We start from the raw sequence: 47,367 nt of genomic DNA on the forward strand, positions 1-47,367 counted from the left end.
CGATCCGCCTGCCATGGGAGGGACAGGCCGGTCTTCCATCCGACTCCACAACCCGATCCGCCTGCCATGGGAGGGACAGGCCGGTCTTCCATCCGACTCCACAACCGGTGATGGAAGCCTTTGTTCCCTCCGGCCATTTCCACGAGTTCCCGCCCGTCATGCTCGACAGCCTGATCGCCGTCTTCCTCGTCATTGCGACGGGCTGGTTCCTCAAGGTTCGCGAGATCGTCTCGCCGGCACATTGGATCGGCGTCGAGCGGCTGACCTATCAGGTGCTCTTCCCGGCCGTCGTCATCTACACGCTGGCGATGGCCAATCTCGGCGACCTGCCCGTGCTGGCCATGGGCTTTAGCCTCGTCCTCGCCATTCTCAGCGTCGCGGCCCTGTTGCTGCTGGCGCGCCCGCTGCTCGCGCGGGCCGGCATCGACGGGCCGGCCTTCACCTCGATCTTCCAGGGCTCGGTGCGCTGGAACACCTTCGTCGCGCTCGCCCTCGCCTCCGGGTTGCAGGGCCGCACCGGCGCGACGCTGATGGCGATCGCGGTGGCGTCGATGATTCCGCTGCTCAACGTGATCTGCGTGCTGGTGCTGGCGCGCTTCGCCAATGGCAAGCCGATGAGCGCCAGCGCGACCATCCGCTCGATCCTGTACAACCCCTTCATCTGGTCGTCCGCGGTGGGGCTCACCCTCAACCAGGTGCAATGGGCCATGCCCACGGCCTTCATCGGCTATCTCGACGTGCTCGGCCGCGCCTCGCTCGGGATCGGGCTGCTCGTGGTCGGGGCCGGGCTCGACCTGAAGCGGCTGGCCCGACCGAACCTGGCGCATGGCGTCGCGGTTCTGCTCAAGCTCGTCGCGATGCCGCTGGCGGCATGGCTCTTTGCCGGGCTTTTCGGCGTGACGGGCCCCGCCCTGACGATGACGATCATCGCGGGCGCCGTGCCCACGGCGACGGCTGCTTATTTCCTGGCCCGGGACCTCGGCGGAGACGCGCCGCTCATGGCCGAGATCACCACCTTGCAGACTCTGCTCGCGCTCGCCACGATACCGGTGGCAGTCCTTCTTCTGGGATAGAATCCGCCGATTTTGGAGGAAAAGCGCCCAATCACACCGGCTCTCTTCCTCTTGCCTCGAAGGCTGGCGCCTTATGCGAGCACAGGGCGGAACCATATCCTAAAACTTGTATTTAATTACATATACACCCTATAAGTGCATTACTGGCGTTGAGCCGGCGACAGTGAACGACTGGCCTCCAACCATGAGGGAGTCTGCCCGCGATGAATCCGGTCGATAAGGTCCGGTCCGCGTATAGCGATGCCGAACAGGAAGCCGAGTTGCCGGAACGGCCGCTTTCGCCGTTCGAGGCYGCGAGTTTCATCGAGGGGATGACGGCGGAGCTGCGCCGGATGGCCCGGAACGCCAAGCTCGACACCCTGTCCTATTTCCTCGAAATGGCGCGGATCGAGGCCTCGGCGCAGATCGAGCAGATCGCAGAGCGGAAGCTCGACGCCTGATCCGGACCAGTCCTGTAGCGAAGCGGGAAGCCCTCAGGCGCCCGCGCGCGACAGGCCGCCTCCAGGATGCCGCAGCACGGCTCCGGTCAATTCCAGTTCGATCAGCGCGCGCCCGACATCCCGCGCCGGATAGCCGCTCGCGCGCACCAGATCGTCCAGAGCGACCGGCGTCGGGCTCAGCAGCCCGAGCAGGTTCGAGCCGATATCGTCCGCCTCGCCCGTCCCGGCCGGCGGCGCGGGCGCAAAGCCATCGCGATCGCTTCCGGCCGCCTCGGTGACCGGCGGCTTCGTCACATCCGGCAGGTCGAGCTCGTCCCAGAGCGGTTCGCCCGCGCTCGCCACAGCCTCCTCCCGCATGGCCTGATGCTGGTGGAAAAGGTCGTCCCGCCGCCCTACCATGGGGCGCAGCGCCTCGACGACATGCGCGGCCTCCGCGCAGAGCGTGGCGCCCTCGCGGATGAGATGGTTACCGCCCTCGGCCCGCGGGTCGAGCGGCGAGCCCGGCACGGCGAAGACCTGCCTGCCCTGCTCATTGGCGAAGCGTGCGGTGATGAGCGAGCCGGAGCGGCGCGCCGCCTCGACGACGACCGTGCCGAGCGCGAGCCCCGAGACGATGCGGTTGCGGCGCGGAAAATCACGGCCGCGCGGCTCGTAGCCGAGTGGCATCTCGCTGATGAGGGCTCCCTCGGCCGCGATGCGCTCGGCAAGCCCCCCATTCTGAGGCGGGTAGATCCGGTCGAGGCCGCCGGCCAGGACGGCGATGGTTCCCGTCGCGAGGCTCGCCTGATGGGCGGCGGTGTCGATGCCGCGCGCGAGGCCGGAGACGATGGCGAAGCCCGCCTCCCCGATCTCGCGCGCCAGCCGGCGGGTGAAGGTCAATCCCGCAGCCGAGGCGTTGCGCGAGCCGACCAGCGCCACCGCCGGCAGTTTCGGGAATTCTCCGCGTATCGCGACGAGCGGCGGCGCGGAATCGATCGCTCGCAGGGGCAGCGGATAGTCGGCCTCGCCCAGCGCGACGAAGCGGCCGCCGAGACGGTGCAACCCATCCATCTCGCGCTCGGCTTCGGCCTCCGGAAAGATGCGGATGTTGCGGCCGGCCTGCCGCGCGAGGTCGGGCAATGCCTCCAGCGCAGGGCCGGCACCGCCGAAGCGGTTCGTGAGAGAACGAAAGCTGCGCGGCCCGATGCCGTCGCTGCGGATCAGCCTCAGCCAATCGAGGCGCTGGCGATCGGAGAGGACGATGCCAGCAGCCATGCCATCAGCCCTTCTGGCCGATCTTGCCTTCGCTGCCGGCCAACAGCCGGGCGATATTGGCCCGGTGCATGATCCAGAGCAGGAGGGTGAGGACGGCCATCACCGCCGCCGCCTGATGCATCCCTGCGGCAAACCAGAGCAGCAGCGGCGTCAGCACGCTCGCCGTCAGCGCCGCGAGCGAGGAATAGCGCGAGAGCCAGGCCACGCAGAGCCAGATCGCGGCAAAGGCGAGCGCGATCCAGCCATTGAGGCCGATCAGCACGCCGAGATAGGTCGCGACACCCTTGCCGCCCTTGAAGCCGATCCAGACCGGGAAGAGATGGCCGAGAAAGGCGCAGACCGCGGCGGCCAGCGCCGCCTGCGGCCCGCCGAGCCAGTGCCAGGCGACGAGGACGGCCACCGTGCCCTTGAGCATGTCACCGACAAGCGTCGCCGCCGCGAGCTTCTTGTTGCCGGTGCGCAGCACATTGGTGACTCCGTCCAAACCCTGAGCCCTCATCCTGAGGAGCAGCCGTAGGCTGCGTCTCGAAGGATGCTCCAGATTGCGCCGGAGCCTTCTGGAACATCCTTCGAGACGCCATTCCTTTGGGAATGGCTCCTCAGGATGAGGGCTCAGGCTCCCAAACAGGTATTCAGCCCGGCCCGAGCTCGTAAACAGCCCGCCCGCCGACGAAGGTCGTCTGCACGATGCCCTGAAGCCGCGCCTCGTCGAAGGGCGAGTTCTTGGCGCGGGATTTCAGCTTGCGTTTGTCGACGACGAAGGGCGCATCGGGGTCGAGCAGGATGAGATCGGCCGGGGCGCCCGCAGCGAGCCTGCCGCCGCCAAGCCCGAGCAGCCCGGCAGGGCGCGTCGAGAGGGCGGCCAGTAGCGCGGACAGGCCGATCTGCTCCGACTGCACCATGCGCAGCGCGGCCGCCAGCATGGTCTCGATGCCGAGCGCGCCGTCGGCCGCCTCGGCGAAGGGCTGGCGCTTGGTCTCGACATCCTGCGGATCGTGGTCGGAGACGATGACGTCGATCACGCCCTCGGCCAGCGCCGCGACCATGGCGAGGCGCTCATCCTCGGACCGCAGCGGCGGCGAGACCTTGCAGAAGGTGCGGTAGTCGCCGACGTCGTTCTCGTTTAGCGTSAGRTTGTTGATCGAGACGCCGCASGTGAYSCGCACGCCRTCSKSCTTSGCCCGGCGCACTAGCTCGRCSGATTCSGCGCAGGAGATCATCGCSGCGTGGTARCGSGCGCCGGTSGCSCGSGCSAGGCGSAKATCSCGCTCCAGCATSACSGTCTCGGCYTCGRYCGGAATGCCCGGCAGGCCCTTGCGGCTGGCGAACTCRCCCTCGTTCATCACGCCGGAACCGCGCAGCTCGGGATCCTCGACATGGTTCATGATCAGCGCGTCGAAATTGCCGGCGTAGATCATGGCGCGGCGCATGACCTGCGGATTGCGCAGCGCCCGGGCGCCGTCGCAGAAAGCGACCGCGCCGGCTTCGAGCAGCAGGCCGAATTCGGTGATCTCCCGGCCTTCCAGCCCCTTGGTCAGGGCGGCGCAGGGCAGCACGTTGACGATCGCCTTGTCGCGGGCGCGGCGCTTCAGGAAGTCGATGATCGCGGGGTCGTCGATCGGCGGATCGGTGTCCGGCCGGCAGACGACGGTGGTGACGCCGCCGGCAGCCGCCGCATGCGAGCCAGAGCCGAGCGTCTCGCGGAACTCCGCGCCGGGCTCACCGAGGAAGGCGCGCAGATCGACGAGGCCGGGCGTCAGCACCAGTCCCTTCGCATCGATGCGGCGGACGCTCTCKCCCGTCGCCGGCGCCGCGCCCCATTCCACGGCCGCGATGGCGCCATCGCGCAGCAGGACCGAACCCGCCCCTTCGCGACCCGTGGCCGGATCGACCAGCCGGGCGTTGACGATCGCGATGTCCTGCGCTGCGATGTCCTGCGTTTCAGCCATGATCCGTTCCATTGCGGCCGTCAGCATCCAGCCGGCGCGTAAAGACGAAGCTCCAGAAGGCGACGAGCCCCCAGAACAGCAGACAGAGCCCTGCACCGGCCAGGACGATGAACCAGGTCCAGCCGGCGTGCGGATCGGCCCAGAGATAGCCGGCCGCGACCACGAGATAGAGCCCGACGAAGACGAACCGCACCCGGCGCATCGTTCGAAGCAGCCAGGCGAGAGCTCCGTCCATCGGCCTCAGACATTCGGCAGGTGCTGTGCGAGCGCGTCGAGCACCGCCATGCGGACGGCGACGCCCATCTCGACCTGCTCCCGGATCAGCGACTGGGCACCGTCGGCCACCTCCGAGGAGATCTCGACGCCGCGGTTCATCGGGCCGGGATGCATCACCAGCGCATCGGGCGCGGCACGTTCCAGTTTCTCGCGGTCGAGCCCGTAATAGCGGAAATACTCCTTCGGGGACGGCACGAAGGCGCCATGCATGCGTTCGAGCTGGAGGCGCAACATCATCACGATGTCAGCGCCTTCGAGCCCCTTGTTCATGTCGGTGAAGAGTTCGACGCCCATGCGCTCGATGCCCGGCGGCAGCAGCGTCGTCGGCGCGATCAGCCGGACTTTTGCACCTAATGCATTCAGCAGGATGATGTTGGAGCGGGCGACGCGCGAATGCAGGATGTCGCCGCAGATCGCCACCGTCAGCCCCTGGATGCGGCCCTTGTTGCGGCGGATGGTCAGGGCGTCGAGCAGGGCCTGGGTCGGATGCTCATGGGCGCCGTCGCCGGCGTTGACCACCGAGCAGCCTACCTTGCGGGCGAGCAGGTTGACCGCGCCGGCGGCATGGTGGCGCACGACAATGATGTCGGGCCGCATGGCGTTGAGCGTCGCGGCGGTGTCGATCAGCGTCTCGCCCTTCTTCACCGAGGAGGAGGCGACCGACATGTTCATGACGTCGGCGCCGAGCCGCTTGCCGGCGAGCTCGAAGGAGGCCTGCGTGCGGGTCGAAGGCTCGAAGAACAGGTTGATCTGGGTGCGGCCGCGCAAGGTCGCCGCCTTCTTCTCGACCTGCCGGGACAGCGCGACATAGTCCTCGGCCCGGTCCAACAGGCCCTCGATGTCGAGATGGGACAACCCCTCGATGCCGAGCAGGTGGCGGTGCGGATAGAGCGGCGCTGGCGATGTCATTTGAAGCAGGCTGTTTAGGCGCGACTCGCCCGAGGTGCAAGCCGCTCCGAACAGGAAAGACCGCTATGCCGCGCGCAGCGGTGGAGCTTGCCTGCGATTGGCGCTAGGTCAGAAGCCGATCCGTCCGCTGCCTGCGTTTGCCGAAGGAATTCGCCTTGTCCGCTTCCACGACCGCTCATGTTCCGGCGCCTCACGGAGCCGATTGGCAGACCATCGCCCCGGCCGAGGCCGGCTTCGATGCCGGGCGGCTCGGCGAGGCCGTCACTTTCGCGCAAGGCCATGAGAGCCCCTGGCCGCGCAGCCTCTATTATCCGGACGGCTCCTATGTCGGGAATGTCGAGTGGAACGAGACCGGCCCCTGGACCGAGATCGTCGGCCCGGTGCGCGAGCGCGGCGGCCCGGCCGGGCTGATTCTGAAAGGCGGACGCATCGCCGCCGAATGGGGCGACACCGGCCGCACCGACATGACCTTCTCGATTGCGAAAAGCTATCTTTCGGTGCTCGCCGGCGTCGCCTTCGACGACGGGCTGATCCGCGATGTCGAGGAACCCATCGGCAAAAGCGTGGATGATCCCGCTTTCGCCGGGCCGCATAACGGCCAGATCACCTGGCGGCACCTGCTGCAGCAATCGAGCGAATGGCAAGGCGAGATCTTCGGGAAATCCGATCAGGTCGATCACAACCGCCAGATCGGCCCCGGCGCCGACAACAGCCGCAAGGGCCAGCGCCGCGAGCTCAGGCAGCCCGGCTCCTTCTACGAATATAACGACGTGCGGGTGAACGTCCTCGCCTATGCCCTGCTCCAGCTTTTCCGCCGGCCGCTGCCGGAGGTGCTGCGCGAGCGGATCATGGACCCGGTCGGCGCCTCGCCCGACTGGCGATGGGAGGGCTACAGCTCGTCCTTCGTCGAGATCGATGGCCGGCGCATCCAGTCCGTGCCCGGCGGCGGGCATTGGGGCGGCGGGCTCTTCATCGGCGCCCGCGACCATGCCCGCTTCGGCCTGCTGATCGGCCGCAAGGGCGAGTGGAACGGCCGGCAGCTCGTTTCCCGCAGCTGGATCGAACGCTCGCTGACGCCCTCCCCCACGCTCGGCAACTACGGCTATCTCTGGTGGCTGGCGCGCGGCCCGGCGGCGCGGCCGGGCGTTCCTCAGACCGCGTTCACGGCGCTGGGCGCCGGCAGCAACGTGATCTGGATCGAGCCGGAGCGCGACATCGTCGCGGTGCTGCGCTGGATCGAGGGCGCCTCGACCGAGGGCTTCATCGACCGGCTTCTGGCAGCGCAGGCCTGAGCGCGCCTCAGCCTTCCTTCACGGCATAAACCTGCTCGGGTCCGGGAAAGCGTCGGGCTCGAACCTCGGCGGCGTAATCCGCCACGGCCTTGTCGACCCCCTCGGCGAGATTGCCAAAGAGCTTGACGAATTTCGGCACGCGCCCGGTCAGGCCGAGCATGTCGTCGAGCACGAGCACCTGCCCGTCGCAGGCGGCGGAGGCGCCGATGCCGATGGTCGGGATCGCGATCCTGGCGGTGATCTCCGCCGCGAGCGGCTCGGCCACCGCCTCCAGCACCACGGCGAAGGCGCCTGCCGCCGTCACCGCCTCGGCATCGGCGATGATCGCCGGCCATTCGGCCCGGTTACGCCCCTGCGCCTTGAAGCCGCCGAGCACATTGACCGCCTGCGGCGTCAAGCCGACATGGGCCATCACCGGAATGCCGCGCTCGACGAGGAAGGCGATGGTCCTGGCCATGCGCTGCCCGCCTTCGAGCTTCACCGCCCCGCAGCCGGTCTCCTGCATGATGCGGGCGGCGTTGCGGAAGGCTTGCTCCGGGCTCTCCTCATAGCTGCCGAAGGGCATGTCGACGACGATCAGCGCGCGACGGGAGCCGCGCATGACCGCCTGCCCGTGCAGGATCATCATCTCCAGCGTCACCGGCACGGTGCTGTCGAGGCCGTGCACGACCATGCCCAGCGAGTCCCCGACGAGCAGGAAATCGCAATGGCGGTCGGCCAGCGCCGCCATCGGCGCGGTATAGGCCGTCAGCGAGACGATCGGCTCAGCCGCCTTGCGGCTGCGGATGTCCAGCGCCGTCATGCGCTTGATCTGTGCTTGCGACGACACGCTCTTCTCCCCATGTGACGGGTGCTACCCCGTGGAAGGCCCTAAACGCTCTCCCCCATCCCGGAAAGCGCAATCGGCGTTTGACACGGCTCGCCCGCTGAACCACTTTCGCGCGCAATTCCGAACCGCACAGGTCTTGCGGGTCGCGGACCCGTCCGTTACGGCCGGTTCCGCGCTCTGATCAGGGCTGTCATCGAGACACGAAAACCATGAAGCTCCTCGTCGTCGAGTCGCCGGCCAAGGCCAAGACGATCAACAAATATCTCGGCTCCGACTACGAGGTCATCGCCTCGTTCGGGCATATTCGCGACCTGCCGGCCAAGGACGGCTCGGTCGAGCCCGACAATGATTTCGCGATGAAGTGGGAGATCGAGGGGCGCGGCGCCAAGCAGGTCGCCGAGATCGCGCGCGCCGTGAAGGGCGCCGAGAAGCTGATCCTCGCCACCGACCCGGATCGCGAGGGCGAGGCGATCTCCTGGCATGTGCTGGAGGCCCTGAACCAGAAGCGCGTGCTCAAGGGCATCCCCGTCGAGCGCGTCACCTTCAACGCCGTCACCAAGGACGCCGTGCAGAAGGCGCTGGCCAATCCCCGCGCGATCGACCAGGCGCTGGTCGATGCCTATCTGGCCCGCCGCGCGCTCGACTACCTCGTCGGCTTCACCCTTTCGCCGGTGCTGTGGCGCAAGCTGCCGGGCGCCCGCTCGGCCGGGCGCGTCCAGTCCGTGGCGCTGCGCCTGGTCTGCGACCGCGAGCGCGAGATCGAAGCGTTCCGGGCCCGCGAATACTGGTCGCTCGTCGCGACGCTCGCGACCGAATCCGGTCAGACCTTCGAGGCCCGTCTCGTCGGCGCCGACGGCAAGAAGATCGCAAGGCTCGACATCGGCAATGCCGAGGAGGCCAAGGCCTTCAAGGAGGCCCTGGAAACCGCGCTCTTCACCGTGACCGAGGTCGAGGCCAAGCCGGTCAAGCGCCACCCCTACCCGCCCTTCCAGACCTCGACGCTGCAGCAGGAAGCCTCGCGCAAGCTGGGTCTCGCCCCGGCCCGGACCATGCAGCTCGCCCAGCGCCTCTATGAGGGCGTCGATATCGGTGGCGAGACGGTCGGCCTCATCACCTATATGCGAACCGACGGCGTCGACATGGACGGCTCGGCCATCACCGCCGCGCGCAGCGTCATCGGTAAGGAATTCGGCGACCGCTACGTGCCGAGCGTGCCGCGCAAATACACGGTCAAGGCCAAGAACGCGCAGGAAGCYCACGAGGCCATCCGCCCGACYGATCTCGGCCGSCTGCCRGCGMWGGTCRTGCGYCATCTCGAGCCSGAACAGGCSAARCTCTACGAGYTGATCTGGAAGCGCACCATCGCGAGCCAGATGGAATCGGCCGAGATGGAACGCACCACGGTCGACATCGCCGCCAAGGTCGGCGCCCGCAATCTGGAGCTGCGCGCCTCCGGCCAGGTCGTGCTCTTCGACGGCTTCCTGACGCTCTATCAGGAAAGCCGCGACGACGAGGAGGACGAGGACTCCAAGAAGCTGCCGGCGATGAAGGCGGCGGACAGGCTGGAGAAGCGCGCCATCGCCGCCGACCAGCATTTCACCGAGCCGCCGCCGCGCTTCTCGGAAGCGAGCCTGGTCAAGCGCATGGAAGAGCTCGGCATCGGCCGGCCCTCGACCTATGCCGCGACGCTCTCGACCCTGCGCGACCGCGAATATGTCCGCATCGAGAAGAAGCGCCTCGTGCCCGAGGACAAGGGCATGCTGGTGACCTCGTTCCTGGAGAGCTTCTTCAAGCGCTATGTCGAGTTCGACTTCACGGCGAACCTGGAAGAGAAGCTCGACCGCGTCTCCAACGCCGAGATCGACTGGAAGGCGCTGCTGCGCGAGTTCTGGGAGGAATTCACCGCCTCCATCGGCGAGACCAAGGATCTGCGCGTCGGCGACGTGCTGGAGGCGCTGAACGGCGTCCTCGGCGACTATATCTTCCCGCAGAAGGCCGACGGTTCCGACCCGCGGATCTGCCCGACCTGCGGCAACGGCCAGCTTTCGCTCAAGCTCGGCAAGTTCGGCGCCTTCGTCGGCTGCTCGAACTATCCGGAATGCCGCTATACGCGGCCCCTCTCCGTGCCCGCCGCCGATGGCGAGGCCTCGGCCGAGGGCGGCCAGGGCGCACCCGGCGTGCGCATCCTCGGCACCGATCCGGTGACGAGCCTCGAGGTCACAATGCGCGACGGCCGCTTCGGCCCCTATATCCAGCTCGGCGAGGGCGAGAAGCCGAAGCGCTCCAGCCTGCCCAAGGGCATGAGCCCGGCCAGCGTGACGCTGGATAAGGCACTCGCCCTGCTCTCCCTGCCGCGTGAGGTGGCGCGGCACCCCGAAAGCGGCGAGCCGATCCTCGTCGGCATCGGCCGCTACGGGCCTTACGTGCAGCACGGCAAGACCTACGCCAATATCGACAAGGGCGACGATGTGCTCGAACTCGGCGCCAACCGCGCCATCGACCTGATCGTCGCCAAGGAGAGCGGCGGTGGGCGCGGCGGCCGGGCATCGACACCGGGACGGGCGCTCGGCGATCATCCCGCCGGCGGCGCGCTGGAAGTGAAGGCCGGCAAATACGGCCCCTATGTCGCCTGGGGCAAGATCTTCGCGACACTGCCCAAGACGATGACTGCGGAGGGCATCACGCTGGAGCAGGCCATCGAGCTGGCGAACGCCAAGGCCGAGGCGAAAGGCGGCGCCAAGGGCAAGGCGAAGGCCGCGGGTGCTGCGGCAAAGGCCAAGGCACCGGCGAAAAAGCCCGCCGCGAAGAAGGCGCCGGCCAAGAAGGCTGCAGCCACGAAGGCTCCCGCCAAGGCCAAGACGGCAAGCGGCTGAGGCCGCTCGCTTTCGCGAGAGACAGCGCGGTCATGCGTCTGGCGAGCTGGTTATTTGCAGGTCTCGGGGCACTCGTCTGCTCCGTGACCTTCGCGGGCTGGGTCTGGCTCAACGCCTACGCCTGCGGAGGCTGCAAGAACTTCCGCCTGCGCTGGGAGGATACCGAGGCGCTCAGCCTGTTCATCCCGCCCTTCTTCCTGGGCTGCGTTCTGATGGTCACAGGCGCCGTGCTGTGGATCGGGAACCGTTCGCAACGGCGCTAGAGCTTGCTGGCTTTACCCGGACCACGGGTCGTTCCGGGCTCATGCTTGTGACATGCCCCTAATGACGGCGTGCTTCCGTCACAGGCTCGCGACCACCACGATCCGTCTCACCTCGCCGCGCAGGAAGGCCTGCAGGAAGCGCTCATAGTCCTTGAACGAGATGCAGCCGTTCGAGTCGCCGCGTGGCCCGAGCAGATAGGTGTGGGCGAGGAGACCGGCGCGGCCGTGGATCGCGCCCGAGCCGCCGACCGGATTGAGCCGGATGGCGCGCACGCCATGGAACAGCGCCTCGCGCTCGGTCAGCGTGTAGGTGTGCGGCGGGGTGACGCCCTTCATGCGGACATGGGCGTAACTGGGATCGTCCATCATCTCGCCCAGGCCGGAATGGGCCTCGAGCCGCTCGCCATTGGGCATGTAGACCATCTTGGCGCTGATATCGTAGATCGCGGTGCCGGCCTCGGCTGTGCGCGGCGGCGTGCCGGCCGAGGGGCTGAGGCGCGCGACGCGACCGCGGTCGACGACGTCATCCTGCGGCGCGGCATAGGCCAGCGCCGTGCCCGCCGGCTGTTGCTTCTGCACGCCGAAGAGCTTCTCGAAGAAATTGCGGTTGTCCTCAGGCGTCGGCGCAGGTGTGGCGACAGCGACACGGCTGCGGCGGGCCGATGTCACCGGCTGCTGCGCCAGGCGCGGCGGCTGGGCCTCGGCAGGCGGCGGCACCAGCTCGGCCGGACGCGGCACGGGGAACGGAGCGGCAGCGAGGCCGGCGATCTCCTGCGAGGCCGTCTCGGGCGGAACGGACGCGATCAGCTCCGAGGGACGCGACGCCGGCAGCGGCGCCTTTTCGGCCAGGCTCACGGGCGCCTGCGACGGCAGCGGCAGAACCGAACCCGAATCCGGCAGATCGAGCGCTTCCGGCACCGCGGCCAGGCGCATCGCGGAGCCGACTGGCCGGCTCTGCGCGAGCGGGGTCGGGGTCGTGCCGGCGAAATGCGGATCGAGCAGGCCGCCATAGGCCCGCTCGGTGGTCGTTCCGGCGAGGCGCTCCGGCGCAGGTGGCCTGATCACCTGGGAGATGGCGGTTTTCTTGTCGTTGGCGGCAACATCGACGCTGGGATCATGCGGCGCGACATGATCGAGCAAGCGGAAGCCCGTCATCGCTCCGAGGCAGAGCGCGGCCGCCCAGAACAGGGTCCGGCCGATGGGGCGACGACGCCGCCGAAGACGCAGATGGGGCGCCCCGCTCCGCCGCGCATGTCTGCCATAGCTCATTGCCCGCACTCTCGATACGCCAACGCCACGCCCGGCCTCGACAGGCGCGCATGCTCGTTCCGCCACACCCCGAGGCAACGGGATGCGCGGCGCGTGACGATGCGTCCGGCCATGCTGGGAGAACCCAAACTACGTTCTTCTCCGATAAAGCGCCGTGTTGGTTAATCGTCGGTGAAGCCGACCGCGCTTTTTTTAGCGGTGGGTGGTGAAGCGGCGCGACGTGTCGCGGGCCCCGAAGGCCACGCAAAGGCGGCACCATCAAGGCGCGGGTTGCAAGGCGCAGGGCGGTCATTCGCAAAGAGAGGGTTTTTCTGGCTCACCCGCCGCGATTAGTTCATCTTTCCGGGCGAAGGGACCCGGTCCTCTCCCCAGCCTGGCCGAATCGCACATGTCGCAAGGACCGCAGCCCGCAGAGACGGCCACGCAGGAGGCAGCGCCTCCCGTGACGCCGCCAGCCGAGGCGAGAACGAGTTCGGTCGCGGCGCTCGGCGCCATCGTGAGCGGCGCGCTCATCCTGCAGATCGCCGCGACGATCGTGAACACGGTCATCCCGCTCAAGATGGCGCTCGCCCAGAAGGCGCCGCTGCTGATCGGCCTGGTCGGCTCGGCCTATTCGGTCGGCTTCCTCGCCGGCTGCTTCATCATTCCCGCCTTCATCCGGCGCGTGGGGCATATCCGCGCCTTCGCCGTCTTCGCGGCGTTGCAGGCAGTGCTGACGCTGAGCTTCGGGCAGACGCCGATCGACATCTGGGGCCTGTCGCGGCTGGGCATGGGCTTCGCCGGCGCGGGCCACGCCATCTGCATCGAGAGCTGGATCAGCGGCCAGGCGAAGGCCGGCCAGCGCGGGCGCATCTTCGGCCTGTATCAGATCATCAACCGGCTTGCCCTGATCGGCTCGCAGATCGGCGTCGGCTATGTCGCGATGCAGTCGAGCGAGATCTTCCTGTTCGCTAGCGCTGCGTTCTCGCTGGCGCTGATCCCGGTCGGCATGACGAAAGCCAGGGGCCCGGAATCGGGCGCCGTGATCTCGGTCAGGCTGAACACGATCTGGCAATACGCACCGGCTGCCGTCATCGGCTGCCTCTATGTCGGCCTGATGGGCGGGGCGCTCTCCAACGTCGCGCCGGCCTATGGCATCCTGATCGGCCTCGACCAGAAATGGGCGATCCTGCTGACCGCCGGCATCCAGATCGGCGCACTGGTGCTGCAATGGCCGCTCGGCCTGCTGGCGGACCGGGTCGAGAGCCGCAAGATCATGCTGAGCGCCACCGCCTCGGTGGTGCTCTGCACGCTGGCGCTGGGCGTCGTGCTCTGGTTCGCCCTGCCCCATAGCCGGTTCTGGCTGTTCGGGCTGTTCGCGCTGATCGGCGCCGGCAGCATGCCGATCTATACCGTCGCCGTCGCCCATGCCTATTTCCGGCTCGGCCGCGAGCGGGCGCTCGGCCTCTCGGCGCAGCTCCTCTTCCTCTGGGCGACGGGCTCGGCCATCGGCCCGCTGGTCTCGACCGCCTTCATGCAGGTCATCGGGCCGCAGGGGATGCTGATCTATCTCGGCCTGCTCTCGGCCGCGACCGGCGTCTATCTCGCCTTCCGCCTGCGGCGCAATCCGCCCTCGGCCAATCCCTTCGGGGAACGCCCGGCCACGGCACCGACCATTCCCGACGTCTCGCCTTCGGGGCGTTCGCAGGGCGGCAAGTAGGACAGCGTTCCAGCCTGCGCCGACAGGCGAGTCATCCCGGTCACAGCGAAGCGAAGAGCCGGGATCCGTGCCTGAACGTCAAACGGAAGCGCTCCGGCATGGATCCCGGGTCAAGCCCGGGATGCCGGCGCGTTTTCCGCTCGAGATCAGCAAGTTCTAAGCCAGGCCTACGCTTGGGCGGCGTGGCGCGTCGGCTTGGCCTTGAGCTTCAGCGCTTCCAGCTCCCCGCGCTCGCGCGGSGTGTTGCGCATGAGCTGGTCTTTGCCGGGCTGATACGGCACCGGCTGGGCGACATCGACCCCGTACCAGGCGGCAGCGCGCAGCACGAAGGACGGATCGGCCAGATGCGGGCGCCCGAGCGCGACGAGATCGGCGCGGCCGGCGGCGACGATGGTGTTGACCTGATCGGCGGAGGTAATGTTGCCGACGCACATGGTCGCGACCTCCGCCTCGTTGCGGATGCGGTCCGAGAACGGCGTCTGGAACATGCGGCCGTAGATGGGGCGTGATTCCCGCGTGGTCTGGCCGGTCGAGACGTCGACGAGATCGCAGCCCTCGGCGGCGAAAGCCTCGGCGATCGCCACGGAATCCGCCGCCGAGAGCCCGCCTTCGGCCCAGTCCGTCGCGGAGACGCGCACCGACATCGGCTTCTCGCGCGGCCAGGCCTCGCGCAGCGCCCGGAASACCTCSAGCGGATAGCGCAGGCGGTTCTCGACCGAGCCGCCATAGTCGTCGGTGCGCCTGTTGGTCAGCGGCGAGAGGAAGCTCGCCAGCAGATAGCCATGGGCGCAGTGCAGCTCCAGCATGTCGAAACCGGCGCGCATCCCCCGTTCGGCGGCCGCGACGAATTCCGCCTTGACCCGGTCCATGTCGGCGCGGGTCATCTCGCGCGGCACCTGGCTTTCCGGATAATAGGGCAGCGGCGACGCCGAGATGATCGGCCAGSCSCCTKCSGGCAGCGGCCGGTCCATSCCYTCCCACATCAGCYTGGTCGCGCCCTTGCGGCCGGCATGSCCGAGCTGRAGGCARAWCTTCGCGGCCGAGTKSSCGTGMACGAARTCGACGATGCGYKTCCAGGCGGCTTCCTGCTCGTCGTTCCACAGGCCGGTGCAGCCGGGGGTGATCCGGGCATCGGGCGCGATGCAGGTCATCTCGGTGAAGATCAGGCCGGGACCGCCGATGGCGCGCGAGCCGTAATGCATCAGGTGCCAATCGCCCGGCAGGCCGTCCTCGGCGGAGTACTGGCACATCGGCGAGAGCGTCATGCGGTTCTCGACCTGCATCTCGCGCAGCTTGAAGGGCTGGAAGGCCGGCGGGACCGGCGAGCCGTCCTTGCGCCGCTTGGCGAGGTCTCCGAGCCCGTCGGCGACGAGCTTGTCGACGGCCGTTACCATTTCCGGCGCACGCAGGGCCAGATTGTCGTAGGTGATCGCCTTGGAGCGGGTCATCAGGCCGAAGGCGAAGCGCAGCGGCTCGAAATCCCAGAAGCGCTTCAGTTCCTCGAACCAGACCAGCGAGACATCGGCCGCGTGCTGGGTCTTCTCGACCTCCTCGCGGCGCTGTGTCTCGAACAGCTTGAGGCCTGCGGTGACATCGAGCTTCGCCTGCCCCATCGCCTTGTGCAGGGCGATGGCGTCCTCCATCGCAAGCTTGGTGCCGGAGCCGATCGAAAAATGCGCCGTCGCCTTGGCGTCGCCGATCAGCACGACGTTCTCGCTCACCCAATGGCGGCAGCGGATCATCGGGAAATTGCGCCAGAGCGAGCGGTTGGTGATGAGCTTGTGGCCTTCGAGCTCCTCGGCGAAGACGCCTTCGAGGAAGGCGGCCGACTGCGCCTCGTCGAGTTTGCCGAGCCCGGCCTTCTCGAAGGTCTCGGGGTCGGTTTCCAGCACCCAGGTCGAGCGCCCGGCCTCGTACTGGTAGCAATGGGCGATGAAGAGCCCGTGCTTGGTCTGCTTGAAGAAGAAGGTGAAGGCATCGAAGGGGCGGGTCGAGCCCATCCAGGTGAACTTGTTCGGCCGCAGGTCGGTTTGCGGCTGGAAGCGGTCGCGCCAGTTCTCGCGTATGCGGCTGTTGATGCCGTCGGCAGCGACGACAAGGTCGTAATCGCGCTTCAGCGCCTCGATATCGGCAATCTCCTCGCCGAAATGGAGCCCGACGCCGAGAGCGCGCGCCCTCGCCTGCACCAGCATCAGCAGCGAGCGACGCGAGCAGCCGCAGAAGCCGTTGCCGGGAACGCGGTGGACCGTGTCCTTGAAGTGGATCTCGATGTCGTCCCAATAGGCGAAGTTGTCGCGGATCGCGGCATAGCTCTCGGCATCCGCCGCCTTGAACGTGTCGAGCGTCTGATCGGAGAACACGACGCCGAAGCCGAAGGTGTCGTCGGCCTGGTTGCGCTCGAAGACATCGACCGCAATCTCCGGCCAGTCACGTTTCATCAGCAGCGCGAAATAGAGCCCTGCCGGCCCGCCGCCCACGACCGCAATGCGCATCGACGCCTCCTCCAGAGCACCAGCCGATCCGGCTGATGATATTATTTTAAGCCTAAAATATTTTTGAGCTCAAGAGACTTTTGCAACCTTCAAATCGGACACTCAACAACGGAGCCGAAACCCCATCGAACCCCCGCAGCCCCCATCCTGAGGAGTCGCGCAGCGGCATCTCGAAAGACGGTCAAGAGACCTGCAGGTGCCTCAGGAAGCACCCTTCGAGACGCCATTACCGACGGGGCAGCTCCTCAGGATGAGGGCTTCAGGCCCTGCAGACCAGCCCCGACGCCCCCAGAACGGCGCCGGCGTGTCCGCCGGCGCCCCACGAGCCGCTGAGACTTAAAATATGTTCTGCGGAGGAGGTCGAGCGATCATGACTCTGCGGGAACGGCACGCGCTGGTGACGGGAGGCGGACGCGGCATCGGCCGAGCCATCGCCGCGGCACTGACGCAGGCCGGAGCGCGGGTCAGCATCCTCGGGCGCGATGAAACCTCTCTGCGCGACGCCGTGGCTGCGGGAGTCGCCGCCGATTTCGCTCCTTGCGACGTGCGCGACGAGAGTGCCGTCTCATCCGCGCTCGATCATCTCTCCGGTGGACATGGCTTCGACATCGCCATCGCCAATGCCGGCGCGGTCGAGACCGGCCCGTTCATGCGCAGCGACAGCAAACGTTTCCGCCGGATGGTCGAGATCAACCTGATCGGCACCGTCAATCTGTTCCACGCCGTGCTGCCGGCGATGCTGGAACAGCGCCGCGGCCGGCTGATCGCCATCGCCTCGACCGCCGGGCATCGCGGCTATCCTTATGTCAGCGCCTATGTGGCGGCGAAGCATGCCGTGGTCGGGCTGGTGAAGTCGCTGGCGCTGGAGACGGCCCGCTCCGGCGTCACCGTCAACGCCGTCTGCCCCGGTTACGCCGATACCGACATGGTCGCGAGCGGGCTCGACACCATCGCGGCGAAGACCGGCAAGAGCCGCGAGCAGGCATTGGCCGAGATGGTCAGGGACAATCCGCAAGGCCGGCTGATCGCGCCCGAAGAGGTCGCGGCCGCCGTGCTCTATCTCTGCGGGCCCGGCAGCGATGCCGTCACCGGCCAGTCGCTCATGATCAATGGTGGGGAGTTCTGAGATGGAGACACCCTCCTCCGCCCCGATGCTCGACCGCGAGACCAAGGCTAGCGAGCGCCCCGGCGACCACAAGGACGAGCTCAGGCTCTGGCTGCGCCTGCTCACCTGCTCGACCCTGATCGAGACCGAGATCCGCAACCGTTTGCGTGAGGAATTCAAGACCACGCTGCCGCGTTTCGACCTGATGGCCCAGCTCGACAAGACCGCCGTCGGCATGACGGTGGGCGAGGTCTCGCAGCGCCTGATGGTGTCGAATGGCAATGTCACCGCCGTCGTGGCCGGGCTGGTGACGGATGGGCTCGTCGACAAGCGCTCCGCCCCGCAGGACCGGCGCGTGCAGATCCTCACGCTGACGGCTTCGGGTCGCAAGGCCTTCCGGGCCATGGCCGAACGCCATGAAGGCTGGATCGCCGAGCTCTTCGCCGGACTCGACCAGCCCGAGCTCGCGCAGCTCTTCCGGTTGCTCGGAGAAACCAAGACCTCGCTGCATCGTGCCATCGCCGACCGCGCGAAGGATGCCGCCGACGAGGCCGCGAAGGGAAACGCCTGATGATCGCCGCCAACGCCACGATCCTGCCGCTGGCCGGCTTCACGCCGCAGCATTTCGCTCTCTCGGTCTCCGGCAAGGTCGCGACGGTGACACTGAACCGGCCTGAGAAAAAGAATCCGCTGACCTTCGCAAGCTACCGCGAACTCACGGATTTCTTCCTTGCCGCGCAGAAGGAGGAAGAGGTCAAGGCGATCGTCGTGACCGGCGCCGGCGGCAATTTCTCCTCGGGCGGCGACGTCTTCGAGATCATCGGGCCGCTGGTCGCGATGGAGACCAAGGACCTGCTCAAGTTCACCCGGATGACCGGCGAGCTGGTCAAGGCGATGCGCGCCTGCCCGCAGCCGATCATCGCCGCGATCGACGGCATCTGCGCGGGAGCCGGCGCGATCGTCGCCATGGCCTCCGACCTGCGGCTCGGCACGGCCGGCAGCAAGATCGCCTTCCTGTTCAACCGCGTCGGCCTGGCCGGCTGCGACATGGGCGCCTGCGCGATGCTGCCGCGCATCATCGGCCAGGGCCGCGCCGCCGAGCTGCTCTATACCGGCCGCGTGCTCAAGGGCGAGGAAGCGGAACGCTGGGGCTTCCTCAACCGGCTCTGCGCATCCGAGGCCGTGCTGCCGGAAGCGCAAGCCCTCGCGGCCGAGCTGGCGGACGGCCCCACCTTCGCCAACGCCATGACCAAGCGCATGCTGGAAATGGAATGGGCGATGTCGGTCGAGAGCGCGATCGAGGCCGAGGCCGTGGCGCAGGCTTTGTGCATGCAGACCGAGGACTTTTCCCGCGCCTATCACGCCTTCGCCGCGAAACAGAAGCCGGTCTTCGAGGGCAACTGAGATGAGCGGCTCCCCTCGCCTCGGCCTCGATATCCTCGGCGACACGCTGGACTGGCCGTTCTTCGAGGATCGCCACCGCGCCTTCGCCACGGAGCTCTCCGGCTGGGCCGATTCCTATCTCGCCGATTTGCCGCATGACGATGTCGACGAGGCCTGCCRGGCGCGCGTCGCGGCCTTGGGTGCGGCTGGCTTCCTGAAGGCTGCCGTGCCGGCGGCCTATGGCGGGCTTTCCGACAAGCTCGATGTCCGCACGCTCTGCCTCGCCCGCGAGATCCTGGCGGCGCATGACGGGCTCGCTGATTTCGCCTTCGCCATGCAGGGGCTCGGGACCGGCTCGATCAGCATCGCAGGCTCGGAGGCGATGAAGCAGCGCATCCTGCCGGATGTCGCGGCCGGCAAGCGCATCGCGGCCTTCGCCCTTTCCGAGAAGGAGGCCGGCTCCGATGTCGCCGCCATGGCGACGACCGCGACAGCTGACGGTAACAGCCATGTCCGCATCGACGGCGAGAAGAGCTGGATCTCCAATGGCGGCATCGCCGACCATTACATCGTCTTCGCCCGCACCGGCGAGGCACCGGGCGCGCGCGGGCTCTCCGCCTTCCTGGTCGAAGCCGATACGCCTGGCCTCACCATTGCGGAGCGCATCGAGGTGATCGCGCCGCATCCGCTGGCGACCTTGCGCTTCGAGGGTTGCCGCGTGCCGCTCGAAAACCGCATCGGCGGGCCGGGCGAGGGCTTCAAGGTCGCGATGGCGACGCTCGACATCTTCCGCTCGACGGTCGGCGCCGCCGCGCTCGGCTTCGCCCGACGGGCGCTGCACGAGACGATTTCGCACGCCAATGGCCGCAAGCTCTTCGGTGGCACGCTCGGCGACCTTCAGCTCTCGCAGGCGGCCATCGCCGACAGCGCGGCTGAGGTCGATGCCGCCGCCCTTCTCGTCTACCGCGCCGCCTGGACCAAGGATCGCGGCGCGCCCCGCGTCACCCGGGAGGCGGCGCTGGCCAAACTCGTCGCGACGGAGAACGCCCAGAGCGTGATCGACCGGGCCGTCCAGATCCATGGCGGCCTCGGCGTCACCAAGGGCGTCAAGGTGGAGGAATTGTACCGGGAGATCAGAGCGCTGCGCATCTACGAGGGCGCCAGCGAGGTCCAGAAGGTCGTGATCGCGCGCGACCTGCTGAAATTACATGCCGAAAAGGCAGGGGAACGCAATGACAGCAACCGGATTCGCGAGATCAGGACATAAGGACAGCTTTGCGCGGGACAACCTGCCGCCGCGCGAAAGCTGGCCCGATCTCACATTTGCAGAGGCAGGGTTGGCCTATCCCGAAAGGCTGAACTGCGTCGCCGAACTGCTCGACCGGCACATCACCGAGGGACGCGGCCGACGCACCGCCGTTGTCGCGGCCGGTCTCGAGTGGAGCTATGCCGATCTCGCCGACAAGGTGAACCGCATCGCCAATGTGCTCACGCGCGATCTCGGCATGGTCAGCGGCAACCGCGTGCTGCTGCGCGCCGGCAACACGCCGATGATGGTCGCGGCCTATCTCGCCGTCATCAAGGCCGGCGGCGTCGCGGTCGCGACCATGCCGATGCTGCGGGTGGGCGAGCTCGTCTATCCCCTGCGCAAGGCGAAGATCGCGCTGGCGCTCTGCGACCATCGGCTTACCGCCGATCTCGAAGCCGCCGGAGCGCAAGTACCGGAGCTTGCCCGCATCGTCGCCTTCGGCGGCGCGGAGAGCGAGCTGGAGGCGCTGATGGCGCAGCCGGCCTACGAGCATTTCGAAGCCGTCGATACCGCGCGCGACGATGTCTGCCTGATCGCCTTCACCTCCGGCACGACCGGCGAGCCGAAAGGCACGATGCATTTCCACCAGGACATGCTGGCGATCTGCGACTGCTACGGCGCCTGCGTGCTGAAGGCCTCGGCCGATGACCGCTTCACCGGCTCGCCGCCGCTGGCCTTCACCTTCGGGCTCGGCGGGCTCGTGCTGTTCCCGATGCGGATCGGCGCGGCGATGGTGCTGCCCGAGAAGGCGGGCCCCGCCGATCTGATCGACGCGATCGAGCTCTACAAGGTCAGCATCGTCTTCACCGCGCCGACCGCCTACCGCGCCATTCTCGACAAGCTCGAGGGGCGCGACATCTCTTCGCTCAGGATTTGCGTCTCGGCCGGCGAGGCCTTGCCCAAGGCAACCTTCGACGCCTGGCAGGCGCGCACCGGCATCCCGCTGATGGACGGCATCGGCGCGACCGAGATGCTGCACATCTTCATCGGCGCGCCACGCGACAGGATCAGGCCGGGCTCGACCGGAATTCCGGTGCCGGGCTACGAGGCCAAGATCGTCGACGAGGAAGGGCGCGACGTGCCGGACGGCACGCCGGGACGGCTCGCGGTGCGCGGCCCGACCGGCTGCCGCTATCTCGCCGACCCGCGGCAGGCGAAATACGTGCTGAACGGCTGGAACATCACTGGCGACACCTATCTGCGCGATGCGGACGGCTATTTCTGGTATCAGGCGCGCTCCGACGACATGATCATCTCGGCCGGCTACAATATCGCCGGTCCCGAGGTCGAGGCCTGCCTGCTGATGCACGAGGCCGTGGCCGAATGCGGCGTGGTCGGCGCGCCCTGCCCGGAGCGCGGGCAGATCGTGAAGGCCTATATCGTGCTGCGCGAGGGCGTCATCGGCGATGCCGCCCTGGTCAAGGCCTTGCAGGAGCATGTGAAGGCCGGTATCGCGCCCTATAAATATCCCCGCGCCATCGCCTTCGTCGAAGCCCTGCCCAAGACGGCGACCGGCAAGCTGCAACGCTTCGCGCTCCGCCAGATCGCGCAAGGCGAGAGCTGACCTTTCTTCCAACAGAGCCTGAACGGCCGAAATCGAGGCGATACGCCATGTCCGACCATTCGCAATCCCGCGCCATCCTGCCCGAGGGCTGGCCGCAGCCGCGCGGCTATGCCAACGGCATGGTGGCGGAAGGCCGCGTGCTGGTCACCGGCGGCCTTGTCGGCTGGGACGCGCAGGGCGTCTTCGCCAAGGGCTTCGTCGGCCAGTTGCGCCAGACCTTCCTCAATATCAGGGCGGTGGTCGAGGCCGGCGGCGGGCGCGTCGAGGATATCGTGCGGCTGACCTGGTACGTCACGGACATCGCGACCTATCGCGCCAGCCTCAAGGAAATGGGACCGGTCTATCGCGAGGTCTTCGGCCGGCACTTCCCGGCCATGGCGGTGGTCGCGGTTACCGCGCTGGTCGAGCCGGAGGCATTGCTGGAGATCGAGGCGACGGCGGTGGTGGACGGCTGAGGACAGCCTGCGTCAAACCGCCGCGATTCCACGGGCGAGAAGAAAACTCACGCAACGTCATTCATTAGGCATTCACCAAGATTCCGAGCGCAGAATCCGGGACGCGTCGCAAGATCGCGACGTGTCCCGGAGTATCTCCATGTCCAGTATCAGCGGGGTGGGCGGCGGCTTCCGCCCCCACCACAAACCTCCCAGCTTCGACCAGATCGACAGTAACAGCGACGGCGGCATCAGCCTCGACGAGTTCGAGAGCGCCGCCCCCAAGGGTGCCGACAGCGCCAAGAGCGAAGAGCTCTTCAAGAAGATCGACACGGACGGCGACGGCTCGATCACCAAGGCCGAGTCGGATGCGTTCAAGGACAAGGCCAAGAAGGCCGACAGCCTGCTGCAGTCCTTCCTGTTCTCACTCCAGGCGGGCGGAATGCAGAACGCCCAGACTGCCTCCGACAGCGACAGCGATAAAGACAGCAAGTCGGCTTTCGACGCGATCGACAGCGACGCCAATGGCGGGATCAGCAAGGACGAGTTCAGCGCGGCCTTCARGGACAGCCGGCTGAACAGCGACCAGTTGAACCAGCTCTTCGGCTCGCTGGACAAGAATGGCGACGGCTCGGTCTCGCAGGACGAGGTGAAGGCCTTCCAGTCCTCGCTGCAACAATCCGGCGAGCGGCATCATCACCGGCGGCCGCCGGAAGCCTTCCAGAACGCCTCGCAAGCCTATGGCAGCGCGTCGCAGCTCTCAGCGCAGGGCACCACCGAAACGACCTACGCCAAGGCGGCCTGAGTTCGGCCAACCGGATGCCGCCTCGCACCGTGGCAACCGCAACACTTTCGACGCCGACGGCAGAAGCCGCTGGCGCCGCTCCTCAGATCCCTGCCCCGTCCTGCAAGGTCCCGGTCGGCACCTTCCGCCAGAGCCGCATATGCAGCGCCCGCAGGCCCGGTCGCAGCAGGATGTCGCCGAAGGCGAGCGCCATAGAGACAGGCACATTCGCCGTCAGCGCAAAGGCCGCGACGAACAACCCCGCCGTGCTGAGAACGCGCCAGCTCACCGCCGCGAGCCAGGCCCTGCGGTCGGGCGTGCCCTTCCGGCCGACGATGCGAAGGACGCCGCGCTGCGCCCGTGCCAGCGCCCCGCCCTCGCCCACCGCCTGCCGGGCCTCGCCCTCGCCCGGCTCGACGAAGCCGAAGGCGACCGTCTCGTTGCTGATGCGGTCGATCAGGATGAAGCCGCCGAGCTCATGGCTGCGCGCATAGGGCAGCGAGACCAGCGGCCGGTCGAGCCGGAGCGTGACGAGGCCGATACCGTTCATGCGCAGGCTCTGCGCCGGCAGGGGCTGGAAGCCCTCGATGTCGATGCTGTGATGCAGCGCCTCGACCGTGGCATTGGCGCTCTGCGTCGCGAGCTTCACGAGGAACTGCCCGCCTTCGAGCATGGCGCGCTCGCCGGTCCAGAGCAAACGCGCCTTCAGCCCGCGGCTCACCGGCAGCGTCGAACCCGCCGCAGCGATCACGTCGCCGCGCGAAATGTCGATGTCGTCTTCCAGTGTCACCGTCGCGGCCTGGCCGGCGGCGATCTGGCTGGCCTCGCCGGCCGCGCCGATCAATCGCGCGATGCGGCTCGTGCGGCCGGACGGCAGCGCCACGATGGGATCGCCGACGCGGGCCCGGCCGGTGACAGGCGTGCCGGCATAGCCGCGGAAGTCGAGATCCGGGCGGTTGACCCATTGCACCGGCAGCACGAAACCCTCATCGCGCGGCGCGGAGGGCGCGATCGCGACGCTTTCGAGATAGGGCAGCAGCGCCGGGCCGTCATACCAGGGCATCAGGGCGGAGGGTCGCATGACGTTCTCGCCGTCACGCGCCGAGACCGGAATGAACCGGATCGAGGCGAAGCTGAGGTTTTGCACCGCCGCGCGGTAATCGGCGGCGATCTGCTCGAAGACCGCCTCGTCATAGCCGACGAGGTCCATCTTGTTGATCGCGACCACGACATGGCGCACGCCGACCAACGAAACGATGAAGGAATGGCGGCGGGTCTGCGGCAGCAGGCCCTTGCGCGCGTCGATCAGGATGATGGCGAGGTCGGCCGTCGAGGCGCCGGTCGCCATGTTGCGGGTRTAWTGCTCGTGGCCSGGCGTRTCGGCGACGATGAAGCTGCGCYTSTCSGTCGCGAAATAGCGATAKGCGACATCGATGGTGATGCCCTGCTCGCGCTCGGCCGAAAGCCCATCGACGAGAAGCGCGAAATCGGGCGCCGCGCCTTGCGTGCCGAATTTGCGGGAATCGCTGTCGAGCGCGCTGAGCTGGTCGTCGAAGACCGCGCCGGCCTCGTAGAGCACACGGCCGATCAGCGTCGACTTGCCGTCATCGACCGAGCCGCAGGTGATGAAGCGCAGCAGCGAATGCTGGCCGGTTTCGGAGGCGCTGGGCGTATCATTGGCGGGGAGAAGGTTCTGAGCCGGCCTCAGTGCCTTGTTCTTCTTGGCCAGATTCCTGGCGATGGCGAAGCTCATCAGAAATAGCCTTCCTGCTTCTTCTGCTCCATCGAGCCCGAGCCGTCATGGTCGATGACGCGGCCCTGCCGCTCGGAGGATCGCGACGAGCGCATCTCGGCGATGATGTCGGTGAGGCTGGCCGCCTCGCTCTCGACAGCGCCGGTCAGCGGGTAGCAACCGAGCGTGCGGAAGCGGACCATGCGGGTCTCGACGACCTCGCCGGGGAGAAGCTCCATGCGCTCGTCGTCGCGCATGATCCAGGCGCCGTCGCGCCGGACGACCGGGCGCGGCGCGGCAAAATAGAGCGGCACGACCGGGATGTTCTCGAGCGCGATGTAGTCCCAGACATCGCGCTCGGTCCAGTTCGAGAGCGGAAACACGCGAAAGCTCTCGCCGCGATGCTTGCGGGTATTGAAGAGCTGCCAGGGCTCGGGGCGCTGGTTCTTCGGGTCCCAGCGATGCTCCGGGCTGCGCAGCGAGAAGACGCGTTCCTTGGCCCGGCTCTTCTCCTCGTCGCGGCGCGCGCCGCCGAAGGCAGCATCGAACTTGTAGAGGTCGAGCGCCTGCTTCAACCCTTGCGTCTTCATCACGTCGGTATGGACGCGCGAGCCCGAGGCGAAGGGATTGATCCCGGCCCTCACGCCCTCCTGGTTGATATGGACGATGAGATCGAGCCCCAGCCGCGCCGCCGTCTCGTCGCGGAAGGCGATCATGTCGCGGAACTTCCAGGTGGTATCGACATGGAGCAGCGGGAAAGGCGGCTTGGCCGGGTAGAACGCCTTCATCGCCAGATGCAGCAGGACGGCGGAATCCTTGCCGATCGAATAGAGCAGCACCGGCTTGTCCGATGTCGCCACCACCTCGCGGATGATGAAGATGGCTTCCGCCTCGAGCTTCTGGAGATGGCTGAGCTGGATCATGCGTGAGCCTCCGCCGGCGCGATTTTGGCGCGCGCCAGCTTTCCGTCCGACCCGACATGCAGGCCGCATTCCTTGGCGGCATCGTCCTCCCACCACCAGCGCCCGGCCCGCTCGGGCTCGTCGGGGCGGATGGCGCGGGTGCAGGGCTGGCAGCCGATCGAGACGAAGCCCTGGGCGTGAAGCGGGTTGATCGGCACGTCGTTCGCCTCGGCGAAGGCGAGCGTGCGTTCGCGCGACCAGTCGATCAGCGGGCTCGCCTTGACGAGGCCGCGCGCCGCATCGGCCTCGGCCAGCTTGACGCCGCCGCGCGCGGCTGACTGGTCGGCGCGCAGGCCGGTCAGCCAGGTATCGGCCCCGGCCAGAGCCCGGCCGAGCGGCTCCACCTTGCGGATGTCGCAGCAGGATTTGCGGGCATCGCGCGAGCCGTAGAAGCCGTTGATGCCGTTCTGGCGAACATAGAGCTCGACCGCCTCATGGCGCGGATAATAGGGGCGGATCAGGATGCCATAGCGCTCCTCCGTCTCCTGCCAGAGGGCGTAGACCTCCGGAAAGAGCCGGCCGGTATCGAGCGTGGCGAAGATGACGGGGAGCTTCGCGGTCGCGATGAAATGCGTCAGCACCTGATCTTCGAGGCCGAAGGAGGTGGTGAAGACGACGGGGCCGGCGGCTTGCGCGACGATGCCGGAGAGGCGCTCGGGAACGTCCGCCATGCCGAACGCCGCATCGAGCGCGGCCGCGCGGGCCGCCAGCACCCCAGGTGACTGCGGGCTTGTCGAGGTTTCATCCGGGCCGGGGCTTGCCGCCATCGTTCTGGCCACCTGTTCGGTAAATCGAACGCTGGATTTATACCCATGAGCCCAAAGGTTCAATTTACGGCAGGTAGCGTGTTTTTTCTTATTTCACTTCCATTGGAGAAGTTTGTTTTAGCGGACGTTGCTGGGTATGATCGGAGGGAGGCTCTGCCGCCGCCTCCTCGCCGTCATCCCGGACGAGCGACGAAGTCGCGCCGATCCGGGATCCATGCCGGAGCGGTTCCGATAGAGGTTCCGGCATGGATCCCGGGTCTCGCTGCGCTCGCCCGGGATGACCCGCGCGGAGGCTGAACCGCCTGCCTCTCAGTGGAAATCCCGCGATTTCGGCAGGATGCGGACATTGCGCGGGTGGCGATGGCGCGGCAGCGGCGGATTCTTCAATTCGTCGATCGGCATCGGAACCTCGGCGCGATGCGTGTCCGAGAGCGACAGGAGATCGGCCGAGCGGTCGGCGATGCGCTGGGCCATGAGATGGGTGACGCCCTCGACGCTCTTCTGCACCCGGCCCTCGACCAGCATCAATCGCGCGCCCATCACCTCGCGGCGGAAGCGCTCGAACAACCGCGCCCAGATCACCACATTGGTGATGCCGGTCTCGTCCTCCAGCGTGACGAAGATGGCGTTGCCGTTGCCGGGGCGCTGGCGGACCAGCACGATGCCGGCCGTGCGGACAAAGGCGGCATCGGGCTTCCCCTCGGTCTGCGCGCAGCTCAGGATGCCCTCGCGTTGGAAGCGCGGGCGCAACAACTCCATCGGATGGCCCTTCAGCGAGAGCCGGACGGTCTGGTAGTCGGCGACGATATGCTCGGCAAGCGGCATGCTCGGCAGCGCCATCGCCCGCTCCTGTCCCAGTTCGCGGGCTTGCGCGGCCTGGAAGAGCGGCAGCGCCGCATCATCCGKCAGGCGACGCACGGCCCAGAGCGCCTCGCGCCGGTCGAGGCCGAGCGAGCGAAAGGCATCGGCATCGGCGAGCAGGCGCATGGCGCGGGCAGGAAGGCTGGCCCGGCGCATCAACTCCTCGACGTCGCGGTAGGGGCCGCCCGCTTCCCGCGCCTCCGCAATGGCCTTGCCCCATTCATCCTTGAAGCCGTCGATCTGACGGAAGCCCAGACGCAGGGCGAAGGGGTCCCTTTTGCTCTCCTGACCCAGCCGGTCATGGTAAGAGCTCGATTCCGAAACGGCTTCCAAGCTGTTGTCCAAAAAGCTGGAATTGACATCGGCCGGCCGTGGTTCGACGCCGCCGTTCTCCTCCGCCTCCCGCACGATCTGGGCCGGCGCATAGAAGCCCATCGGCTGGGAATTCAGCAGCGCGGCAGCGAAAGCCGCCGGGTAATGCTTCTTCAGAAAGGAGGAGATGTAGACCAGCTTGGCGAAGGAAGCCGCGTGGCTCTCCGGAAAACCGTAGCTGCCGAAGCCCTTGATCTGCTCGAAGCAGCGCTGGGCGAAATCGCGCTCATAGCCGCGCGCGACCATGCGCTCGACCATCATCGTCTCGTAATTGCCGATGGTGCCGGCATTGCGGAAGGTGGCCATCGCCTTGCGCAGGCCATTGGCTTCGATGTCGGAGAATTTGGCGGCGACCATGGCAAGCCGCATCGCCTGTTCCTGAAAGAGCGGGACGCCTTCGGTCTTTTTCAAAACCTCGAAAAGTTCGTCCGGCCGTCCATGCTCCGGCGAGGGAGCCGGATAGGTCACCTCCTCGATCCCCGCCCGCCGCTTCAGATAAGGGTGCACCATATTGCCCTGGATAGGGCCGGGCCGGACGATCGCGACCTGGATGACGAGATCGTAGAATTTCCGCGGCTTGAGCCGCGGCAGCATGTTCATCTGGGCGCGGCTCTCGACCTGGAAGACGCCCAGCGACTTGCCCTCGCAGAGCATGTCGTAGGTTTCTTTGTCGCCGTCGGTGAAATCGGCGAGCTGATAGGATTTTCCGCCATTGGCTGCGATCAGATCGAAGGCCTTGCGGATGCAGGTCAGCATGCCCAGCGCCAGCACATCGACCTTCATCAATTGCAACGCGTCGATGTCGTCGCGGTCCCATTCGATGAAGGTGCGGTCCGCCATCGCGGCATTGCCGATCGGCACGGTCTCGTCGAGGCGTCCGCGCGACAACACGAAGCCGCCGACATGCTGCGAGAGATGGCGCGGATAGCCCAAGAGCCGGGTGGCGAAGTCTACGGCTCGGCGGATCGTCGGATTGGTCGGGTCGAGCCCGGCCTGGCGGACGCGGGCGTCACCGATCTCGCTGCCCCAGCTCCCCCAGTTCGTATCGGCGATGCGAGCGGTGACGTCCTCGGTCAGGCCCAGCACCTTGCCGGCCTCGCGGATGGCGCTGCGCGGCCGGTAATGGATCACGGTCGCGGCGATGCCGGCGCGATGGCGGCCATATTTCTCATAAATCCACTGGATCACCTCCTCGCGCCGCTCGTGCTCGAAATCGACGTCGATATCGGGCGGTTCGCGACGCTCGGTGGAGATGAAGCGCTCGAACAGCACGTCGTTGTCGGCGGGGTCGACAGCGGTGATGCCGAGCACGTAACAGACGGCGGAATTGGCGGCTGATCCGCGGCCCTGGCAGAGAATGCCCTCCTTCTCGGCAAATTCGACGATGTCGCGGATGGTCAGGAAATAGCGGGCATATTCGAGCTTCTCGATGAGGGCGAGTTCCTTCGCCAGCAGGCCCTGAACCTTGTCCGAAACGCCGTCGGGATAGCGGATCAGGCAGCAGCGGCGGACCAGTTCCACCAGCCAGTCCTGATCCTTCCAGCCGGGCGGGATCGGCTCGTCGGGATATTCATATTTGAGCTGGCCGAGATCGAACTCGATGCGAGAGAACAGGGCTTGCGTCTCGGCGATGGCTTCGGGCGCATCGCGGAACAGGCGCGCCATCTCCTGCGGCAGCTTGAGATGGCGTTCGGCATTGGATTCGAGCAGGCGCCCGGCCCGCTCGATGGTGGTGCCCTCGCGGATGCAAGTGAGCACGTCCTGCAGATCGCGCTGGGCGATGGAATCGTAGAGCGCGTCATTGCTCGCGATCAGCGGGGTGCGGGTCGCGGCGGCGATCGCCTTGAGCCGCGCGAGGCGGCGGCGATCGTCGCCGCGCCGGTGCATACTGGCAGCGAGCCAGACTGCGCCGGGCGCTGCATCATCCAGCCGGGCGAGCAATGCAGGCAGGCCATCGAGGCTGCGATCCGGCATCAGGATCAACAGCAGGTCGCGGGCATCGTTCAGGAGGTCGTCGAGGACGAGATAGCACTCGCCCTTCTTCACGCCGTTCTTCAGGTTGCCGTGGCTGAGCAAGCGGCAGAGCCGACCCCAGCCGGCGCGGTTGGCCGGGTAGATGACGATGTCGGGCGTGCCGTCGGCGAAAACGAGACGGGTGCCGGTCGCGAGCTTGAAGCGCTCCGCCAGCGCCTTCATCTCCTCGGGCTTGATGGGCAGGTCGGAGAAATCCGGGTTCTCGATCCAGACATATTCACCGGGGCTGCCGCCTTCGCGGATTTTCTCGGGCGCCGGCAAACCATCCTCGCGCAACTGCCTCAGCGCCGCCCAGGCGCGCACGACGCCCGCCACCGTGTTGCGGTCGGCGATGCCGATGCCGGCATATCCGAGCAGCAGCGCCGTCAGCACCATGTTCGGCCCCGGCGAGGCACCGCGCAGGAAGGAAAAATTCGTCGCCGCAACAGGTTCGGCGAAAGGGCTGACAGACTGATTCATGCGAAGAGCCCGTGCAGGAACCAGCGCGGCGGCGCGCTCTCGGCCTCGTAGAAGCCGGTGCGGTAGAGCCAGAAGCGGCGGCCTTGCGCATCCTCGACGCGGTAATAATCGCGCATCGGCTCGTCCGAGCCGTCGCGCCACCATTCGGGCGCGATGCGCTCCGGCCCTTCGGCGCGGGCGACGTCGTGGATGAGGCGTCGCCAGCGGAAGCGGATCGGCGGTCCATCCGGTACTTCCGCGATCGCCTCGACCGGCTGGGGCGGCTCGAAGAGCTGGAGCGGGCGGGTTGGCGGCTCCTCCGGCTCGGGCTCGGGCCAGGCCGCTTCCGGCATGGGCGCAGCGGCCGAGAGCGCCTTTGCCGCACGAACGGGGTGATGGGTGTCCTGCGCCGCGAAGCGCAGCACCCGGTCGCGACCGAAGCGGGTGACGAGCCGGTCGACGAGATCGGCCACCGCCTCCTCCTCCACCGCGCGGCCGTCGAGGCTGTGCTGCTGCGTGTTGAGGGGCTCGCAGACCGGCACGGCGAGCTTGATGGCATCGAAACCGAAGCCGGGATCGAGCGGGTCGGCCAGGGTCTCGATGCGCTCGCGATAGAGCCGCAACAAAGCCYTGGCGTCGCGCGAGGGCCGGCCGGTCTCGATGACGAGGCGGCGAACCGTGCCGTCGCTGCGGAAGAAGCCGAGCTCGAAGGCGCGCCCGCCTTCACCGCGCGCCTCCAGCACCCGTGCCGCCTCCCCGATCAGCCGGACGACCACCGCCTCGAGGCTCGCCGTATCGGCGAAGGGCTCGGGGAAATGACGCTCGACCACGCAATCCGGCGGCGGACGCAAGGGGGTGATGCGGCGATCCTCATGGCCGAGGATGCGCCGGAGCTTCACCGCCAGCGCCTCGCCGAAGCGGGCGGAGAGGGTTTCCGAGGGGCGCGCGGCGACATCGGCCAGGGTCTTCAGCCCGGCTCGGGAAAGAGCGATCACGGTCTCGGGCTCCGCCTCCAGCGCGGCGACCGGCAGCGGGCGCAGCATCGCCTCGTCCCGTCCCGGCGGGATGATGCCGCGCGGTCCGAAGCGGGAACAGGCGCGTGCGGCCTCGGGCGTGCCGGCGATGGCGGCTTGCAGGCTCAAGCCCGATCGATCCATCACCTGCCACACGAGATCGAGCATCCCCGCCTCGCCGCCGAAGAGATGGGCGCAGCCGGTGACGTCGAGCGTGAGGCCGTGCGGCTCGTCGCGAGCAACCAGCGGGGTGAAGCGGTCGCAGAAGGCGGCGACCTCATCGAGGAAGGCCCGATCCGCCTGCGGTTCGGCTTCCAGCGCGACGAGATCGGGAATGCGGGCGCGGGCATCGGCCAGCGTCATGGCCCGCGTCAGGCCGAGGCGGACGGCGCGCCGGTCGCAATCGGCGAGGCGCAAGGCGTTGCCCTGCATCTCGACGAGGACATGGGGCTTCTCAGCCGGCGCGCCGAAGGCCGGAATCCGGCCCAGCCGCCGCAGCCTGTCCGTCGCCAGATAGGGAAACCAGAGGGCGAGATAGCGGCGGGACATCGTTCCTGCGGGGAATGAGCCTGTCGGATCGGTCAAAGACGGTTCGGTTCTCGAAAGCGCATCGGTCACGGTTCCACTCCACACGCCACTCACGCTCTGCCGCATCGCCGCGCACGCCGCCGCGATGGCGCAGCAATCTCAAGCCGAAGGCCGGGGCGCCCGGCGCATTCGCCTCCAGCGCCCGCGAGGCCAGCGGCACGACCTGCCAGCGCGTCCGCGCCGCGCTCGGCGCTTCCGCCGCCGCGACCCGCAGCAGCAGGGTCGCCACGCCGGACCCCTCGGCCGCGAGCGCGAGCCGCCGGCTCGCGGTCAGGTCGAAGGCGCGCGGCTCGCCCCAAGGCTCGATCAGCACGGCGCCGAGCGCCGGACAGCGCGCTCCCTCGGCGCCGGCCCGCAACACGCCCAGGGCGTCGCGTGCCCGCACCAGCAGAAGCCTGCCGGGATCGAGGCCGAGTTCGTTCAGCCCCGGCGCATGCAAACGGCCGGTCTCGGCATCGACGAAATCCTGCCGCACCCAGAGGATCGGCCGCGCAGCGTCGTCTCCCGCCTCCCCTTGCGCCGCCCGCAGAGCCAACCCGAGCGCAAAGCCCGTGGCGGCAGCGAGATCGGCGGTGCCGGCGGCGTAGACTTCATGCAGCGCTGCCCGTTCGAGCCCGCCGGACAGGGCCGCATCGATCTCCGTGGCGCCGAGGCTCACCTTGCCCGCCGCAGCCGGCCCCGACCGCAAGRCCGCCTCGGCGAGGCTGCGGCGCAGATCGGACAAGGCTGGCGAGATGGCGTTCTGCATGGGCGACAAAGCAATTGTTCACTCTTTGTTCTTTTATAGAACGTCGCGCGGTGGAAGGCGAGTCGAGTCTCCCGTTTCGGCAGTGGACCGCTGACAGCGGCTGGCACGGAAAGATTCCCGGCTTCGTCCAGCGCCGTCATCCCGGACAAGTGGCGAAGCCGCGGCGATCCGGGATCCATGCCTGAACCTCACTCGGAAGCGCTCCGGCATGGATCCCGGGTCTGCGCTTCGCTTCGCCCGGGATGACATGATTGTCGGAACAGCTACTCCGCCGCCGTACCCGCCGCCTGCCAGGTCAGCGTCTGCGCCTCGTGCAGCGCCTGGTAAGGCCCGCCGGCGCGGATGAGGTCCTCGTGGCGGCCCTGCTCGGCGATACCAGCCGGCGTCACCACCACGATGCGGTCGGCATGGCGGATGGTGGCGAGGCGGTGGGCGATGACCAGCGTCGTGCGCCCCTGCGCCAGCTCGGTCAGCGATTGCTGGATCGCCTTCTCGGTCTCGGTGTCGAGGGCGGAGGTGGCCTCGTCGAGGATCAGGATCGGCGGGTTCTTCAGGAAGATGCGGGCGATGGCGAGGCGCTGCTTCTGGCCGCCGGAAAGCTTGACGCCGCGCTCGCCGATCACCGTGTCCAGCCCCGCCGGAAGATCGGCGATCATCCGGTCGAGCCGCGCCCGGCGGGCGGCCTCGACGATCTCGGCTTCCGAGGCGCCGAGCCGGCCATAGGCGATGTTCTCGCGGATGGTGCCGGCGAAGAGGAAGACATCCTGCTGGACGATGCCGATCTGGCGGCGCAGCGAGGCGAGCGTCAGCTCGCGGAGGTCGATGCCGTCGACGGTGATGCGTCCGGCATCGACCTCGTAGAAGCGCGGCAGCAGCGAGAGCAATGTCGTCTTGCCCGCTCCCGAAGGGCCGACGAAGGCAACCGTCTCGCCGGCCCGGATCGCGAGGTCGATATGGGACAGGATCGGCCTGTCCTTGGCATAGCCGAAGCGCACGCCCTCGAAACGGATGGTCCCCTTGAGCGGCGGCGCCTCGACCGCATCGGGCGCATCGGCGATATCGGGCTCGGTCGCGAGCAGTTCCTGATAGCGGCGGAAGCCGGCGATGCCCTTCGGATAGGTCTCGATCACCGCGGCGATCTTGTCGAGCGGGCGGTAGAAGACGCCGACCAGCAAGAGGAAGCCGACGAAGCCGCCGATGCTGAGGCTGCCCTGCACGACATACCAGGTGCCGGCCAGCATGACCGCGAGCTGGACCAGGCGCATGCCGAGATAGTTCAGCGCCTGGCTCGCCGCCATGATGCGGTAGGCTTCGAGCTTGGTCGAGCGATAGCGCTGGTTGTCGCCGGCGAAGAGCGCGCGCTCATGGGCCTCGTTGGCGAAGGCCTGGACCACGCGCATGCCGCCGATATTCTCCTCCAGCCGGGCGTTGAAGGCGCCGACGCGGCCATATTGCGCCTGCCAGTTGGTGGTCATGCGGCCGCCATAGCGGGCGACGATGAAGCCGGCGAGCGGCACGATCAGCGCCGTGATCAGCGCCAGATGGACATGGACCGAGAGCATCAGCAGGAAGGCGCCGACGAAGGTCATCACCGCGATGAACAGGTCCTCCGGCCCGTGATGGGCGACCTCGCCGATCTCCTCCAGATCCTTGGTGACGCGGGCGACGAGATGGCCGGTCTTCTGGTCGTCGTAGAAGCGGAAGGAGAGCTTCTGGAGATGGTCGAAGGCGCGCCGGCGCATCTCCGTCTCGATATTAATGCCGAGGCGGTGGCCCCAATAGGTCACGATCGCCATCAGCCCGGTGTTGAGCCCATAGATCGCGAGCAGCAGGACGCCCGCGAGCAGGATCAGCGGCCAGTCGCCGCGCGGCAGCAGGAGATCGACGAAGGCCTTCATCGCCATCGGAAAGCCAAGCTCGAGCAGGCCGGACAGCACGGCGCAGCCGAAATCGACCAGGAACAGCGTCCGGTGTGGGCGATAATAGGCGAAGAACTCTCTCAGCATGGCGCGCTCATAGCAGATCGGCGCCGTTTTGCGTCAGCTTCGCTGCAACAACCCCGATATCCCGCGACCGATGCCGGGAGTCCGCCCCGATGCTCCGATGACCCCGTTTCCCAACGGCGCGGTGCCACTTTCCTTCGCCATGCTCTAGCTTCGCTTCATGTGGCAGATTCTCTCGACCTACTGGCCGCACATCCTCGCCGTCATTTCCGTGGTGATGGCGGCCGTGGCCGCCGCGCATGCGGTGATGACCAAGGACGAGGTGCGCGCCGCCATCGGCTGGGCCGGAGTCATCATCCTCTCGCCGATCGTCGGCCCGCTCCTCTATGCCGTCGCCGGCGTCAACCGTATCCGCCGTGCCACGATCCTCTCGCAACGCCCCGGGCCCGGCGCCGCCGCGGATTCCACCCGACGCTTCCATATCAGCCATGACGAGGTCGGCGACGTGTTCGGCCAGCGCTTCGCGGCGCTGAAGACATTGGGCGACCGCGTCGCGCGCCATCCGCTGACCAAGGGCAACCAGATCGAGACGCTGCGGACCGGGGACGAGGCCTATGCCGCCATGCTCGCCGCCATCGCAGCGGCCGAGCGCAGCGTGATCCTGGAGACCTACATCTTCGACCGCGACCCGCTGGGCCTGAGGATCGCCGATGCGCTGATCGCGGCCTCGAGACGCGGCGTCTCCGTCCGCGTGCTGATCGACTCGGTCGGCGCCCGTTACTCGGTGCCCAGCATCGTCGGCCCCCTGCGCAGCGGCGGCGTCACCGTCGCCGTGTTCAACGGCAACATCATCATGGGCCTCAGGCTGCCCTATGCCAATCTGCGCACCCACCGGAAGATCATCGTCGTGGACGGCGCGACCGCCTTCATGGGCGGAATGAACATCCGGCAGGGCTTCACGACGGAATTCGCGGGCGAGGCTTCGGCCCATGACACGCATTTCCGCATCACCGGGCCGGTCGTGGGCGACCTCTTCGCCGTGGCGGCCGAGGATTGGCGCTTCGCCACCGGCGAGGCGCTGACCGGCGCGGACTGGGCAATGCAGGCGCCGGCACCCGTCGAGCGGCCGGTGCTGATGCGCGCCGTGCCTTCCGGTCCCGACTCGTTCCTCGAGACCAATCACAAGCTGCTGATCGGTGCGCTCTCAGTGGCGCGCCGCTCGGTCAGGATCATGTCGCCCTATTTCCTGCCCGACCAGGAACTGATCAGCGCCCTGGTGACGGCGGCGCGGCGCGGCGTCGACATCGACATCGTCGTGCCCTCGGTCAACAACCTCGTGCTTGTCGACCGGGCGATGACGGCGCAGTTCGACCAGATCCTCAAGAATTACTGCCGGATCTGGCGCGCAACCGGCCCCTTCGACCATTCCAAGCTCTTCGCCATCGACGGGGCTTGGGCCTATGTCGGCTCCTCCAATCTCGATCCGCGCTCGCTCCGGCTGAATTTCGAGATCGACGTGGAGGTTCTCGATCCCGGCTTCGCACGCGGGATCGAGGCCCGGATCGACGCCGTGATCGCCAAGGCCGGCAAGGTCACGCTTGCCGGCCTGCGCGCGCGGCCCTATCTCGTACGTCTGATGGACCGGGTGATCTGGCTCGGCTCGCCCTATCTCTGACGAAACGGTGACGAGTCCGGCCTCCCCGGCAGTATAGACTGCGGGTCCGCCCGATTCGATTCCGTGCCGACACAGGCTGGCGCAGCGATGCAGAAGAAGAGCCCAAGCCTGCGGGCCAGCATCATCTCCTCGCTCCGCCAGCGCAGGAACCGGACGGGAACCCTTTCCGGCATCGCCGGCGAACGGCTCTCCGGCACGCTGGTCGCGTCCTACAATGTCCATAAATGCGTCGGCGTCGACGGCCGCTTCGATCCGGAGCGGATCGCCCGCGTCATCGCCGAGATCGGCCCCGACGTCATTGCCCTGCAGGAGGCCGACAAGCGCTTCGGCGAGCGCGAGGGTCTGCTCGACCTCGCCTGGCTCGAGCAGGAAACCGGGCTGGTGCCGGTCCCGCTCGGCAATGCCAGCCGGGCCCATGGCTGGCGCGGCAATGTCGTGCTGTTCCGGCGTGGCATCGTACAGGACGTCCATCAGGTGAGCCTGCCGGGGCTCGAGCCACGCGGCGCGCTCGTCGTCGATCTCGACCTCGAAAGCGGCGCGGCGCTCAGGCTCGTCGCCGCTCATTTCGGCCTGCTCCGGCGCTCGCGCTCGCAGCAGGCGCGCCGGCTGATCGAGATCATGCAAAGCCGGGACGAGCGCCCCACCCTCCTGCTGGGAGACCTCAACGAATGGCGCCTGGGCGAGCGCTCCTCGCTCAAGGAGCTGGGTCCGGCCTTCGGCAGGCTGCCGGTGCCGGTGCCGAGCTTTCCCTCCGGCCTGCCGCTCCTGGCGCTCGACCGCATCATCGCCAACCGGCCGGAAATCCTGTCCGATGTCGAAGTCCACGACACGCCGCTGGCAAGGACCGCCTCGGACCATCTGCCGATCAAGGCCTATGTCGATCCCGGCCTGCAGGGCCTCGCCCTTCCCGAGAGCGCGGAAACCGATGCCGCGACAGCAAGCGAGGCCACGCACGCCATGCTGTCCGAACGCCCCCTGCCCTTGCCGGAGGCGCTCTCGGGCGACACCGGCGAGCGGCGCAACCGCGAACTCGTCCGGAAAGCCGGTGTCCGCCTGAAACGGGCCGTCAGCCGCACCTTGCGGCGGCGCGAGCCTCCTTCGCGCTGATGAAACAGGCGCACCCCGCCCCTCGTCGCGCCGGTCATGACCAGCATGCGCGGGCGTGCTGGCCAGCCGGGACAAAGCCGGCAATGTGGGACGTTCCAGAGTCGCTCGTCTCCCGGAGTTGAGATGCCGGATTCCTCCCCAACGCCTCAGCCCGAAAGCCGGAACGCAGCGCTCCGAAAAGGCCGGGACGAAGCCCCCGCCGAACGCCCAAGCGCGGTGCAGCTCTTCCTGATCTTCACGCGCATCGGGTTGACCAGCTTCGGCGGCGGCCTGAGCGGCTGGCTGCTGCGGGAGTTCGTGCAGCGGCGCAAGCTGATGAGCGAGGAGGATTTCCTGAACGGGCTCTCGATCGCGCAGGCGCTTCCGGGGGTCAACGTCACCAATATGGCGATCTGGATCGGCTACAAGCTCGGCGGGCGCAACGGCGCCATCGCCTCCTGGCTCGGCATCATCGTGCCGGCCGCCATCGTGATCACGCTGATCAGCACCGTCTTCACCGCGCTCGCCGGCTTCGAGCTGACCCATGTCGCGCTTGCGGGCGCCGCCTGCGCCGCGATCGGGCTGTCGCTCTCGATGGGGCTCGTCGCCGCGCGGCGCGTGCCGCGCCGCGTGTTCCCGCTCGCGATCATGGCCGCCACCTTCGTCGCGGTCGCCATCCTGCAATTGCCGCTGATCTGGACGGTGCTCGTCGCCGGCTCGCTCAGCGTCGCCGTGACCTACCACCAGGGCTGACGGACAATGCCGGCCATCGCCATCAGCATCCTGCTGGTCTTCCTGCCGCTCTCGCTGGTGACGATCGGCGGCGGGCAGAGCGCCGTTGCCGATATGCACCGCCAGATCGTCGACGTGCATGGCTGGATGACCGCCTCCCAATTCGTCGATGCCTTCGCGATCTCGCGGCTGGYGCCGGGCCCGGGCTCGCTGCTCGCGACGCTGATCGGCTGGCGCATCGCGGGTTTCTGGGGGGCGCTGGCGGCGACCATCGGCATCTTCGGCCCGACCGCGCTGCTGATCTACGGTGTCGCCCATATCTGGTCGCGCTTCGAGGGTGCGCGATTGCTCAAGGCGCTGGAAAGAGGCCTGCGGCCCGTCGCGGCCGGGATGATCCTGGCGGCGAGCTACGTGCTGATCAATTCGCTCGACAGCGGCTGGATCGGGCGCGGGCTGGCGCTGGCCTCGACCGCGCTGCTGATGGCGACGCCGATCAATCCGCTCCTGCTGATCGGGGGCGGAGCGGGCTGCTTCGTCCTGCTGCACATGGCGGCGCTGATCTGAATCGCTTCGCAGAAAATGGCGCGACCTACGGGAGTCGAACCCGTCTCCCCAGCGTGAAAGGCTGGTGTCCTAACCGATAGACGAAGGTCGCGTGCTCTCGCGGCCGGGGCCGCGTTGCGAAGCGGGGCGAGGTATAGTAGCGGGCGTGCCGCTTCGCAAGCACCCGTTCACAAGAATCGTGAGCCGACCTCCCATTTTCAAAGCAAGCCGGGCGGCCGCGCCTAGACGGCTCTGGCGAGATCGAGGATCCGCAGCTCCGCCGTCTCGTTCCCGCCCCAGCGGTTGAGGCTCAAGGTCGCGGCGAGATGGACCATTTCGCCGCGTGCCGCGATCAGCGCTTGCCCCAGCGGTTCCTGCGCCGCGCGGAAGGCGACGCCGCCGATGCTGGCCCCATCGCCGCTGCGCAGCTTGATACGGATATGGCCGCCACTGCCGATCGGGATGGCATCGGTCAAGCGATGGGCGGGGAAGACGAAGACCGGCTCGGGGCTGCCTGAGCCGAAAGGTCCGGCCTTCTCGATCTCGGCGATGAGGCGCGGGCTGGCGCCCCCCGCGCTCAAGGCGGCATCGACCAGCAGCGCCTCGGCCTCGCTGGCGCCTGCGACCTCGCGCGCAAGATGCTCGTTCAGGAAGGCGTGGAAGGCATTCGCTTGCCCGCGCCCGAGCGTGACGCCGGCCGCCATGGCGTGGCCGCCGCCTTTCACCGCCATGCCGGCCTCTACCGCCGCGCGCACGGCCCGGCCGAGATCGACGCCCGCGACCGAGCGGCCCGAGCCGGTGGCACCGCCCTCCCCGTTCAGCGCCAGCGCGAAAGCCGGGCGGCGGAAGCGTTCCTTCAATCGCGCCGCCACCAGCCCGACGATGCCGGGGTGCCAGTCGGCGCTGCCCGCGAGCAGGACCGGCAGGCTCTCATTCGCGCCGGCGAGCTCATGCTCCGCCTGCGAGACGGCCTCCAGCACGGCGAGGCGCTCGATCTCCTGCCGTTCCTGGTTGAGGCGGTTGAGCTCGGCGGCGATGGCACGCGCTTCGACCTCGTCGGCGGTGAGCAGGAGGCGGGCGCCGAGAGCGGCATCGCCGATGCGCCCGCCGGCATTGATGCGCGGGCCGAGCAGGAAGCCGAGATGCCAGGGCTGGACCGGCCCGTCGAGGCCGGCGACATCCATCAGCGCGGTCAGGCCCGGCCGGATGCGCGCGCGCATCATGGCGATGCCTTGCCGGACGAAGGCACGGTTCAGCCCGCGCAGCGGCACGACATCGGCGACTGTCGCCAGCGCGACGAGGTCGAGCATCGCGAGCAGGTCGGGCTCGCCGCCGCGCTCGGCCCAAATGCCCTGCCGGCGCAGTTCCCGGCTGGTCGCGACGAGGGCGAGGAAGACGACGCCGGCGGCGCAGAGGTGCCCCAGGCCGGAGAGATCGTCCTGACGATTGGGATTGACCAGCGCCTCGACGGCCGGCAGCCGCTCTGGCGCCTGGTGATGGTCGAGCACGACGACATCGAGCCCGAGCCGGCGGGCCTCGGCCAGAGGCTCGTCGCTGGTGGTGCCGCAATCGACGGTGACGAGCAGCGTCGCGCCCTCGCCCGCCAGCATGCGGATGGCCTCGCTGTTGGGGCCGTAACCCTCGATCAGCCGGTCGGGGATATGGATGCGCGGGCGGGCGCCGGCCTGCTCCAGGAAGCCGGCGAGCAGGGCGGAGGAGCAGGCGCCGTCGACATCGTAGTCGCCGAAGATCGCGACCTGCTCGCGGGCGGCACCGGCCCGCGCCAGCCGCGCGGCGGCGGCTTGCATGTCCGTGAGGATGGCGGGATCGGGCAAGAGATCGCGCAGCTTCGGCTCGAGGAAGCGCAGCGCCTCGGCCGGCTCGACATCGCGGGCGGCCAGCAGGCGCGCGAGGATGTCGGGCAAGCCCTGCTGCTGGCTCAACGCCTCGGCGCGGCCGAGGCCGGCCATGTCGAGCCGGTCGCGCCAGGGCCGGCCGAGCACGGAGCGGGTCACGCCGAGAAAAGCACGGGGCTGCATCAGACTCATCGTGCTCCCGGCGTCGCGCAAGCGGAGCACAAGGTCAACCAGCGTCGAACTTGGCCGGCCGGTAACCGGGCGCCATACTGTGCACAAGCGCCAGCCAAGGCGCAGGATCGGACAGGAAACGCGCATGGAAACAGAAACCGACGTCGTCATCGTCGGCGCCGGCCTGTCCGGCCTCGTCGCCGCCTGCGAGATCGCGGATGCGGGCCGGAAGGTCATGCTGCTCGACCAGGAGCCGGAAGCCTCGCTCGGCGGACAGGCCTTCTGGTCCTTCGGCGGGCTGTTCTTCATCGACAGCCCGGAGCAGCGGCGGCTGCGCATCCGCGATTCGCGCGAATTGGCGGCGGATGACTGGTTCGGCTCGGCCGGCTTCGACCGGCAGGAGGATGAATGGCCGCAGCGCTGGGCAAAAGCCTATCTCGATTTCGCAGCGGGCGAGAAGCGGAGCTGGCTGCATGCGATGGGCATGCGCTGGTTCCCGGTCGTCGGCTGGGCCGAGCGCGGCGGCTATCTCGCCACCGGCCACGGCAATTCGGTGCCGCGCTTTCATGTCACCTGGGGCACCGGACCCGGCGTGCTGGAACCCTTCCTGCGCCGCGCCAAGGAGGCCGAAGCCAAGGGGCTGCTCTCGTTCCGGTTCCGCCACCGCGTCACCGGCATTACGCGGAGCGGCGGTGCGGTCGACGGCGTCGCGGGCGAAGTCCTCGAGCCGAGTGCCGTCGGCCGTGGCGAGAAGAGCGGCCGCACCGTCGCCGGGCATTTTTCACTGAAGGCGCAGGCGGTGATCGTCACCTCCGGCGGCATCGGCGGCAATCACGAGCTCGTCCGGGCCAACTGGCCGGCGCGTCTCGGCCAGCCCCCTGCCCGGCTGCTCTCCGGCGTGCCCGATCATGTCGACGGCGCGATGCTTGCTGTCGTGGAAGCCGCCGGCGGCCGGCTGATCAATAGCGACCGGATGTGGCACTATGTCGAGGGCATCGCCAACTGGGCGCCGATCTGGCCGCGGCACGCCATCCGCATCCTGCCCGGTCCCTCCTCGCTCTGGTTCGATGCGCGCGGCAACCGGCTGCCTGTACCGCTCTTTCCCGGCTTCGACACGCTGGGCACGCTCGAGCACATCATGAAGACCGGCTATAGCCATTCCTGGTTCGTGCTCAGCCGCAGCATCATCGCCAAGGAATTCGCGCTGTCGGGCTCGGAGCAGAACCCGGACCTCACCGGCAAGAGCTGGCGGCAGGTGCTGAAGCGCGCGGGCGGCGGCGTGCCGGGGCCGGTGCAGGCCTTCATGGACAAGGGCGAGGACTTCATCGTCGAGAGCGACTTCTCGCGCCTCGTCGCGCGCATGAATGCGCTCGCCGGCGAGGCGCTGATCGACGAGGCGCATCTGCGCGGGCAGATCGAAGCCCGCGACCGGGCGCTCGCCAACCCCTTCGGCAAGGACATGCAAGTGACCGCGCTGCGCGGGGCGCGGGCCTATCTCGGCGACCGATTGATCCGCACGGCAAAGCCGCACCGCATCCTCGACCCCGCCCATGGCCCGCTGATCGCGGTCAGGCTCAACATCCTGACGCGGAAGTCGCTGGGCGGGCTGATGACGGATCTGTCGTCACGCGTGCTCGACGCCGTGGGCGAGCCGGTGCCGGGGCTCTATGCGGCGGGAGAAGCKGCCGGCTTCGGCGGCGGCGGCCTGCATGGCTACCGTGCGCTGGAAGGCACCTTCCTCGGCGGCTGCATCTTCTCGGGGCGGGTGGCCGGGCGCGCCGCGGCGGAAGCTGTGGGATAAGACCGGCGGCGTAGCGCCGTCATGCTCGGGCTTGACCCGAGCATCTTATGACGATGGAGGCTCCAGCGCCTCTCTCGGCCTGAGATTCTCGGGGCAAGCCCGAGAATGACGCCCTATTGCAATGTCCGGCGCAGGCCAAAGGCCGGCGCCGGAAACACGGCTCCGCTCAATCGAGCTGGAACTTCGAGAATTCGCGATGCTCGCCGAAGATGCGGCGGACCGTGCCCGTGATCGAGCGATAGACCAGCGTCTCGGTCTCGATGAAGTCCTTGCCGAACTTCACGCCCGAGAGCAGCCCGCCATCGGTGACGCCGGTGGCGCAGACGATGACGTCGCCCGAAGCCATCTCCGACATGTCGTACTTCTTGTTCGGGTCCTTGACGCCCATGCCCGCCGCGCGCACGCGCTTCTCCTCGGTGTCGAGGATCAGCCGGCCCTGCATCTGGCCGCCGACGCAACGCAGCGCAGCCGCCGCCAGCACGCCCTCGGGGGCGCCGCCGATGCCGAGATAGAGGTCGATGCCGGTCTTCTCCGGCTGGGTGCAGAAGATCACGCCGGCCACGTCGCCATCGGTGATCAGGCGGATCGAGCAGCCGGTCTTGCGGACCTCCTCGATCAGCTTGGCATGGCGCGGGCGGTCCATGATCAGCGTCGAGATCTCATGCGGCTTCACGCCCTTGGCCTTGGCCAGCGCGTTGATGTTGTCGGCCGGCGAGGCGTCGAGGTCGATCACGCCTTTGGCATAGCCCGGGCCGCAGGCGATCTTGTCCATGTAGACGTCGGGTGCGTAGAGCAGGCTGCCGGCGCCGGCCATGGCCATCACGGCGATCGAGCCCGGCATGTCCTTGGCGCAAAGCGTCGTGCCCTCGAGCGGGTCGACCGCGATGTGCACCTTCGGCCCCTGCTTGTTGCCGACCTTCTCGCCGATGAAAAGCATCGGCGCCTCGTCGCGCTCGCCCTCGCCGATGACGATCTCGCCATCGATGGGCAGGCGGTTCAGTTCGCGGCGCATGGCGTCGACGGCGGCCTGGTCGGCGGCCTTCTCGTTGCCATGGCCGCGCAGGCGCGCGGCGGAAACGGCAGCGCGCTCGGTGACGCGCACCAGCTCCATCGAGAGATAGCGCTCGATGATCTGATCCGGGGAGATACGGAGATCGACGGACATGAAATGGTTTCCCCTTGCAATATGGCGGGCGGAATCGACCCGAAGGCCTATTCCCGCTCTATGCGGATGACTTGCGGCGGTTCCGCGACATGGCCGTCGGCCGTGACCTTTTCCAGCGCCGCCCGGATCGCGGATTCACTCGTGGCGTAGGTGATGAGCACGACCGGCACCGGCGCGCCCGAGCGGCCGCCCGGATCGCGGTTCACGGCTTCCGGCGAGCGGCGCTGGACGATGCTTTCCAGCGAGATGTCGGCTTCGGCCATGCGGGTTGCGATCGCAGCCGCGGCACCGGGACGGTCCGCCACGGCGAGGCGCACGTAATAGCCGCCTTCGTGACGCTGCATCGGCGCGCGCGTCGGCTCCTCCAGCCGCCCGACCGGCAGGCCGAAGGGCAGGCCCGCAGTGCCGCGCGCGACATCGGCGATGTCGGCCACCACGGCCGAGGCCGTCGGATCGCCGCCGGCGCCGGGGCCGACCAGCGTGATCTCGCGGACCGCGTCGGCATCGATGCTGACGGCGTTGAGCACGCCCATCACCTGCGCGATGGCGGAGGCTTTCGGCACCATGGTCGGGTGCACGCGCTGCTCGATGCCGGTCTTGGTGCGCTCGGCGACGCCGAGCAGCTTGATGCGGTAGCCGAGCTCGTCGGCCATGCGCAGATCGAGCGGCGTGATCGCGGAAATGCCTTCGACATGAATCGCTTCGGCGTCGATCTTCGTGCCGAAGGAGAGGCTGGTCAGGATGGCGAGCTTATGGGCGGTGTCGAAGCCCTCGACGTCGAAGGTCGGGTCCGCTTCGGCATAGCCGAGGCGCTGGGCGTCCGCCAGGCAGGCTTCGAAGGTCAGCCCCTCCTGCTCCATCCGCGAGAGGATGTAGTTGCAGGTGCCGTTGAGGATGCCGGAGATGCGGCTGACATTGTTGCCGGCCAGCGCTTCGCGGAGCGTCTTCACCACCGGGATGCCGCCGGCCGAGGAAGCTTCGAAGGCGAGCGCCACACCGTTGCTCTCGGCGAGTTCCGCGAGGGCGACGCCATGGGCCGCAAGCAGCGCCTTGTTGGCGGTGACGACATGCTTGCCGGCCGAGAGCGCGGCCTCCACCRTCGCCTTGGCCGGGCCGTCGGAACCACCCATCAATTCGACCACGCAATCGACATCGGCGGATTTCGCCAGCGCCACCGGATCGTCGAACCAGGTGAAACCGCCGAGATCGATCCCACGATCGCGCTTGCGGTCGCGCGCCGAGACGGCGACGACGCGGATCGCCCGGCCGCAGCGCGCGGCAAGCGCGTTCTCCTGCCGTTGCAGGATCTTCAGCACCGAGGCGCCGACCGTGCCAAGACCGGCGAGGCCGATGCGCAGAGGCTGGGAGGCGTTCGGGAGGACAGCGCTGGTCATGGGCGCGGGGTCGCATGAGGCGCGATGCGTGTCAACGGAGAGCGACACTCCCAGCTCTGCGAAATCGCTCCGGCACGACTAGCGCTCGGCCGAAACGACGAAGGCAGAAATGCCTCCTTCGATCGGGCCGGAGCCGAAGCGACGCTCCAGCGCCTTCGCCACGACCTCGGTCGCGGCCGCCAGCCCCGGCGCGCCGCGCGCCTCGATCTCGCCGCGGATCGGCGTGCCCTGGCAGAAGCCGGTCGCGACATCCAACGCGGAATTGGCGCGGGAACGCTTCTCAACACGCTCGATCGCAGGCCTCCCGAAGCCGCCGGCCATGACATCGAGCTCGATCATTCCGAGATCATGATAGCCATGCGGCGTGCGCTCGATGAAACGGGGAGGATCGGCCGGAAAAACCTCGGCCAGCGCGTCCAGCAGCACCGCCGTGAAATCATTGCGGGCGACCGCATCCCAGACATTGAAGAGATAGCGCCCACCCGGCCGCAGGACACGCCGGGCCTCGCTATAACCCTTCGGCTTGTCGGGGAAAAACATCGCGCCGAACTGGCAGGCGACAACATCGAAGCTCTCATCCGCGAAGGGCAGATCGAGCGCGTCCGCCTGCTTGCAAACGATCCTGGCGTCCCCCGCAAACCGTGCGGCGGCGATGTCGAGCATCGCCTGGTTGAGATCCGTCGCGACGATGCTCGCCCCATCGAGGCGCCCCGCCATCGCATGCGTCAGAGCGCCGGTCCCCGCCGCGAGCTCGAGAACATGGGCGGGCCGAGCGGCCATGACGMGAGCCGCCAGATCCTCGGCATAGGGTTGAAAGATCAGGGGTACGAGCAGCCGGTCGTAGATCTGCGGAATGGGACCGGTGAAAACCTTGTCCGTCTCTTCCATGGCAGCACCTGTCGCAGCAGCCCTCGCGCAGGATAGCCCAGCGACTGACGTAACGGAACCGCCTTGTTCGGAGCCACGAATTGCGGGACTCAGCGCTGATCCGACCGACAAGCCGCTTCAGCGGCTCCCGCAACGCCTCTCAGCCGAAATGGCAGATCACCTCGGCGGCGACGCGCTTCACCTTGCCGTCGTCGAAGGAGAGATAGACCCGCAGCAGATTGCTGACGAAGGCCGTTGCCTTGATCGTGCGCAGCGCTTCCAGCGTCTGGCCTTCCGAGACCGTGCTGTTCTCGACGTCGGGCGTCCAGAACCACGGCTTCGGCGGATCGATCGTCGCATCGGCGAGAATGCGCTCGGCCTCCGCCCTCTCCGTGCCGATCGGGATCCGCCGCGAAACCACATCGGTCACGTCGCGCGCGCATTCGCGGGCATTGCCGGATGACGCCAGGACGTCCCGGACCAGATCGGAGCTGGTGTCGGTGATGCGGCCCTTGGAGTAATCATAGGTCGCCACCAGGCAGACCGCCGCGAAAGCGGCGAAGCCGATGCCGATAAGGCGGCCTTTTCGTTGCATGGAAGCGAGCCCCGGACGCGATACGGAATCTCCCTTCCGCACCGTCCCGGTTCCCATGTTTTGGCGGCGGGGTCCAGAGGCAGCGCAAAACCGCCACCGTCATTCTCAGGCGAAGCGAAGCGCAGACCCGAGAATCTCATGCAGGATGAGGCGCCTCTCCTTCAGGAGATGCTCGGGCCAGGCCCGAGCATGACAGCCCTGACGGTCGAAACGCCGCGCCCTACCCCGCCTTCGGCATCTGGATGACGTTGTGCAATGTCGCGTCGGCGCCCTTCAGGAAGCGGCCGATATTGCGGGCGGCCTGGCGGATGCGTTGCTCGTTCTCGACGATGGCGATGCGGACATAATCGTCGCCATGCTCGCCGAAGCCGATGCCGGGCGCCACCGCGACCTCGGCCTTCTCGATCAGGAGCTTGGAGAACTCCAGCGAGCCGAGATGGCGGAATTTCTCGGGGATCGGCACCCAGGCGAACATCGAGGCTTCCGGCGCGGGGAAGTCCCAGCCGGCCTTGCCGAAGCTCTCGACCAGCGCATCGCGGCGCTTGCGGTAGATGTCGCGCATCTCGCGGATGCAGTCGTCCGGCCCGTTGAGCGCGGCGGCGGCGGCRACCTGGATCGGCGTATARGCGCCGTAGTCGAGATAGGAYTTSACCCGCGCCAGMGCCGCSAGCAGSCGCTCRTTGCCGACSGCRAAGCCCATGCGCCAGCCGGYCATGGAGAAGGTCTTCGACATCGAGGTGAACTCGACCGCGACATCGATCGCGCCCGGCACCTGCAGCATCGAGGGCGGCGGGTTGTTCTCGTCGAAATAGACCTCGGCATAGGCA

The 47,367-nt window shown here is 67.9% G+C and carries 37 protein-coding genes, 1 tRNA gene and 2 pseudogenes; 18 read left to right on the forward strand and 22 right to left on the reverse strand.

All coding sequences use genetic code 11. The features are described 5' to 3' along the window. Positions 1-110: 110 nt before the first annotated feature. Positions 111-1,073, forward strand: a complete 963-nt coding sequence (locus tag AB4Y99_RS05025; RefSeq protein ID WP_211200529.1) for an AEC family transporter — start codon at positions 111-113, stop codon at positions 1,071-1,073. A 203-nt stretch (positions 1,074-1,276) separates the two neighbouring features. Then, on the forward strand, positions 1,277-1,513 hold the full coding sequence (locus AB4Y99_RS05030) for a hypothetical protein (protein ID WP_112761926.1): 237 nt from the start codon (positions 1,277-1,279) through the stop codon (positions 1,511-1,513). A gap of 33 nt (positions 1,514-1,546) precedes the next feature. On the opposite strand, the gene dprA is transcribed toward AB4Y99_RS05030, so the two are convergent. The 5 genes and pseudogenes from dprA to AB4Y99_RS05055 all read right to left on the reverse strand — a co-directional run bounded on the left by dprA (position 1,547) and on the right by AB4Y99_RS05055 (position 5,901). After that, positions 1,547-2,767, reverse strand: coding sequence for a DNA-processing protein DprA (gene dprA, locus AB4Y99_RS05035; RefSeq protein ID WP_441522590.1), 1,221 nt, complete (start codon positions 2,765-2,767; stop codon positions 1,547-1,549). 4 nt (positions 2,768-2,771) lie between these two features. After that, positions 2,772-3,272, reverse strand: a pseudogene (locus AB4Y99_RS05040) (glycerol-3-phosphate acyltransferase); the annotation flags it as partial. Positions 3,273-3,399: 127 nt separating this feature from the next. Next, positions 3,400-4,716 (reverse strand): dihydroorotase, encoded by a 1,317-nt coding sequence (gene pyrC / locus AB4Y99_RS05045; protein ID WP_441522591.1) that lies wholly within the window; start codon positions 4,714-4,716, stop codon positions 3,400-3,402. Then, entirely contained in the window at positions 4,709-4,951 is a 243-nt protein-coding gene (locus AB4Y99_RS05050) for a hypothetical protein (protein ID WP_112761924.1), read from the reverse strand. The genes pyrC and AB4Y99_RS05050 overlap by 8 nt, the downstream gene beginning before the upstream one ends. Positions 4,952-4,956: 5 nt before the next feature. Then, on the reverse strand, positions 4,957-5,901 hold the full coding sequence (locus tag AB4Y99_RS05055) for an aspartate carbamoyltransferase catalytic subunit (protein ID WP_038368145.1): 945 nt from the start codon (positions 5,899-5,901) through the stop codon (positions 4,957-4,959). 155 nt (positions 5,902-6,056) lie between these two features. Here AB4Y99_RS05055 and AB4Y99_RS05060 point away from each other — a divergent pair, with 155 nt between their 5' ends. After that, positions 6,057-7,193, forward strand: a complete 1,137-nt coding sequence (locus tag AB4Y99_RS05060; RefSeq protein ID WP_441522592.1) for a serine hydrolase domain-containing protein — start codon at positions 6,057-6,059, stop codon at positions 7,191-7,193. Positions 7,194-7,200: 7 nt separating this feature from the next. On the opposite strand, the gene panB is transcribed toward AB4Y99_RS05060, so the two are convergent. Next, positions 7,201-8,022 carry a 3-methyl-2-oxobutanoate hydroxymethyltransferase gene (panB, locus tag AB4Y99_RS05065; protein WP_370954152.1) on the reverse strand — a complete coding sequence of 274 codons (822 nt, stop codon included), beginning with the start codon at positions 8,020-8,022 and terminating at the stop codon, positions 7,201-7,203. A gap of 209 nt (positions 8,023-8,231) precedes the next feature. Here panB and topA point away from each other — a divergent pair, with 209 nt between their 5' ends. Beyond that, complete coding sequence (gene topA, locus AB4Y99_RS05070; protein ID WP_441522593.1) at positions 8,232-10,895, forward strand: type I DNA topoisomerase; 2,664 nt, start codon at positions 8,232-8,234, stop codon at positions 10,893-10,895. A 32-nt stretch (positions 10,896-10,927) separates the two neighbouring features. Further along, positions 10,928-11,158 (forward strand): hypothetical protein, encoded by a 231-nt coding sequence (locus tag AB4Y99_RS05075; protein WP_038368152.1) that lies wholly within the window; start codon positions 10,928-10,930, stop codon positions 11,156-11,158. Positions 11,159-11,236: 78 nt separating this feature from the next. Here AB4Y99_RS05075 and AB4Y99_RS05080 read toward each other — a convergent pair whose 3' ends face one another. Next, the gene (locus AB4Y99_RS05080; protein WP_441522594.1) at positions 11,237-12,427 is read right to left on the reverse strand and encodes a DUF2778 domain-containing protein; all 1,191 of its coding nucleotides are present in this window, start codon (positions 12,425-12,427) and stop codon (positions 11,237-11,239) included. 442 nt (positions 12,428-12,869) lie between these two features. Here AB4Y99_RS05080 and AB4Y99_RS05085 point away from each other — a divergent pair, with 442 nt between their 5' ends. Beyond that, positions 12,870-14,126, forward strand: coding sequence for an MFS transporter (locus tag AB4Y99_RS05085; RefSeq protein WP_162719961.1), 1,257 nt, complete (start codon positions 12,870-12,872; stop codon positions 14,124-14,126). A 167-nt stretch (positions 14,127-14,293) separates the two neighbouring features. Here AB4Y99_RS05085 and AB4Y99_RS05090 read toward each other — a convergent pair whose 3' ends face one another. After that, positions 14,294-16,618, reverse strand: a complete 2,325-nt coding sequence (locus AB4Y99_RS05090; RefSeq protein ID WP_441522595.1) for a bifunctional salicylyl-CoA 5-hydroxylase/oxidoreductase — start codon at positions 16,616-16,618, stop codon at positions 14,294-14,296. 370 nt (positions 16,619-16,988) lie between these two features. Here AB4Y99_RS05090 and AB4Y99_RS05095 point away from each other — a divergent pair, with 370 nt between their 5' ends. From AB4Y99_RS05095 to AB4Y99_RS05125, 7 genes are all read left to right on the forward strand, one after another. Beyond that, on the forward strand, positions 16,989-17,744 hold the full coding sequence (locus AB4Y99_RS05095; protein ID WP_441522596.1) for an SDR family NAD(P)-dependent oxidoreductase: 756 nt from the start codon (positions 16,989-16,991) through the stop codon (positions 17,742-17,744). A 1-nt stretch (position 17,745) separates the two neighbouring features. Next, entirely contained in the window at positions 17,746-18,294 is a 549-nt protein-coding gene (locus AB4Y99_RS05100; protein ID WP_248312442.1) for a MarR family winged helix-turn-helix transcriptional regulator, read from the forward strand. Then, on the forward strand, positions 18,294-19,127 hold the full coding sequence (locus AB4Y99_RS05105; RefSeq protein WP_191123484.1) for an enoyl-CoA hydratase family protein: 834 nt from the start codon (positions 18,294-18,296) through the stop codon (positions 19,125-19,127). The genes AB4Y99_RS05100 and AB4Y99_RS05105 overlap by 1 nt, the downstream gene beginning before the upstream one ends. Before the next feature lies 1 nt (position 19,128). Then, positions 19,129-20,373 (forward strand): acyl-CoA dehydrogenase family protein, encoded by a 1,245-nt coding sequence (locus AB4Y99_RS05110; protein WP_441522597.1) that lies wholly within the window; start codon positions 19,129-19,131, stop codon positions 20,371-20,373. After that, positions 20,339-21,979 (forward strand): benzoate-CoA ligase family protein, encoded by a 1,641-nt coding sequence (locus tag AB4Y99_RS05115; RefSeq protein ID WP_441522598.1) that lies wholly within the window; start codon positions 20,339-20,341, stop codon positions 21,977-21,979. The genes AB4Y99_RS05110 and AB4Y99_RS05115 overlap by 35 nt, the downstream gene beginning before the upstream one ends. 47 nt (positions 21,980-22,026) lie before the next feature. Next, a complete protein-coding gene (locus AB4Y99_RS05120) occupies positions 22,027-22,434 on the forward strand; it encodes a RidA family protein (protein WP_038368165.1) in 408 nt (135 codons plus the stop codon). A 139-nt stretch (positions 22,435-22,573) separates the two neighbouring features. Next, the gene (locus AB4Y99_RS05125) at positions 22,574-23,218 is read left to right on the forward strand and encodes an EF-hand domain-containing protein (RefSeq protein ID WP_441522599.1); all 645 of its coding nucleotides are present in this window, start codon (positions 22,574-22,576) and stop codon (positions 23,216-23,218) included. Between the two features lie 82 nt (positions 23,219-23,300). On the opposite strand, the gene AB4Y99_RS05130 is transcribed toward AB4Y99_RS05125, so the two are convergent. The 7 genes from AB4Y99_RS05130 to AB4Y99_RS05160 form a co-directional block, all read right to left on the reverse strand. Continuing rightward, complete coding sequence (locus tag AB4Y99_RS05130) at positions 23,301-24,950, reverse strand: GTP-binding protein (RefSeq protein ID WP_441522600.1); 1,650 nt, start codon at positions 24,948-24,950, stop codon at positions 23,301-23,303. Next, complete coding sequence (gene cysD, locus AB4Y99_RS05135) at positions 24,950-25,852, reverse strand: sulfate adenylyltransferase subunit CysD (RefSeq protein WP_441522601.1); 903 nt, start codon at positions 25,850-25,852, stop codon at positions 24,950-24,952. Before cysD ends, AB4Y99_RS05130 begins: the two co-directional genes overlap by 1 nt. Further along, positions 25,849-26,658, reverse strand: a complete 810-nt coding sequence (locus AB4Y99_RS05140; protein WP_441522602.1) for a phosphoadenylyl-sulfate reductase — start codon at positions 26,656-26,658, stop codon at positions 25,849-25,851. The genes cysD and AB4Y99_RS05140 overlap by 4 nt, the downstream gene beginning before the upstream one ends. 309 nt (positions 26,659-26,967) lie before the next feature. Further along, entirely contained in the window at positions 26,968-30,384 is a 3,417-nt protein-coding gene (locus AB4Y99_RS05145) for an error-prone DNA polymerase (protein ID WP_441522603.1), read from the reverse strand. Beyond that, positions 30,381-31,925, reverse strand: a complete 1,545-nt coding sequence (locus AB4Y99_RS05150; protein WP_441522604.1) for a Y-family DNA polymerase — start codon at positions 31,923-31,925, stop codon at positions 30,381-30,383. Before AB4Y99_RS05150 ends, AB4Y99_RS05145 begins: the two co-directional genes overlap by 4 nt. Continuing rightward, complete coding sequence (locus AB4Y99_RS05155; protein WP_441522605.1) at positions 31,831-32,712, reverse strand: ImuA family protein; 882 nt, start codon at positions 32,710-32,712, stop codon at positions 31,831-31,833. The genes AB4Y99_RS05150 and AB4Y99_RS05155 overlap by 95 nt, the downstream gene beginning before the upstream one ends. 263 nt (positions 32,713-32,975) lie before the next feature. After that, entirely contained in the window at positions 32,976-34,718 is a 1,743-nt protein-coding gene (locus AB4Y99_RS05160; RefSeq protein ID WP_038368177.1) for an ABC transporter ATP-binding protein, read from the reverse strand. Between the two features lie 157 nt (positions 34,719-34,875). Between AB4Y99_RS05160 and AB4Y99_RS05165 the strand changes: the two genes are divergently transcribed. The 4 genes and pseudogenes from AB4Y99_RS05165 (at position 34,876) to AB4Y99_RS05180 (ending at position 38,712) form a co-directional block, all read left to right on the forward strand. After that, on the forward strand, positions 34,876-36,330 hold the full coding sequence (locus tag AB4Y99_RS05165; RefSeq protein ID WP_441522606.1) for a phospholipase D-like domain-containing protein: 1,455 nt from the start codon (positions 34,876-34,878) through the stop codon (positions 36,328-36,330). Between the two features lie 87 nt (positions 36,331-36,417). Continuing rightward, a pseudogene (locus AB4Y99_RS05170) lies at positions 36,418-37,212 on the forward strand (endonuclease/exonuclease/phosphatase family protein); the annotation flags it as partial. A 441-nt stretch (positions 37,213-37,653) separates the two neighbouring features. Then, positions 37,654-38,169, forward strand: a complete 516-nt coding sequence (locus AB4Y99_RS05175; protein WP_208112951.1) for a chromate transporter — start codon at positions 37,654-37,656, stop codon at positions 38,167-38,169. Between the two features lie 6 nt (positions 38,170-38,175). Continuing rightward, the gene (locus AB4Y99_RS05180) at positions 38,176-38,712 is read left to right on the forward strand and encodes a chromate transporter (RefSeq protein ID WP_441522607.1); all 537 of its coding nucleotides are present in this window, start codon (positions 38,176-38,178) and stop codon (positions 38,710-38,712) included. A 16-nt stretch (positions 38,713-38,728) separates the two neighbouring features. Here AB4Y99_RS05180 and AB4Y99_RS05185 read toward each other — a convergent pair. Both AB4Y99_RS05185 and recJ read right to left on the reverse strand, forming a co-directional pair. Then, positions 38,729-38,803, reverse strand: a tRNA-Glu gene (locus tag AB4Y99_RS05185). A 130-nt stretch (positions 38,804-38,933) separates the two neighbouring features. Continuing rightward, the gene (gene recJ, locus AB4Y99_RS05190; protein WP_404801880.1) at positions 38,934-40,730 is read right to left on the reverse strand and encodes a single-stranded-DNA-specific exonuclease RecJ; all 1,797 of its coding nucleotides are present in this window, start codon (positions 40,728-40,730) and stop codon (positions 38,934-38,936) included. Between the two features lie 133 nt (positions 40,731-40,863). Between recJ and AB4Y99_RS05195 the strand changes: the two genes are divergently transcribed. Further along, complete coding sequence (locus AB4Y99_RS05195) at positions 40,864-42,519, forward strand: FAD-binding dehydrogenase (RefSeq protein WP_441522608.1); 1,656 nt, start codon at positions 40,864-40,866, stop codon at positions 42,517-42,519. Positions 42,520-42,685: 166 nt separating this feature from the next. Here AB4Y99_RS05195 and glpX read toward each other — a convergent pair whose 3' ends face one another. The 5 genes from glpX to AB4Y99_RS05220 form a co-directional block, all read right to left on the reverse strand. Continuing rightward, positions 42,686-43,684, reverse strand: a complete 999-nt coding sequence (gene glpX / locus AB4Y99_RS05200) for a class II fructose-bisphosphatase (RefSeq protein WP_038368195.1) — start codon at positions 43,682-43,684, stop codon at positions 42,686-42,688. Between the two features lie 47 nt (positions 43,685-43,731). Beyond that, complete coding sequence (locus tag AB4Y99_RS05205; RefSeq protein ID WP_441522609.1) at positions 43,732-45,078, reverse strand: homoserine dehydrogenase; 1,347 nt, start codon at positions 45,076-45,078, stop codon at positions 43,732-43,734. Positions 45,079-45,156: 78 nt separating this feature from the next. After that, positions 45,157-45,966 carry a class I SAM-dependent methyltransferase gene (locus AB4Y99_RS05210; RefSeq protein WP_441522610.1) on the reverse strand — a complete coding sequence of 270 codons (810 nt, stop codon included), beginning with the start codon at positions 45,964-45,966 and terminating at the stop codon, positions 45,157-45,159. Between the two features lie 139 nt (positions 45,967-46,105). After that, positions 46,106-46,540, reverse strand: coding sequence for a hypothetical protein (locus tag AB4Y99_RS05215; RefSeq protein WP_038368203.1), 435 nt, complete (start codon positions 46,538-46,540; stop codon positions 46,106-46,108). A gap of 220 nt (positions 46,541-46,760) precedes the next feature. Further along, the coding region (locus tag AB4Y99_RS05220; RefSeq protein ID WP_441522611.1) for an aminotransferase class I/II-fold pyridoxal phosphate-dependent enzyme at positions 46,761-47,367 on the reverse strand (607 nt) is incomplete at its 5' end.

Source organism: Allobosea sp. TAB14 (genome assembly GCF_052113865.1).
Lineage (GTDB): Bacteria > Pseudomonadota > Alphaproteobacteria > Rhizobiales > Beijerinckiaceae > Allobosea > Allobosea spartocytisi.

Bases quoted from the DNA above. Each gene is read 5' to 3' on its own strand.
- AB4Y99_RS05025 (WP_211200529.1), top strand. From the start codon at position 111: ATGGAAGCCTTTGTTCCCTCCGGCCATTTCCACGAGTTCCCGCCCGTC.
- dprA (WP_441522590.1), bottom strand. From the start codon at position 2,767: ATGGCTGCTGGCATCGTCCTCTCCGATCGCCAGCGCCTCGATTGGCTG.
- AB4Y99_RS05050 (WP_112761924.1), bottom strand. From the start codon at position 4,951: ATGGACGGAGCTCTCGCCTGGCTGCTTCGAACGATGCGCCGGGTGCGG.
- AB4Y99_RS05055 (WP_038368145.1), bottom strand. From the start codon at position 5,901: ATGACATCGCCAGCGCCGCTCTATCCGCACCGCCACCTGCTCGGCATC.
- AB4Y99_RS05075 (WP_038368152.1), top strand. From the start codon at position 10,928: ATGCGTCTGGCGAGCTGGTTATTTGCAGGTCTCGGGGCACTCGTCTGC.
- AB4Y99_RS05080 (WP_441522594.1), bottom strand. From the start codon at position 12,427: ATGAGCTATGGCAGACATGCGCGGCGGAGCGGGGCGCCCCATCTGCGT.
- AB4Y99_RS05095 (WP_441522596.1), top strand. From the start codon at position 16,989: ATGACTCTGCGGGAACGGCACGCGCTGGTGACGGGAGGCGGACGCGGC.
- AB4Y99_RS05100 (WP_248312442.1), top strand. From the start codon at position 17,746: ATGGAGACACCCTCCTCCGCCCCGATGCTCGACCGCGAGACCAAGGCT.
- AB4Y99_RS05105 (WP_191123484.1), top strand. From the start codon at position 18,294: ATGATCGCCGCCAACGCCACGATCCTGCCGCTGGCCGGCTTCACGCCG.
- AB4Y99_RS05115 (WP_441522598.1), top strand. From the start codon at position 20,339: ATGACAGCAACCGGATTCGCGAGATCAGGACATAAGGACAGCTTTGCG.
- AB4Y99_RS05120 (WP_038368165.1), top strand. From the start codon at position 22,027: ATGTCCGACCATTCGCAATCCCGCGCCATCCTGCCCGAGGGCTGGCCG.
- cysD (WP_441522601.1), bottom strand. From the start codon at position 25,852: ATGATCCAGCTCAGCCATCTCCAGAAGCTCGAGGCGGAAGCCATCTTC.
- AB4Y99_RS05140 (WP_441522602.1), bottom strand. From the start codon at position 26,658: ATGGCGGCAAGCCCCGGCCCGGATGAAACCTCGACAAGCCCGCAGTCA.
- AB4Y99_RS05160 (WP_038368177.1), bottom strand. From the start codon at position 34,718: ATGCTGAGAGAGTTCTTCGCCTATTATCGCCCACACCGGACGCTGTTC.
- AB4Y99_RS05165 (WP_441522606.1), top strand. From the start codon at position 34,876: ATGTGGCAGATTCTCTCGACCTACTGGCCGCACATCCTCGCCGTCATT.
- recJ (WP_404801880.1), bottom strand. From the start codon at position 40,730: ATGCAGCCCCGTGCTTTTCTCGGCGTGACCCGCTCCGTGCTCGGCCGG.
- glpX (WP_038368195.1), bottom strand. From the start codon at position 43,684: ATGTCCGTCGATCTCCGTATCTCCCCGGATCAGATCATCGAGCGCTAT.
- AB4Y99_RS05215 (WP_038368203.1), bottom strand. From the start codon at position 46,540: ATGCAACGAAAAGGCCGCCTTATCGGCATCGGCTTCGCCGCTTTCGCG.